This window comes from Undibacterium sp. Rencai35W (assembly GCF_049340185.1).
GTDB lineage: Bacteria > Pseudomonadota > Gammaproteobacteria > Burkholderiales > Burkholderiaceae_D > Undibacterium.
On the sequence record NZ_JBMPPC010000006.1, the window covers coordinates 230687 to 274335 of the forward strand.

The 43649-nt window shown below is 47.6% G+C and carries 37 protein-coding genes and 4 tRNA genes; 15 read left to right on the forward strand and 26 right to left on the reverse strand.

The window, feature by feature from the left end; genetic code table 11:
- Nucleotides 1-18 precede the first annotated feature (18 nt).
- The 4 genes from ACO0K3_RS14900 to ACO0K3_RS14915 all read right to left on the reverse strand — a co-directional run bounded on the left by ACO0K3_RS14900 (nt 19) and on the right by ACO0K3_RS14915 (nt 2085).
- The gene (locus tag ACO0K3_RS14900) at nt 19-681 is read right to left on the reverse strand and encodes a hypothetical protein (protein WP_422985893.1); all 663 of its coding nucleotides are present in this window, start codon (nt 679-681) and stop codon (nt 19-21) included.
- A 93-nt stretch (nt 682-774) separates the two neighbouring features.
- Nucleotides 775-851, reverse strand: a tRNA-Pro gene (locus tag ACO0K3_RS14905).
- Nucleotides 852-989: 138 nt separating this feature from the next.
- A tRNA-Pro gene (locus ACO0K3_RS14910) sits at nt 990-1066 on the reverse strand.
- 110 nt (nt 1067-1176) lie between these two features.
- A complete protein-coding gene (locus ACO0K3_RS14915; RefSeq protein WP_422985895.1) occupies nt 1177-2085 on the reverse strand; it encodes a pseudouridine synthase in 909 nt (302 codons plus the stop codon).
- A 298-nt stretch (nt 2086-2383) separates the two neighbouring features.
- Here ACO0K3_RS14915 and gltX point away from each other — a divergent pair, with 298 nt between their 5' ends.
- From gltX to ACO0K3_RS14935, 4 genes are all read left to right on the forward strand, one after another.
- Nucleotides 2384-3802, forward strand: a complete 1419-nt coding sequence (gene gltX / locus ACO0K3_RS14920) for a glutamate--tRNA ligase (RefSeq protein WP_422985897.1) — start codon at nt 2384-2386, stop codon at nt 3800-3802.
- Nucleotides 3803-3871: 69 nt separating this feature from the next.
- Nucleotides 3872-3947: transfer RNA gene (locus tag ACO0K3_RS14925), tRNA-Ala, on the forward strand.
- A gap of 146 nt (nt 3948-4093) precedes the next feature.
- Nucleotides 4094-4169: transfer RNA gene (locus tag ACO0K3_RS14930), tRNA-Glu, on the forward strand.
- A gap of 494 nt (nt 4170-4663) precedes the next feature.
- Nucleotides 4664-5215: a fasciclin domain-containing protein gene (locus ACO0K3_RS14935; RefSeq protein ID WP_422985899.1), complete on the forward strand. Its 552-nt coding sequence runs from the start codon at nt 4664-4666 to the stop codon at nt 5213-5215.
- 124 nt (nt 5216-5339) lie between these two features.
- Here the strand turns inward: ACO0K3_RS14935 and ACO0K3_RS14940 are convergent, their stop codons facing one another.
- From ACO0K3_RS14940 to cyoA, 7 genes are all read right to left on the reverse strand, one after another.
- Nucleotides 5340-5876: a response regulator transcription factor gene (locus ACO0K3_RS14940; protein ID WP_422985901.1), complete on the reverse strand. Its 537-nt coding sequence runs from the start codon at nt 5874-5876 to the stop codon at nt 5340-5342.
- 17 nt (nt 5877-5893) lie between these two features.
- Nucleotides 5894-7219 (reverse strand): ATP-binding protein, encoded by a 1326-nt coding sequence (locus ACO0K3_RS14945; RefSeq protein WP_422985903.1) that lies wholly within the window; start codon nt 7217-7219, stop codon nt 5894-5896.
- Nucleotides 7220-7273: 54 nt separating this feature from the next.
- Nucleotides 7274-8146, reverse strand: a complete 873-nt coding sequence (locus ACO0K3_RS14950; protein ID WP_422985905.1) for an SURF1 family protein — start codon at nt 8144-8146, stop codon at nt 7274-7276.
- Nucleotides 8143-8646, reverse strand: coding sequence for a cytochrome o ubiquinol oxidase subunit IV (cyoD, locus tag ACO0K3_RS14955; protein ID WP_422985907.1), 504 nt, complete (start codon nt 8644-8646; stop codon nt 8143-8145). The genes ACO0K3_RS14950 and cyoD overlap by 4 nt, the downstream gene beginning before the upstream one ends.
- Nucleotides 8643-9239, reverse strand: a complete 597-nt coding sequence (cyoC, locus tag ACO0K3_RS14960) for a cytochrome o ubiquinol oxidase subunit III (RefSeq protein ID WP_422985975.1) — start codon at nt 9237-9239, stop codon at nt 8643-8645. Before cyoC ends, cyoD begins: the two co-directional genes overlap by 4 nt.
- Before the next feature lie 61 nt (nt 9240-9300).
- Nucleotides 9301-11319, reverse strand: a complete 2019-nt coding sequence (gene cyoB, locus ACO0K3_RS14965) for a cytochrome o ubiquinol oxidase subunit I (protein WP_422985909.1) — start codon at nt 11317-11319, stop codon at nt 9301-9303.
- 2 nt (nt 11320-11321) lie between these two features.
- A complete protein-coding gene (cyoA, locus tag ACO0K3_RS14970; RefSeq protein WP_422985911.1) occupies nt 11322-12374 on the reverse strand; it encodes a ubiquinol oxidase subunit II in 1053 nt (350 codons plus the stop codon).
- Nucleotides 12375-12514: 140 nt separating this feature from the next.
- Here cyoA and ACO0K3_RS14975 point away from each other — a divergent pair, with 140 nt between their 5' ends.
- The 3 genes from ACO0K3_RS14975 (at nt 12515) to ACO0K3_RS14985 (ending at nt 16669) form a co-directional block, all read left to right on the forward strand.
- A complete protein-coding gene (locus ACO0K3_RS14975; protein ID WP_422985913.1) occupies nt 12515-13861 on the forward strand; it encodes an MFS transporter in 1347 nt (448 codons plus the stop codon).
- 603 nt (nt 13862-14464) lie between these two features.
- Nucleotides 14465-14803, forward strand: coding sequence for an energy transducer TonB (locus tag ACO0K3_RS14980; protein WP_422985915.1), 339 nt, complete (start codon nt 14465-14467; stop codon nt 14801-14803).
- Nucleotides 14804-15049: 246 nt separating this feature from the next.
- On the forward strand, nt 15050-16669 hold the full coding sequence (locus ACO0K3_RS14985; RefSeq protein WP_422985917.1) for a thioredoxin family protein: 1620 nt from the start codon (nt 15050-15052) through the stop codon (nt 16667-16669).
- Between the two features lie 146 nt (nt 16670-16815).
- On the opposite strand, the gene ACO0K3_RS14990 is transcribed toward ACO0K3_RS14985, so the two are convergent.
- Together ACO0K3_RS14990 and ACO0K3_RS14995 are read right to left on the reverse strand one after the other, a co-directional pair.
- The gene (locus tag ACO0K3_RS14990; RefSeq protein WP_422985919.1) at nt 16816-17643 is read right to left on the reverse strand and encodes a class II glutamine amidotransferase; all 828 of its coding nucleotides are present in this window, start codon (nt 17641-17643) and stop codon (nt 16816-16818) included.
- A gap of 101 nt (nt 17644-17744) precedes the next feature.
- Nucleotides 17745-19328 carry an ABC transporter substrate-binding protein gene (locus tag ACO0K3_RS14995; protein ID WP_422985921.1) on the reverse strand — a complete coding sequence of 528 codons (1584 nt, stop codon included), beginning with the start codon at nt 19326-19328 and terminating at the stop codon, nt 17745-17747.
- Nucleotides 19329-19662: 334 nt separating this feature from the next.
- On the opposite strand from ACO0K3_RS14995, the gene ACO0K3_RS15000 reads away from it, so the two are divergent.
- Nucleotides 19663-20088, forward strand: coding sequence for a hypothetical protein (locus ACO0K3_RS15000; RefSeq protein ID WP_422985923.1), 426 nt, complete (start codon nt 19663-19665; stop codon nt 20086-20088).
- A gap of 94 nt (nt 20089-20182) precedes the next feature.
- Here ACO0K3_RS15000 and ACO0K3_RS15005 read toward each other — a convergent pair whose 3' ends face one another.
- The 3 genes from ACO0K3_RS15005 to gloB form a co-directional block, all read right to left on the reverse strand.
- Nucleotides 20183-20758 (reverse strand): elongation factor P, encoded by a 576-nt coding sequence (locus ACO0K3_RS15005; RefSeq protein ID WP_262838891.1) that lies wholly within the window; start codon nt 20756-20758, stop codon nt 20183-20185.
- Between the two features lie 160 nt (nt 20759-20918).
- Complete coding sequence (gene earP / locus ACO0K3_RS15010) at nt 20919-22085, reverse strand: elongation factor P maturation arginine rhamnosyltransferase EarP (RefSeq protein ID WP_422985925.1); 1167 nt, start codon at nt 22083-22085, stop codon at nt 20919-20921.
- A 151-nt stretch (nt 22086-22236) separates the two neighbouring features.
- Complete coding sequence (gene gloB / locus ACO0K3_RS15015) at nt 22237-23076, reverse strand: hydroxyacylglutathione hydrolase (protein WP_422985927.1); 840 nt, start codon at nt 23074-23076, stop codon at nt 22237-22239.
- Nucleotides 23077-23084: 8 nt separating this feature from the next.
- On the opposite strand from gloB, the gene ACO0K3_RS15020 reads away from it, so the two are divergent.
- The 3 genes from ACO0K3_RS15020 (at nt 23085) to ACO0K3_RS15030 (ending at nt 25058) form a co-directional block, all read left to right on the forward strand.
- Nucleotides 23085-23918: a class I SAM-dependent methyltransferase gene (locus ACO0K3_RS15020; RefSeq protein ID WP_422985929.1), complete on the forward strand. Its 834-nt coding sequence runs from the start codon at nt 23085-23087 to the stop codon at nt 23916-23918.
- A complete protein-coding gene (rnhA, locus tag ACO0K3_RS15025; RefSeq protein WP_422961747.1) occupies nt 23911-24348 on the forward strand; it encodes a ribonuclease HI in 438 nt (145 codons plus the stop codon). The genes ACO0K3_RS15020 and rnhA overlap by 8 nt, the downstream gene beginning before the upstream one ends.
- A gap of 113 nt (nt 24349-24461) precedes the next feature.
- Nucleotides 24462-25058: a HupE/UreJ family protein gene (locus ACO0K3_RS15030; RefSeq protein ID WP_422985931.1), complete on the forward strand. Its 597-nt coding sequence runs from the start codon at nt 24462-24464 to the stop codon at nt 25056-25058.
- Nucleotides 25059-25235: 177 nt separating this feature from the next.
- On the opposite strand, the gene tal is transcribed toward ACO0K3_RS15030, so the two are convergent.
- The 4 genes from tal to bcsZ form a co-directional block, all read right to left on the reverse strand.
- Nucleotides 25236-26171: a transaldolase gene (tal, locus tag ACO0K3_RS15035; protein ID WP_422985933.1), complete on the reverse strand. Its 936-nt coding sequence runs from the start codon at nt 26169-26171 to the stop codon at nt 25236-25238.
- Nucleotides 26172-26273: 102 nt separating this feature from the next.
- Nucleotides 26274-27329, reverse strand: a complete 1056-nt coding sequence (gene selD, locus ACO0K3_RS15040; RefSeq protein ID WP_422985935.1) for a selenide, water dikinase SelD — start codon at nt 27327-27329, stop codon at nt 26274-26276.
- Nucleotides 27330-27521: 192 nt separating this feature from the next.
- Nucleotides 27522-29018: a DEAD/DEAH box helicase gene (locus tag ACO0K3_RS15045; RefSeq protein WP_422957212.1), complete on the reverse strand. Its 1497-nt coding sequence runs from the start codon at nt 29016-29018 to the stop codon at nt 27522-27524.
- A gap of 345 nt (nt 29019-29363) precedes the next feature.
- Nucleotides 29364-30539: a cellulose synthase complex periplasmic endoglucanase BcsZ gene (gene bcsZ / locus ACO0K3_RS15050; RefSeq protein WP_422985937.1), complete on the reverse strand. Its 1176-nt coding sequence runs from the start codon at nt 30537-30539 to the stop codon at nt 29364-29366.
- A gap of 258 nt (nt 30540-30797) precedes the next feature.
- Between bcsZ and modA the strand changes: the two genes are divergently transcribed.
- The 4 genes from modA to ACO0K3_RS15070 are packed head-to-tail and all read left to right on the forward strand — an operon-like array spanning nt 30798 to nt 33543.
- The gene (gene modA / locus ACO0K3_RS15055; protein WP_422985939.1) at nt 30798-31553 is read left to right on the forward strand and encodes a molybdate ABC transporter substrate-binding protein; all 756 of its coding nucleotides are present in this window, start codon (nt 30798-30800) and stop codon (nt 31551-31553) included.
- On the forward strand, nt 31550-31969 hold the full coding sequence (locus ACO0K3_RS15060) for a TOBE domain-containing protein (RefSeq protein ID WP_422985941.1): 420 nt from the start codon (nt 31550-31552) through the stop codon (nt 31967-31969). The genes modA and ACO0K3_RS15060 overlap by 4 nt, the downstream gene beginning before the upstream one ends.
- Nucleotides 31966-32646 carry a molybdate ABC transporter permease subunit gene (modB, locus tag ACO0K3_RS15065; protein ID WP_422985943.1) on the forward strand — a complete coding sequence of 227 codons (681 nt, stop codon included), beginning with the start codon at nt 31966-31968 and terminating at the stop codon, nt 32644-32646. Before ACO0K3_RS15060 ends, modB begins: the two co-directional genes overlap by 4 nt.
- Nucleotides 32647-33543, forward strand: coding sequence for an ABC transporter ATP-binding protein (locus ACO0K3_RS15070; RefSeq protein WP_422985945.1), 897 nt, complete (start codon nt 32647-32649; stop codon nt 33541-33543). It abuts the gene before it with no gap.
- Nucleotides 33544-33616: 73 nt separating this feature from the next.
- Here ACO0K3_RS15070 and fabI read toward each other — a convergent pair whose 3' ends face one another.
- The 6 genes from fabI to ACO0K3_RS15100 all read right to left on the reverse strand — a co-directional run bounded on the left by fabI (nt 33617) and on the right by ACO0K3_RS15100 (nt 42627).
- On the reverse strand, nt 33617-34399 hold the full coding sequence (gene fabI / locus ACO0K3_RS15075) for an enoyl-ACP reductase FabI (protein ID WP_422985947.1): 783 nt from the start codon (nt 34397-34399) through the stop codon (nt 33617-33619).
- 427 nt (nt 34400-34826) lie between these two features.
- Nucleotides 34827-36515 carry an ABC transporter ATP-binding protein gene (locus tag ACO0K3_RS15080; protein ID WP_422985949.1) on the reverse strand — a complete coding sequence of 563 codons (1689 nt, stop codon included), beginning with the start codon at nt 36513-36515 and terminating at the stop codon, nt 34827-34829.
- Between the two features lie 9 nt (nt 36516-36524).
- On the reverse strand, nt 36525-37631 hold the full coding sequence (locus ACO0K3_RS15085) for an ABC transporter permease (protein WP_422985951.1): 1107 nt from the start codon (nt 37629-37631) through the stop codon (nt 36525-36527).
- 8 nt (nt 37632-37639) lie between these two features.
- Nucleotides 37640-38578, reverse strand: a complete 939-nt coding sequence (locus tag ACO0K3_RS15090) for an ABC transporter permease (protein WP_422957221.1) — start codon at nt 38576-38578, stop codon at nt 37640-37642.
- Nucleotides 38579-38759: 181 nt separating this feature from the next.
- On the reverse strand, nt 38760-40607 hold the full coding sequence (locus ACO0K3_RS15095) for an ABC transporter substrate-binding protein (protein WP_422985953.1): 1848 nt from the start codon (nt 40605-40607) through the stop codon (nt 38760-38762).
- A gap of 238 nt (nt 40608-40845) precedes the next feature.
- Nucleotides 40846-42627, reverse strand: a complete 1782-nt coding sequence (locus tag ACO0K3_RS15100) for an ABC transporter substrate-binding protein (RefSeq protein WP_422985955.1) — start codon at nt 42625-42627, stop codon at nt 40846-40848.
- Between the last annotated feature and the right edge of the window lie 1022 nt (nt 42628-43649).

Sequence of the window (43649 nt, forward strand, 5' to 3'; positions counted from 1 at the left end):
CTGCGGAGCTAGTCGGGCTTAGGATGCGGCGGCCGGGCGTGATGTCCATTGTTTAAAACTTTGCTTGCTGATGATGTTGAACTTGGTAAAAATGACTGAAATTTTCGCATTCAGCGTGGCATCAGCAGGCATCCAACGCCCTTGTTCATCTGTACCGAAATTGACTGAATACGTCATGCTTTTTGCCATCGGAATGCCGTCCAGATCGTAATCGACTTTGATCGGTTTTCCGCTGGCTTCTTCAACCAGGACCTTGGCTTTAAACGATAATTTCTTCTGTTTTCCTTTAACCAGGAAAATGATGCAGTTCCTGTTATCGACAGTAATTTTTTCTGTACGTTCCACCTCGCCATTGAATAAGGCGTAGTCAGGATGTTCTGCAATATTCAGCGGAAATTTGACATTCGCAAGACCGCTTTTTTGTGCTTCTGTCAGCCAGATCACGTCCCATACAGGTTGCCCGTCTTTCCAACCGCTCAACCTCAGCTTTTTGTGCGTTACTTCCTGACTCTGATTGTCGCTATCCAATACTTCTGTATCGGTAACAACCTCGCCAGCCACATAGGCCTGATTCGCTTGTGTGATGCTTAAGGCGCGGCTCCATAGAGGATCTACACTGCCAGCTGCAAAACTCAGAGGCGAAGAGAGGAGAATGAGCGAAACGAGGAGGCGTCGTAACATAGGAATAAGCTCACAAGAATGTGGACGACGAAGAAGACGTGACCGCAAAATAAAAAAAGGACCATCAAGCAAAACTCGATGATCCTTCTAAATTGGTCGGAGTACAAGGATTCGAACCTTGGACCCCCTGGTCCCAAACCAGGTGCGCTACCGGACTGCGCCACACTCCGAAACTTACATTAATTCATTACTAGTCAATTTTCATTGCTGCGACGAATTTAAAACTTAATTCATTTAAACAATTTACTACTACAGTTTAAATTGAAAAAAGACCGTAGGATAATTAAACCTGACGGTCTTTTAAAATCTGGTCGGAGTACAAGGATTCGAACCTTGGACCCCCTGGTCCCAAACCAGGTGCGCTACCGGACTGCGCCACACTCCGAAGACCAAGATAGTATCCCGCTGCAGCCAGGATGTCAACACCTTTGTCACACTTGCGCTCTGTGATTTAGTCGTGCTAACCCGTGTGCAGACTAGAGAAAGTCTCAGAGATTATAGAGATTGCGCACTATCGAATTGCCTATATTCACCGTTAATCGGGTCGGTGAAGGCGATAGATTTTGCTAGTAATTGTAGTGGGGCCGAAAAATCATCGCCTCTGCATGGCAGGGCGACCGGATAAAACGTATCGTTTACGATCGGCGCTCCCAGGCTTGCTAAATGCACGCGTAATTGATGCCGTTTTCCTGTTAGCGGTTTTAATTCATATAAATCGTTGATGCCGCGGCGTTCAATGATCGCGATACGGGTTTCGGAATTGGTTTGCCCTTCGACTTCTCGCATGACAAAGAATTGCTCTGCGTCTTCCATCCGGCTTCGGCGAATCAGTGGGAAAATTTGATCCGGCAAGTGCGGTGCTAAAGCATGATAGGTTTTATGAACACGCCTCTGCTGAAATAGTGTCTGATAAGCTCCCCGCGTTGCAGGGGTTGGCGAAAATATAATCACGCCGGCGGTTTCGCGATCTAATCGGTGTATCGGCGTCAGGTATTGATTACCTGTTTGTTTTTTTAAGCGTACCAGTAAGGTCTCTTGTAGAAAACGGCCTCCCGGTGTTACCGGCAAAAAATGAGGTTTATCGACAACGAGCAAATGCTCATCGTGATACAAAATGACTTCAGAAAAAGGGATCGGTGTTTCATCCTCGATTTCTCGATAGTAGAAAACACACATGCCGCGTTTCACCGGACTATTCGCCTGCAAGACGGAGCCATGTTGATCGACGACCTCTCGTCTCTCTATCCGAGATAACCATCGCTGAGCGCTGACATCGGGAAATTGGCTAGTCAGAAAGTCTAGTAAGTCTGACCATTGACCTTCGGGTAGCCAGAGATAACTCGGCATGACGCCATGACGTATCGGGAGCGGTAAAGCAGGCGGGATATGGGGATTTTTTTGCATCAAGGGTGCTTGTGCTTTGACCTGAATTTATTTGGTAATGGTAACACTTTAAACATGGTCGGTGATTTGGTGTTGTAGTCAGAATGCAGCTGTACTGGTTCGTGTCTGTCCGGGAGTATTTGCATTTAATTCCACTAATTCGTACCCCTGACTCCTATGTAGATAGCTCCCGGCTGGTTAGAATTTTCGCATTAGCTTTATTGAGGCAGGTGAAGGCGGTAAAATGCTGATTTTAACTTTTACCGTTTTGCCATGAGTTTGATGAGTATGGCAAACACTTCACTTAATGAGCAGCCCCGTGTCAACTATTCCAAATACCTCCGCGCCCGTCCGCACCCGTTTTGCACCTAGTCCTACCGGCTATCTTCATGTAGGCGGTGCGCGCACAGCCTTGTTTAGCTGGGCTTTTGCCCGTCATTTTGGTGGTGTCTTTGTCTTGCGCATTGAGGATACGGATCTGGAGCGTTCAACGCCCGAGGCAGTGCAGGCAATTTTGGACGGTATGAACTGGTTGGGTTTACAACACGATGAAGGTCCGTTTTATCAAATGCAAAGAATGGATCGCTATCGCGAAGTGCTTGCGACAATGCTGGCAGAGGGTACCGCTTATCATTGTTACTCGTCACCAGAGGAAGTCGAGGCTATGCGTGAGCGTCAACGTGCCAGTGGTGAGAAGCCGCGTTATGATGGCACCTGGCGTCCAGAGTCTGGCAAGACTTTGCCAGAGATCCCGGCAGATCGTAAGCCCGTTATTCGTTTCAAAAATCCTCTGGATGGCGAGGTAAGCTGGCTGGACGTCGTTAAGGGACAAATCACCATCGGTAATCGCGAGCTTGACGATCTGGTCATCGCGAGACCTGATGGCACGCCGACGTATAATTTTTGTGTGGCGGTCGATGATTGGGATATGCAAATTACTCATGTGATTCGCGGTGATGATCATGTGAACAATACGCCACGCCAGATCAATATTTTGAACGCTTTGGGCGCGAGCCTGCCGCATTATGGCCATGTCCCGATGATTCTTGGCACGGATGGACAAAAGCTCTCGAAGCGCCGTGATGCCGTCAGCGTCATGGATTATCTGGATAAAGGTTATTTGCCGGAGGCTATGTTGAATTACCTCGCGCGTCTGGGCTGGAGTCATGGCGATGAGGAGATTTTTTCGATGGAACAAATGTGTAGCTGGTTTGATCTGAACCATTTATCGAGTTCGCCAGCACAATTCAATCCCGAGAAACTTGCCTGGATTAATAATCACTACATTAAAGCTGCGGACAATACGCGCCTCGCAAATTTGGTTCGTGCACAAATGGAAAAAGATGGTGCGCAATTTGAGCATGCGCCTGAGCTGCCGGCGGTGATCGCTTTAATGAAAGAGCGGACTAATACGACGAAGGAATTAGCCGAGGCGTCGATGCTGTTCTACCGCCAACCCAATGCCGATGCCGTATTGCGTCAACAGCATATTACTGAGGCAGTGCTGCCAGCACTCGCGCGTTACGCTACTGCGTGCAAAACGGTGGAGTGGAACAAGGCAGCGTTGTCGGCAATGATGAAGGAAACGTTGGCTCAGTATTCCTTAAAGATGCCGCAACTCGCCATGCCTTTACGTCTTCTGCTTACCGGGCAGTTGCAAACGCCATCCATCGATGCTGTCGTAGAGCTATTTGGACGCGATGTTGTACTTCAGCGCTTAAGTTCTGTCGCGCAGTAAAATTTAGAGAAGGCAACCAAAGGGGCTTTACATAGTATGGCCTTGCCCCTATAATCTCGTTTCTGTTCTGGGGGTGTAGCTCAGTTGGTAGAGCGCTTGCATGGCATGCAAGAGGTCAGCGGTTCGATTCCGCTCACCTCCACCAGCAATTAGTTTTTGAAGTAAGTTGGCTAGTGTAGAAAAATGCACTTGCCAAAATCAAGAAAAGTAGTATATAATTTTGGTCTTGCTTGATTGCGAAACACAGAATTAAGTAAAAAAAGTACAGGTCAGTAACAAGGACAGATCATTGTCCCCATCGTCTAGAGGCCTAGGACATCACCCTTTCACGGTGAGTACAGGGGTTCGAATCCCCTTGGGGACGCCAGCTTGTATTAATGAATATCTGATAGATATTCATTAATGAAAAAGTAAAAACAAAAGCCGCTTAATGCGGCTTTTGTTTTTTTATTTCCTCCGCTTTAATCCGCTCTCAAAATTTGCGTCTCTTTTTGCATCTCTTGTCTGGCTTCGGACTATTTGATTCTTATCCAATGTTGTAGTGCGAACGCTACTCAGCACTACTTCAATTTTAAATAACTTCTATTTGTGGCACTCAACGCAACAAACTTGTAAGTGTAGGTATGTGCCTATTCAATGAGGCTCCTGTATTTTCACTATTCTGAACAGACCTGACGAATACATGATCTGGGGCTCAATAAAAACCAGCGGCAACTGACTCGATCTGAATGCATACCGATTCAAATTGACCTCAAATGGATTTCATGAAAGTGGTCCTTCGACTGATTTTCTTGAATCCGATGATTAAAAGTTCCCGTAGAAGATTGTGCGATCTCGCATTTACTTTATAAGGAAACGATCATGCGCAAATTCAATTACGCTTTTATCTTCGCGGCAGCAATGGCGGCAACTGCACTAAGCAATGCAGCTGATGTCATGGTGGGTGGTCAGAGTATGCTGGCAAGCAAGGACATCGTCGACAATGCGGTGAATTCTGCCGATCACACAACATTAGTCGCCGCAGTCAAAGCCGCAGGTCTGGTTGATACATTGAAGAGTAAAGGTCCATTCACGGTGTTTGCGCCGACGAATGCCGCATTTGCTAAGCTACCAGCCGGGACGGTAGAAACTTTGGTGAAGCCGGAAAACAAGGCAACGCTGACTAAAATTCTGACCTACCATGTAGTGCCAGGCAAGCATGATTTTATGAGTATTGCCGCTCAGATTAAAAAGCAAGGTGGTGTTGCAGAAATGGATACCGTAAGCGGTGGTAAATTGAAATTCATGATGAATGGTTCACATAATATTGCCGTCAAAGACGAGAGTGGCAATGTCGCCAACATCAGTACCTACGATGTGTATCAGTCTAATGGCGTGATCAATGTTATTGATACCGTATTGATGCCTAAGTAGTTTGCCCTAGCTTGTAAGACCTCGACGTCCAAAAAAACACCGGATGATTTGTCCGGTGTTTTTACGTCAGGCGCTTCATACTAAGCGCATATTGTCATCGCTGACTAATTGCGAACGTGCGGAGTTATTTAATTCTTTGCTTTTCCAGCTTACGTGCCAGTGTGCGCCGATGCATGCCCAATCGTCTGGCTGTTTCAGAGATATTAAAATCGGTTTCTGCCAGAACCTCATGAATTCTTTCCCATTCCAGGTTTTTGATCGATGTAGAACGATTCGTCAGTTCCACTTCAGCTGCGCCAGCAATATGACCGAAAGCTGCTTCAATATCGTCGGTATTTGATGGCTTGGACAGATATTGACAGGCACCTAATTTGACGGCCTCAACAGCAGTCGCAATACTAGCAAATCCTGTGAGCACCACAATCAACATCGCAGGATTGTGATGGTGCAATAGCTGAACGCAAGCTAGACCGGATGAATGGCCGTTGAGTTTGAGATCTACTACCGCGTATGCCGGTGTATAAGTTTTTAATAACTGTTGAGCATCTTCAAAACTGGTGGCATGCAGCACCATATACTGGCGTCGCTCAAATGAACGCGTCAGAGTTTTTGCGAATGCGGTATCGTCTTCAATAATAAGCAGTTGACGATTATCGGACATAAATTCTTCCAGTTTTTTTAAAGCATGATCGCTGAGAGCGGCAGGGTAAGTTCGACTACCGCTCCTCCCTCGGTACGGTTGTGTACACGCATACTGCCACCTAATTTTCGTGCCACATTCGTTACAAAAAATAGTCCTAATCCGCTGCCTGGTTGTGCTTTCGTTGATTGATAAGGTTCTCCGATTCTGGGTAGTATCGAGGGCGAAAATCCATGGCCAGAATCGGTGACTGTGAAGATCAGCATGTCGTTTTGCCGCTTAATTTCGAATCGTAACCAATCTGGTGATGCTTCTAATGCGTTATCTAGAACGTTATAGAGCATTTGCTTTAACGCGGTATCAAAAACGATGGCGATATCGTTACCGATATTGTTGAGAAACTCAAAACCGACAGGATGCCGGGTAGCCGTGAATTCCTGCACTATTTCATTTAAAAAGGTCGTCATTGTGGTTTTGACCGCAGACTCTCCACGTGCTTCGCCGGCAGAGAGTAAGATGCCGCTCACGATACTTTTACAGCGCTGCAGCTGAGTTTGCATTTCGCTGATTTCTTCGATTAGTTCGGTATTTTTGCTTAATTCAGGCATTCGTTTCCAGTCGCCGAGAATGACTGACAGAGTGGCGAGTGGCGTGCCTAATTCATGAGCTGCACCGGATGCTAATAGCCCCATGCGGACAATATGGTTTTCTTCAGCCGATTGCTGACGCAGATCGGCGAGTTGAATATCCCGAGCCTGAAGGTTGCGTGAAATACGTTGAATAAAAAATACTAAGAGTGCGGCATTCAACACAAAACAAATAATCATGCCTGCGATATAAAGTTTTGACAGTCCGCCATTTTCTGCAACCGGGAGGGGTAGGGGAATAGAAAAAGCGGAAAGACCTACCAGGCACGCGCTGGAGATCATCGCAATGATCCAGCTCGACCATGCCTCCAGCAAGACGGCACTTAATATGACCTGTAAGAGATACAGCAGACAAAAGGGATTGGTCGTTCCGCCACTCAGATACAGCTGCGCGGTCAAGCTGGCAACATCGACCAGCAGCGCAAACAATAACTCACCGTTACTCACGACTGAGCGCTCGTGCCACCGCAGATGACTGGCGATATTGAAGGCAATTAAGCAGATCAGCACGAACAGCATTTTTAAAATCGGCAAATAGATATTGAATTCGACACTGACGATAAAAATAGTCGATAGTTGTCCCAATACCGCCATCCAGCGTAACTGAATGAGTTGCAGCATATTTTTATGACCCGCGGAGTTTTCGTACTCTTTGGCGATGGCTTGTTGAGTTTCCTTGACTCTTGGTTTTTCAGACAAGCCGATGTAATTGATCATGCAGATGATGCTCCACAGAGATTGGTTGTCGCCCGGCGGCATTCAATGATTTTACTAGCTCGACACTGAATCACCATGATTACTTTTCTGGCGAATCAGAATGAAACAAGCGAAGCAGGTCATCAGTGCCAGCAGGTACCAGACGATTGCATAGACCAGGTGGTTATTATGAAATTGAATGACGGTTAAACCACCTGCAGGAGTTGCGCCCGGTACTGTATTGGCAAATGCTTTTGCCTCCGGCGTCGCATCCATGTCAATGAAATAAGGAGCAACATGGCTCATCGCAAACGAGGCCGCCATTGCTGCGACATCGCGGGAATACCAGCGACGTTCTGTCGGTTTGTTTGCGCGTAAAAAAGTACCGTCCGGTTCGCTGATTCTTAGTAGTCCCGTGACTACGATTTTATTTGAAGAGGAACTCTGGTCGCTTGCTATCTTGATGGACGCCGAAGAATTTTTTACAGATTCCTGTTGCCAGATTGCAGCATTTTTTTCCGACACAAAACCACGATTGATAAGAACGACGCATTCTTTACTGATCTCGAACGGTGTGATGACCCAGTAGCCGCGACCGAGTTCCGTGGAGGCGAGTACGAGAATGTTGCGTGTTGTGTTTGAACCGACAAAGTTACCGCTCACACGGACATGCCGATATTCGTCGGATTGGGCTGTGATCGTTGATGCCGTGTTACAGCCGGGGGCATCTTGTGCAGGCGCATGAACGCGCTGTTCTACTCTTTGTGTCAGGTCCAGTTTCCACTGTAAGCGATATATCTGCCAAGTTCCTAATGCTATAAATCCAAGTGTTATTGCGACGAGGATACATAAGATCCACCACCTCCAAGCGCCGGATGAAGATGATGGATTTCTCTTTATCGTAAATCCGTCGCTTGGTGCTGCCGAGAGTGACTCGATAAGACTCATGGCATAGGGCGCATAGTCTTCATATCATCTGCTGACTGCTTAGGTATAGCCGGTGGCGCTACCGGACTGACCACAGACTCCGGCTTAGTTTCTTGCATGGTGTCGTGCATCATGCCAGGCATCATATTGTGATTTAAGTGGTACATCACCCATAGCGAACCGCTCATCATAATGAAGACTAGCATGCCGGTGAACAGCAGCGCTAGCATTGACCAGCCACCTTCGGACCTGGTATTCATGTGCAGAAAATATACCATATGCACCACGATCTGTACTGCCGCAAATCCCAGGAGAATAAATCCAGTCGTACTTGATTTATCAAAAACCTTGCCCATGACTAACCAGAATGGGATTGCCGTCAAAATTACTGCCAGGATAAATCCTGTGGCATAGCTTTTCAGACTGCCGTGATCGGCATGCATGTGACCATGTTCATGATGCTCGTCGTGATGACCGCTGCTGCCGTGGGCATGCGCCATGTGTTCTTGGTTTGCGCTCATGGCAAGACTCCCATCAAATAGACAAAGGTAAATACGCCGATCCAGACCACATCAAGAAAATGCCAGAACATCGACAGGCACATCAATCTTCTGCCGTTTTCTGGGGTAAGGCCATGACGACCGATCTGAAACATCAATGTAATCAGCCAGACAATACCGAAGGTGACGTGCAGACCATGTGTACCAACTAAGGCGAAGAACGAGGTCAGGAAGCCGCTACGCTGAGGACCGGCGCCTTCATGGATCAGATGCACAAATTCATACAGCTCAAAGCCAATAAAACAGGCTCCAAGCAAACCGGTAATGGCAAGCCAGGTCAATGTAGCGGAAACACGCTTACGCTGCATTTCCAACATGGCAAAGCCATAGGTGATCGATGACAACAACAGTAAGGACGTGTTGACCGCAACTAGCGGCAGGTCAAATAGTTCTGCGCCTGTTGGGCCACCTGCATAGTTACGACCGAGTACCGCATAAGTCGCAAACAGGCAGGCGAAGATCAGGCAGTCGCTCATCAGGTAGAGCCAGAAGCCGAGCAAAGTGCCGTTTTCCGGATGATACTCTTTGACATAGAAGTCACTGCTGGCATGCATGCTTGCGTGTGAAGTTACACTGGTGTTCAAGTTTGTGTCCTCGTTTGGAAAAGTTACCGTATTAGACATAGCTCGCACCTTGGCCGATACCTAACAAGCGGGTGCGTTCGCCTTCTGTCGCGACGACATCAGCAGCAGGGATGTAGTAGTCACGTTTGTAATTGAAAGTGTGAACAATAATCGCCACCATCATTGCGGCAAAGCCTAGGCCTGCCAGCAACCACATTTGCCAGATCAAGGCAAAACCACAAACCGCACTCAGCAAGGCGATGATGAAACCAGCGCCCGTATTCTTTGGCATATGAATCGCGACAAAACCATCTTGAGGACGAGCGTATTGATTGCTCTTCATATCAGCCCATGCATCGTTGTCATAAACTTTAGGTGTGAATGCAAAGTTATAGGCTGGTGGTGGAGAAGATGTTGACCATTCCAGCGTGCGACCACCCCAAGGATCACCAGTAAAGTCACGCAATGAGGCACGACGTTTAAAGCTGACATACAACTGAATGATGAAGGAGGAGATGCCCAAAGCAATCAAGAAAGCACCGAATGCGGCGATCTGGAACCAGATTTGCAAAGAGGGATCTTCAAAATGGCTCAGGCGTCGTGTTACCCCCATCAGGCCGAGTACATATAAGGGCATGAAAGCGAAGTAGAAACCGATCGTCCAGAACCAGAAGCAGCATTTGCCCCAGAAATCATCGAGTTTGTAACCAAACGCTTTTGGAAACCAGTAGTTAATTCCGGCGAACATACCAAACAATACGCCACCAATAATCACATTATGGAAGTGAGCGATCAGGAACAGACTGTTATGCAGAACGAAATCGGCTGGCGGTACCGCTAACAATACGCCCGTCATGCCACCAATAACGAAGGTGATCATGAAACCGATTGTCCATAACATTGGTAATTCAAAGCGAATACGACCACGGTACATTGTGAACAGCCAGTTAAATATTTTCGCACCGGTCGGGATAGAAATAATCATGGTCGTGATGCCGAAGAACGAATTAACACTCGCGCCAGATCCCATGGTAAAGAAGTGATGCAGCCATACCAGGTACGACAAGATCGTAATCACCACGGTTGCATAGACCATGGAGGTATAGCCGAACAAACGCTTACTGCAAAAGGTCGATACGATTTCAGAGAAAATACCGAACGCAGGCAAGACCAGAATATAGACTTCAGGATGACCCCAGATCCAGATCAGATTCACATACATCATGGCATTGCCGCCCATGTCGTTAGTGAAGAAGTTGGTGCCGAACATGCGATCCAATGACAACATACCTAGTACCGCAGTCAGGACCGGGAAGGCAGCAACGATCAGTACGTTGGTGCACAGTGCAGTCCAAGTAAATACGGGCATCTTCATCATCGTCATTCCAGGGGCACGCATTTTGACGATCGTCGCTATCAGGTTAATCCCTGAGAGCAGTGTGCCAACACCAGCAATCTGTAGTGACCAGATGTAGTAATCAACGCCGACATCCGGGCTTGCCAGAATCCCGGACAACGGCGGATAAGCCAGCCAGCCGGTACGGGCAAACTCACCTACAAACAGTGACGCCATCACCAGGCCGCCGCCGAATGCGGTCATCCAGAAGCTGAAGTTGTTTAGGAAAGGGAACGCCACATCGCGTGCACCAATCTGCAACGGTACTACATAGTTCATCAAGCCAGTCACCAAAGGCATCGCCACGAAAAAAATCATGATCACGCCATGCGCCGTAAAGATCTGGTCATAGTGATGTGGTGGCAAAAAACCGGCGGAATCACCGAATGCCAGCGCTTGCTGCAGACGCATCATGATGGCGTCTGCAAAGCCACGCAGTAGCATCACCAAAGCAAAAATTACATACATGATGCCGATACGTTTGTGGTCGATACTCGTGAACCAGTCACGCCATAGCATGCCCCATAAACGGAAATACGTGAGTGCGCCAAGAACGGCAGCACCGCCCAGACCGACCGCAATGAATGTCGCGAGCAGTATGGGTTCGTGAAAGGGGATGGCATCCCAGGTGAGACGGCCGAAAATCAACTTTGTCAGATCGATGTGGTCTTGCATCTTTATTTTCCGGTGGTAAGAGGGGATGCGGAGCAGATATCAGCATCTGTATTCAGCGCGAGGCGCGACGTACTGTCTTGCTTTACGCGCTCAGCAAACATGTTAGTGAAACTGGTTTTGATACCCGATGCAGCATAGGCTTTTGCGTTTGCGCTGGCATTGCTCATCATCATTTTGTCCATACAGACCTCGCCATCTGCAACACAGCGGTTCAGGATGGCGTGATATAGATCCACGTCAACGGCTGCATAGCGGCGTGTCGGGTCGCGTTGACTAGGCTTTTCCAGTTGCAAATAGTCGTTGCGAGCCAGCGTGCTTCCTTGTGCCTTGGTTTTTTGTACCCAAAGATCAAAATCTTGTGCGCTTAGACCATGAAATTTGAACCGCATGTCCGAAAATCCTGCGCCACTGTAATTAGCGGAAAAACCATCAAACTCACCTGCTTTATTGATCACTGCATTCAGCGAGGTTTCCATGCCGGGCATGGCGTAGATCTGACCCGCCAAGGCAGGAATGAAAAAGGAGTTCATGACAGTGGATGCAGTGATTTTAAAATGCACAGGAACATCTACAGGTGCTGCCAGTTCATTCACCGTCGCGATTCCGAGGTCGGGGTAGATGAATAACCATTTCCAGTCCAAGGCCACCACTTCAACATTCAGCGTTTTGGTGCCCGCAGGGATGGGCTTGTTCTCACTGATGCGTGACAATTTGCGGTAAGGATCCAGTGTATGGGTGCTAATCCAGGTGATCAGTCCCAGTGCAATAATGATCAGCAGAGGAGCGCCCCAAATTACGAGTTCCAGTTGGGTGGAATGATCCCAGTCTGGTTCATACGTGGCAGCAGTATTATTTTTTCTATATCGCCATGCAAATAAAAATGTCAAAATGATCACGGGAATAATGATCAGTAACATCAGCATGGTGGATACCCAGATAAGATGGCTTTGCTGTGCCGCGATATCGCCGGAAGGATTCATTACAACGGTGTTGCAGCCTGCGAGCAAGACCGTTGGTAATAAAACCAACATGAACCGAGTTATTAGTGAAGTCATTTTTGAGCTATATCAATACTAAAAAAATTTGTGCTACTGTACTTCTAGTAACGGAAATTGACGATTGGACGTTTTGTCCTACCCTAACCATACAGACATGAGTAACCGCAGAGTTACCGGCAATAACGACAGAGACGACCATGACGACCATTATCAGCAGCAGCGAAAAACAATCAAACTTCACTATAGATTCTTCTACAAAGAACACCAGAAATACCAAAGCCGATCACGGGTCAATTGCACCCGGAGAGATTGCGATCGGCGTTGTGATAGGGCGAGCATCGGAATACTTTGATTTTTTCGTGTACGCCATTGCATCGGTACTGGTTTTTCCAGAAGTATTTTTCCCTTTTGAGCAAAGACTCGAGGGCACGCTGTACGCCTTTGTTATTTTTTCATTCGCCTTTCTGGCGCGTCCTTTTGGGACGGTCGCTTTCATGGAGATACAGCGTCGCCTTGGGCGTGAGGCGAAGTTGACGATTGCCTTATTTTTGTTAGGCATTTCTACTGCGGGCATCGCGTTTTTGCCGACATTTAGTCACCTTGGCGTGACGTCGATTGTCTTGCTGTCTGCGCTGAGAATAGGGCAGGGACTTGCTCTGGGCGGTTCCTGGGATGGCTTGCCGTCCTTGCTTGCCTTGAATGCACCTCAGAATAAACGTGGCTGGTATGCGATGCTAGGACAACTGGGCGCGCCAGTTGGTTTTATGATTGCGGCAGGATTGTTTGCCTATCTTTTGGCAAATCTGTCGGCTGTCGATTTTCTCGATTGGGGCTGGCGGTATCCTTTTTATGTCGCGTTTGCTATCAATGTAGTAGCGCTGTTTGCCAGATTGAGGTTGGTCTCCACTAATGAATACACGCACTTACTGGATGAAAAAGAACTGGAGCCAACCAACATCGTAGAAATGGCTGGTTCCCAAGGTCGTAATTTGCTGATCGGTGCGTTGGCTGCCCTGGCAAGTTATGCCTTGTTCCATCTGGTGACAGTGTTCCCGCTGTCCTGGATTACCTTGTATTCACAACGTGACCTAAGCCATTTTTTAATCATACAAATGATTGGTGCCGCACTGATGGCGGGTGGAGTAATTGTTTCTGGCCTGATTGCAGATCGTATCGGACGCCGTAAATTATTGGGCTCACTCGCATTAATGATTGCGGTATTGAGTGGATTTGTACCGACACTATTGGGTGGCAGCGAGCTGGGGCAAAATATCTTTATTTTGCTGGGATTTAGTGTGCTGGGCTTGTCTTACGGTCAGGCGGCAGGAGCAGTAACGGCTAATTTTTTACCTAAATATCGCTATACCGGTGCTGCGTTAACTTCGGATATCTCCTGGCTGGTCGGTGCGGGGTTTGCTCCCTTAGTGGCGCTAGGCCTGTCGTCGCATTTTGGTCTGGAGTATGTCAGCCTGTACTTGTTGTCTGGTGCCGCATGTTCCATGGCGGCCCTGAGTTTGAACCGTGCACTTGAGATAAAAAATTGATGTAAAGAGGTAAATTGAATTTGTATCGCTACATTGGGAGCTGTTAAAAAACTCCCTATTCCATGGAATCGCTGACTTCTGCCTTTTTCTGTGTCAGCTCGTCTCTGTTGTGCGCGGGTTTGGTTTTTGCATTAGTTCTATAAATAATGGGTTATTGAGTAATTCGAAAACCGAATCCGTAATGCTGATGCGCCTTCTGGAGTGAAATGCCTCTGGAGGCCGCATCCAGCCTGCGGATTCAATCCATAGAATTTCTAAGAACCTCACTCGGACATATCGCCTCGAGTTATCGCAAATCTTCAAGCCTCGCAATACTGGCCATTGACGTATGAGTGCATTGGGCTCATTCATCTTGCCAGGCGCTGCTATATCTTGTTTAAAAGGCTAGTTCGAAGTTCACCGAAGTCCTGATAAGCCGCGTCGTTTTCTCGGTTTTTTGTTCCATATAAGCCTCTCATATTCCATTGGAGTTAAACACTTTTACGGGAGAAAATATTTTCCTATGGAAATAATTGCCACGTGGAAATTAAAAAGTTACACTATGCGCCTTTGCTTTTGGCGAGTGGTGTCAGGGCAAATCCCTATTTTTTAATTTCTGGTGTAATGATGACAAAATTCCTGATCGCATCCCTCTTCGTAATTTCGGCGTCTTCTGCATTTGCTTCTGAAAGTGTGCCTGTTCTCGAAAAACAATCCTGTGAGAAACCAGCCTATCCAAAAGCGTCCTTGATGAATGAAGAATCTGGTACGGTTGTGTTCTCAGTCCTGGTCGGGCCAGATGGTGCCGTAATGGACTCTAAAGTTGATAAGTCCAGTGGCTCCAAAACTCTGGATAAGGCAGCATTGAAAACTTATACGGCATGCAAATTCAAGCCAGCGACAAAAGACGGCAAACCTCAGCAAGCCTGGACAAAAATTGAATATGTATGGAGCCTGACCTGATGATCAATCTGGCCGCTAATTTGTACATCACTGTCAAAACTACCCCTCACTGATTTCCTCTGCTTAATCATCGCAGCACAATGCAACACTTGAGCGAACCTGGCTAAAGCAGATCAACGCAGATCAACGCATAAGCATGCGTGAAAATGTTCTGCTTTAACCGGGAGAGTCGCGAACCCTGGTCGCTAATATATTTGCTAAACTAAAGAACTCGCCACTTCTGGTTTTTGCAAATCATCTGATCTCATGAAAATTCAATCTGCTTTATCTGCCAGCACTGCACGCACATTGCCGGGTGTACTGGCGACTTCTATTGCTGGTCTGGTTTTATGTTTGGCTAATCCCGTTTTTGCAGTGGACAAACCTGCTATATCAGCAGCACCTGTCGCTGCATCAACCGGTCACAGCGATTCAGGCGGTATCGATTGGCGTAAAGATAATGATGTGGATGCCGCATTTGTACAAGCGAAGGCATCAAAGAAACCCCTGTTTTTATATTGGGGTGCCGTCTGGTGTCCGCCTTGCAATCAGGTCAAGGCAACTATTTTTAATCGTCAGGATTTTATCGATCGCTCACGTCATTTCATCCCTGTGTATCTGGACGGTGATACACCAGGCGCGCAAAAACTGGCAGCCCGCTTCAAGGTGCGCGGGTATCCGACCATGATCTTGTTCAAGCCGGATGGTTCTGAAATCACGCGCTTACCTGGTGAGGTTGATGCTGAACGATATTTGCAAGTGCTGGTTTCGGCGATGAACAGTAGTTTGTCAGTGCAAGACAGTCTGAAGCTTGCTTTGGCCGGAAGTAAAAAAGTCAGCGCTGAGGACTGGAGTTTATTAGCAGATTATTCTTGGGATGATCCTGAGCAAAAGCTGGTCAATAACAAAGACGTTGCAAGTACTTTGTTTCGTCTGGCTGAGCTTTGTCCTGCCGGTCCCAATGCGACCCGCTTATACTTAAAAGCCTTGTCGGTGAGTGCTTCGACACCGCCGGGACAGAACAGTATTGACAAGACCGTAGCGTTGGAGAAGGTGATTAAGGCATTGGGAGATACTCATCTCGCCAGGGATAATATGGACATCGTCACCGGTAGTCCCGCTGAGTTACTGGATTATCTCAGCGCACCTAAAACCGATACCAGAAGTAAGTTGATTGTGGCACTGAATGCCGCTTTGCTTAAACTGGCCGATGACACAACCCTGTCAAAAACGGATCGTTTAGGTGCCGTCAATGGTTTAGCGACGCTGGCTAAATTAGATAACGCCAAACCTGAGCCTGGTTTTCTGAAAGATATTCAAAAACGTGTAACGCAGATTGAGCAGGCGACGACAGATGCCTATGAGCGTCAATCAGTCGTGAATGCTGCTGCGCATGCGTATGGCTCTGCGGGAATGCTGGACGAGTCTGACAATCTGCTGAAGGCAGAATTAAAGCGCTCGCATTCGCCATATTATTTCATGTCCAGCTTAGCGTCGAATGCCAAGAAGCGCGGTGATAAAGCTGCCGCCGTGAACTGGTATGAGCAAGCCTATAACGCTGCCAAAGGTCCTGCAACGCGTTTGCAGTGGGGCTCCAGTTACGTCAGTGGTTTGACAGAATTGGCGCCATCGGAAGATGCACGCATAGAAAAAGCAGTGCAGAGCGTACTGGCAGAAATTGGCACTACCGAAAACGCATTTTATGAGCGTAACCGCGCCTATCTGGATCGTATGGGAAAAAAGCTATTGGAATGGAATAAGGACGGTAAACATCAAGCTTCTTTCCAAAAAGTCCGCACACAACTCGACGGCATTTGTGCAAAATTGCCGGCAAATGATCCGCAACGGGCAGCATGTCAGGCTGTTCTGAGCAATGCTAAATCTTGAGACACTCCTGATAAAAAAACAGCTCACAGGCTGAAAAGCATGTGAGCTGTTTTTTTATCTTCAGGCAAGTGCTGAAAGGCGCTTTTAGTATTATTTATATGTGAGCATACCGTGTTTTTATGCACGACTACAATAACATTGAATGCTTAAACCAATTCTGGAATTGGTTCACTGATAGCAGCTGGAACCAAAACACCTTTCGCCGGATGGCCTGCAAGGAACATCTTCAGTTCACCCGGGTGGAATGCGGACCATGCTTCATCGGATGTGAGTGGTTTGGTAGCAATCACGGCGATTTTATCGTCAGGCTTATTAAATTGACTAAAATCGATGCTCTTGTCGCAGTCGATCAAGGCCGCGGTAGAGAATGGATACTCACGCACGACATAGTGTAAGTTGGTGGAGCAGTGTGCAAAAAGAGCATCGCCGTTAGACAGCATAAAGTTGAATACACCGTGTGAGGCGATTTCTCGCGTGATATCGGTGATTGCATCGAACAGGACATCTGATTCTGGAATGGTCTGTGCGCTGGCATCTGGAAAGCGCGTACGCAGGCCTTCCATCAGATGGCAGAACGCCAATTCACTATCTGTTTCACCAACCGGATGGTAGAGGCCTTGTAATTCGGGATGGAAATTTTTCAGATCACCATTGTGGGCAAAGATCCAGTACCGCCCCCATAGCTCACGCATGAAGGGATGATTATTTTCCAGAATGATTGTGCCCTGGGTCGCTTTGCGTATATGCGCAATGACGTTGCAGGATTTGATGGGATTGCGTTTGATCATCTCGGCCAGGGGCGAGGTGATGGAAGACAGGTGATCAGTGAATAAGCGACAACCAGAGCCGTGATAAAAAGCAATACCCCAGCCATCCTTGTGTTCATCCGTCAGACCGCCACGCGCTGAAAATCCTTCAAACGAGAAAGTGATCTCAGCGGGGTTATTGCAATTCATTCCAAGTAACTGACACATCGCCTGCTATCCTGACACTAAAAACAAGGTACTACGCCTAAAATACTCTTGCTATGAAGTAAGGTGTAAATTATTTACACTTAATTGCAATTATTTTTCATTTATTCGGCTTTGAAGTTCTGTGCGAAGGTAAATTCGTCGGTTCTTGCCGTATATTTGAGGCCTTTTCGCAACGCCCAGGTTGCGTACTGATGATGCAATGGAATCACTGCATAGTCTCTCATTGCCAGCCCCATGGCCTTTTTGGCGAAGTCACGACGCTTGCTGTCCTCAACGGAGCCCAGCGAGTTGCGGATGAGGTCGTCTAAAGCGGTATTGCTATATTTGCCCCAATTCCAGCTTCCCCAGCCAGTTTCTGGATTCACTGTCCCGGTAACCGTCCGAAGTGCAAAATCGCCTGCCAGAGTGCCCCAGCCGAGTAACGACATGCTGAACTCGCTTTTAGCGGCTCTTGGCAAATATACGGTCATTGGTAAGGTTTCAATTTTGGTTTGAATGCCAATTTTGCTTAGGAATTGAGCGACAGTCTGTACTACTTGCTCATCGTTGATGTAGCGATTATTCGGGCCATGCAGCGTCAGGGCGAAACCGTTTGGGTAGCCCGCTTCTGTGAGTAATTTTTTTGCCCCTTCCGGATCGTAGGCTTCGATCTTTAAGCTGTCGTCGTAGCCGAGGATGCCCGGTGCCACGATATTCGATGCGGGGACGGCAAGGCCTTCTAAGATGCGATCGCTTAAGGCCTGACGATTGATTGCTTTGGAAATCGCTTTACGCACGCGGATATCATGAAAGGGATTACTCGGCAGAGGTTTGCCAGCCTTGTCCGTTATGTAAGGTGATACGCGTGTCTGTTGGTCCAGATGCCAGAAAATCGTTCGCCAGGAAATTTTTTGTTCTAACTTGATCTTAGGGTTCATTTTCAGCTTCGGCAGGTCTGCAGGCGGCACGCCGTCGATGGCGTCTACATCTCCCGCCAGCAAGGCGGCAATGCGTGGTGCGCCGCTGGTCAGTATGCGAAAAGTCACTTTGTCCCAAGTGGGTTTTTCACCCCAATACTGATCATTGCGAATCAGCTCAATACTCTCGCCACGTTTGGCTTTGATGAATTTAAACGGGCCGGTGCCGATCATCGCTTTGCCGCTGTTGAAATCATCAGTACTCGCTGTTTGAGTAATTTTTTTCGAGACGATAAAAATCGAATTAACATCCAATGGCAGCGGCCCGTAAGGCATTGCTGTTTTTAAGCGAACGGTATAGGCATCGACGGCTTGTTTGCCGACGATTTGTCTGGTGTAGCTGGTGAAAGGACCAGGGCTAGTGAGCAGTGTGGCCGGGCGATCCAGTGAAAAAATGACGTCAGCCGACGTCAGCTCCGATCCGTCATGAAATTTTACGCCATGACGTAATTTGAACTCCCAGGTTAATGGATCGATCGCCTTCCAGGATGTTGCCAATCCAGGCACGAGATTGCCGTTGGCGTCGACATTAACCAATGCATCGAACACGTGAAAAGCAAAAGAATTATTAGGTCCGCTATTGACGTAGTGCGGATCAAATGAGGTTACATCAGCCGATAAGCCTATACGCAAATCAGCGGCCTCGCTATGACTGGTCCAGATTGCGCCAAACAGCAATGCGCTGGCCGTGCTTAATGCGACCAATGTCGTACGTGCGAATAAACGCATGGTATTACTCCGTGTCTTAAAAATGCCTGAACGCTTCTTAGGTACCATGCTGCGTTCAAAAAAGCGATAGTAGGTCTTGCTTAGCATAAAGTAAAAGAATCAATGCGTCTGTTTATATGCTGTCAAGGTATAAGGGATGGGCGAGTTGGTCAGAAAATCTGGAGTGGCATTCCTTATTCATTTGCTTTTAATTATGTTAATCTGACAATCTTGTCGATTATGTTTAATCGGTTTCGGTTTCATTTTATGTGGAGACGTTATGCCTGTATTTGCTCAATCTGGACTCCAGCGAATTTTTCAAGGTATTCGCCAGAGCCAAACTTCAATGACTGCTATGTTGATACTGCTGGCATCAGGACTGACGATGAGTGCCTGTGCTGCAAAACCTCCGGAGAAAATTGCGATGACTGATCAGGAACCACAAGTGATCTCGCTTGCTTATCATCAACCAGTGACTTCTGCAGACGGGGTGTTAAAACTTGAAGTGACGGATGTTACCGATAGTCGCTGCCCTGTGAATACGCGCTGCGTCTGGGCAGGGCAGGCAACAGTGAGTGTAAAAGTCAGTATGAGTGGTAAGGCGGAAGAAAAACTGGTAATCGGAACATCTGCACCGCCCGCGATGAATTTGCCAGGTGATGCTAGCTATGGCGCTTATCGTTTTTCTTTGGTCAGCGTAAGTCCTGCGAAGGCAAGTCCTGACGCCATCGCATCAGAGGCTTACAAATTTGGAATCAAGATAGTCAAATCCGGTAGTTAGCGCTACCAAATCGATGGGCGAAAAAAAGCTGCCGGCCTGATTAACAGGTGCGGCAGCTTTTTTTACTCCGGTATTCCGGCAAATACAACGAGTATTAGTTACGTACTACGCGCTTGTATTCGTTGGTACGCGTATCGATTTCGATTACATCATCCTGGCTCACAAACAGTGGCACTTGAACTGTGTGGCAATGCGCTTCGATCGCATTTTCGATCTTCGCTTCTTTTAACACGTTGCCTGATGTATTGCCTTTAACTGCTGGCTCAGAGTAGATAACCTGACGTGCGATCGTCGTTGGCAATTCGACCGAGATGGCTTTGCCATCATAGAAAATCGCTTCGCATTCCATGCCGTCTTTCAGGTAATGCAATGCATCGCCCAAATTTTCTTCTTCAATTTCGTACTGCTCATAGTCCGCATCCATGAATACAAACAAAGGATCGGCAAAGTAAGAATAGGTAACCGGTTTTTTGTCCAGTACAACGACGTCGAATTTGTCATCGCCGCGGAATACGTTTTCTTGCGGGCTGTTTGTCAGCAGATTCTTCATCTTCCACTTGTAGGTGAAGCCCGTGCGGCTGGAGCCATTGACATCAGAACGCAAAACGATCATAGGCTTGCTGTCGACCATAATAATGTTGCCAACACGAATTTCTTTTGCAGGTTTCATAGTGAATATACGTAAAAAGGTGGTTGCATAAAAATCATCTGTCACCTACTGGCTACTTTGGGTAGTGAGCCTTGCAAGCCTACGTCTGATTGAATTAGATAAGTCGTTTTCAAATACGTCAAAAATTAACCGCACATTTTACCTCATTTTTACCCGCTAATTACTTAAGTAAGCGGGCAAACCTGAGTAAATTGCTACTTAAATCACCATTTTTGTGCAATTGCGCTTGCCAATCGATAGAGCGATTCGTAATTTTTTGTATATCTGCCAGAAACGATGGCCACATTAAGGACCAGTCAACAGCATCCTCATGATTCAGAGCGTTGTTCCAGGCTAAGGAGAATGTGATAGCACTCGCAATGTCCGGCGAATAACGCTGTAAAAATGCTTTCAATTTAACGTGATGCAAGTTCTCGTCTTGAGGATAAATATGCCAGATGAATGGCTTGCCTGCCCATTGAGCGCGGACAAAAGAATCTTCCCCCCTTACAAAGTTGAGATCACATGCCCACAGCAGTTTGTCGTAGTCTGGCTGGGGAACAAAAGGCAGTACGCGAACTGTCAATGCGCCCCGCGTTGACGAGGTGCCCGCAAGGGCTTCTTCGCCGAGAAACATTCCGACTGCCGATGAGGCGACTCCTTCTGGCACCAGGCAAATGACAGGGGAGCTGCTGCTCTCCCAGGCTTTGAATAATGCTGAAACAGGTGCTTGCGGATAGCAAAATAAAGAGACTTTGAATGCGGTCATTTCCGGTGGCGTAACCCCTAATTGCGCAAGAAAATTCCTGATTGCAACGGGATCGGATTGAAAGGCTTTACGATTTTTCTCCAGCTCGGCCTCAAGTAATAAACCGCCGGTTTTATTAGTAAATCCGGGGAAGAAAAAATGCTTTGTCAGCGGCAGTCTGGGATGTGGCGATGGTAATGTATGGCAACCTTCCACCCATTCTTCGGCAGTCAGGCCTTCGAGATTTAACCAAACCGGACGCGGCACGCACATGGACATTGCCGTAATGTAGGCTGGCGGAATATCACAAGCAAAAAATTCGATCACAATGTCCGCAATATCATCAGGCGTAAACTGTGCTTCCTGATTATGCCAACGTTTGATGACGACATTAGCGAGCCGTTGCTCATCACAATGAATATTAACGGCAGGACAAATTCGTTGAAAGCTGTGCAAATCGTCTACCCATAAGGTGACGGCGATCTGATGTTCTTGTTCTAGTTGCCTGGCAAGACGCCAGCAAATGCCGATGTCGCCGTAGTTGTCTACAACTTTGCAAAAAATTGCGAGCGATGTTGTCGGCGTTTTTTCTAAATGCATAGTAAGTCGTTCAGATTGTGCAATTTTTAATCAGCATTGCTATTAGTGAATGTGATAAAGAGTGTGATAAAAAGTGTGATGAAGGACATGAGAAGCAATGCAGTAAGCCTCACTGCATTCTGATCAGTTGGCATATGCCTTGAGGCATCGTCTAGCGGTAATTATTTTTCCATTCGCGCAAAGCACCAAAGTTGCTCGCGTCACTTTGATTTGCCGAGATTTTACCAGCGTCGATTAAGCGACGAATGACAGCAGTTTCCCTGATACGCAAAAATGGATTGGTTTGTTTTTCCAGGCCGATCTGACTTGGTATGGTCGGGATATTTTCATCACGTTTTTTTTGTTCGACGGCGATACGTGTCAGTAACGCTTGATTATCCGGCTCTATTTCTCTGGCAAAGCGCAAATTAGACATCGTGTATTCATGGGCGCAGTACACTTCGGTGTCCTCTGGTAATGCTGCTAAACGATCCAGTGATTGCAGCATTTGCGTAGGTGTGCCTTCAAATAAACGTCCGCAGCCACCGGCAAATAAGGTGTCGCCACAAAACAACCAATGCTGCTCAGGGGCGAAGTAAGCGATATGACCAGAGGTATGGCCTGGTACTGCCAGTACATTCAGCGTTAACCCTATTTCTGATAAAGTCAATTTTTGATCTTGCTGTAAAGGATGAGTTACTGCGGCGATACCATCATTCTCCGGGCCGTAGACTGGGACTTTATAGTGTTGCAATAATGACGGAACACCACCTATATGATCGTTATGGTGGTGTGTGAGTAAAATAGCTGTTAAGCGTAATTGATGTAAATCTAGTGCAGCAATGATGGCATTGGCATCGCCTGGATCCACAACGACTGCATTTGCGCCGTTATGAATAAGCCACAGATAGTTGTCGTCAAATGCGGGTACAGTCAATATACTGAGCGCAGCTTTTTTGCTACCCGGATGCTGGGCTGAAAATGCATTTGGCGAGTTGTCCAGACTAATCATAATTTGAGATGAATACAGATAAAAGTCCCATTATAGACCTCGGTGCATGGCTGGTTCAGCCAGCAGGCAGCTATATTCTCGAATGGGAACAGACATTGCTCGATCAGCTGACTGTAGATATTTTTGGCTTTAATGCATTGCAAATCGGCTTGCCACAAATTGATGCCTTGAGAGCGAATCGTATGCCTAATAAATGGCGGACGAATAACAGCTTGCTAGCATCACCAGCTAAGCAACGTGACATGGTGACTATATCTGACTTATCTGATGCGGCCGATATGTCAGATCGTGTGAATCCTGTTGTGCCGCCTATCGTGCTTTGTCACGATTTTTGTGAACTGCCGTTTGATTCGCATAGTATTGATCTCGTTGTCTTGCCACACATATTAGAATTTGCCGAAGAACCCCATCAGATTTTGCGTGAGGTAGAGCGGATTTTGATTCCTGAAGGCCGCGTGATTATTTGCGGATTTAATCGTGCAAGTCTGTGGGGTGCCCGGCAAGCGGCAGGGCGTCTTGCCGGGAATTATTTTTTACCGAAAGAAGGTGATTTCATCAGCGTGCCGAGGATGAAAGACTGGCTTAAGCTTTTGAATATGGAGGTGAATCACACCGATTTTGGCTGTTATGCACCACCGTTTCGGGCGGAGAAATGGCTAAAGCGCAGCGGTTTGATGGAAAATGCGGGATCGAGGTGGTGGCCTTATTTCGGCGCAACTTACACTATACAAGCAATTAAACGGATTAAAGGAATGCATTTAATTGGTCCAGCATGGAAGCATAAACGTGCAGCACGCGGCAATGCAGTGCCCGTGACCAATCGCAATAAGAATCATGGATAAGATAGAAATTTTTACAGATGGTGCTTGCAAAGGTAATCCGGGCGTGGGTGGCTGGGGGGCCTTGTTGATTGCCGGTGAGAACAAGAAAGAAATGTTTGGCGGTGAAAAAGATACGACTAACAACCGCATGGAATTGATGGCAGTAATTCAGGCTTTGTCGGTGCTAAAGCGCCCTTGCCATATCACCTTGCACTCTGATAGTCAGTATGTTTTAAAAGGGATTACAGAATGGATACAGGGATGGAAGGCCAAAGGCTGGAAGACGGCATCCAAAGCGCCCGTAAAGAACGTCGATTTGTGGCAGCAACTCGATCAGGCTCAGGCTACTCATCAGATTGAATGGAAGTGGGTGAAGGGACATGCCGGACATCCAGGTAATGAGCGGGCGGATCAATTAGCGAATCGCGGCGTTGAATCCGTACTGTCGTAAGCGGTTAAGTCCGATCAAGCCCGGCCAAGCAAGCGCAAGGCATACTTTTTGCTCAAAATAAATACTATTGACGATCTGCGCCAAATAAGTGCGCTTTTATAGGAGAGAATAAAGTGCGTATCAGCGAAAAAACCTTATACCGGGCTGTTATTGGCGGCCTCTTATCCGTATATGCCTTGTCGGCTTTCGCACATGATGGCGTGCATATGGAGGTGATGGGATTTGCCGATGGATTTGCGCATCCGTTTTCCGGGCTGGATCATATTCTGGCGATGGTCGCGATAGGTTTATGGGCTGCGCAAAATAAGCGCGCAGCTTTATGGGTATTGCCTGTTTGTTTCCCGCTGATGATGGTGGCAGGCGCCGTGTTTGCGCGCTCCGGTTATCCATTGCCGCTGGTTGAACCAGGTATAGCAAGCTCGCTAGCGGTACTTGGCCTGTTAATCGCTTTTGCCGTCAAAATGCCATTATGGTCAGCGACGCTTATCGTATCTGTGTTTGGCGCTTTGCATGGGTATGCGCATGGGAAGGAAATATCCGCGAGCTCTTCGATGTTACTAGCAGGTGGCGGTTTCGTTATTGCAACACTATTGTTACATGCCTGTGGTTTGGGTTTGTCCTGGTTCGCAAGTAATTCTAGATGGAGGTCCTTAGTACAGCTTGGTGGTGTTGGAATTGCGTGTACGGGTTTGTACAGTATGCTGGCATGATTTGAATCCTGCTATCGCTCAAATAAATACCTGATTCGTCATTTTGTATTCTGACATGAGCGCATCTCTTGATGCGAATACTGACTGATGATAGTTTTGAATAAAAAGGCACATTTTGTGCCTTTTTTATTTCATACCAATTCTTTGCAATCGAATCAGAAGTACAAACTCAGGAACTTAACTTAGGCTCATAATTAATTCCTCAAGCTTCACAGTATCCGCGCAGAAAAGACGTATTCCTTCGGATAGTTTTTCTGTTGCCATCGGATCTTCGTTCAGCTGGAAGCGGAAGGCTTTTTCGTCGAGACTGATTTTTTGCATGTCAGATGCCAGAGCGGCTTCTTTATTAAGTTTTGCCGATACGATCGTCGTTGAGTCTGCGAGTTTTTGTAGCAGATCCGGGCTGATTGTTAATAGATCACAGCCCGCTAACTCAAGGATTTGTGATGTATTGCGGAAGCTGGCACCCATGATTTCGGTGTCGTAGCCAAACTTACGGTAGTAGGTATAAATCTTTTTTACGGATAAAACGCCTGGATCATCTGCGCCGAAAATTTCTTGTCCGGTTTGCTTTTTATACCAGTCATAAATACGGCCGACAAATGGCGAGATGAGTTGCGCGCCAGCTTCTGCGCAGGCAACGGCTTGTGGCAGACAGAACAGTAATGTCATATTGCAGCGGATACCTTCTTTTTCGAGAATCTCAGCCGCACGGATACCTTCCCATGTAGATGCAATTTTGATGAGAATACGGTCACGCGCAATTCCTGCTGCTTCATACAGGGCGATGAGTTTGCGGCCTTTTGCCACTGTGGCCGCCGTATCGAAGGATAGGCGTGCGTCTGTTTCTGTTGATACGCGACCTGGAACAATTTTCAAAATTTCTAAGCCAAACGCAACCAGCAAATGATCGATGATGTCATCGATGGATTTACCTGTATGAGTGGTGATAATCGTCTCTAACATAGGACGATATTCCGGCTTTTGGACCGCCTTCAGAATCAGCGACGGGTTGGTTGTCGCGTCTTGTGGAGTGTAAGCTTTCATTGCCTGAAAATCGCCGGTATCGGCAACGACAGTCGTGTATTTTTTGAGTTGTTCTAATTGATTCATGATGTACTTAAATGAAGGTAAATAGTGAGTCAGTAAAATTGAACGGAGTCAACGTGCGGAATTGAGGCAGAGTATAAATGTTAGTGTAACGATGATATGGCTTCAGGTACCAACATGGACAACTGGTGAACCTGCAATAATTTCTCCTATTACCGCTGCTTCCGAAAAATGTTCCGCTTGGAATAGTGCCAGTACTGCCGGGACATCATCGGGGGCGCAGGCGACCAGCAGGCCTCCCGATGTTTGCGGATCGCTTAGCAAAGCCTGTTGAGTTGCTGTGATTTTTTGATCGAGTAAAACATCTGTGCCATAGGCTGCCCAGTTTCGCCCTGATGCTCCGGTGATATACCCGGCCTCGGCCAATGCCAGGACATTTGGCAGCAGGGGAATCCCGGACATGCTTAATGTTGCGGCAACGCCTGCGCCTCTGCACACTTCCAATAAATGACCCAATAAACCAAAGCCAGTAACATCGGTTAGTGCATGCACGCCTGCCATGTTGGATAAAGCGATTCCCGGGCGATTGAGTTTGGTGGTATTGCTGATCATGCTGGCATAACCGGCATCATCTAAAGCTTGCTTTTTAAGCGCGGCAGATAGTATACCTACGCCTAGTGGCTTACCCAGTATCAGTTTATCGCCGACTTTGGCACCTGCATTGCGTTTGACTTTGGACGGATGTACTAAGCCCAGCACGACTAAACCATAAATAGGTTCAACAGAGTCGATGGTATGTCCGCCTGCAATTGGTATCCCAGCTTCAGCACAAATCGATTCGCCTCCCTGGATGACCTTCCCAATTACATCAATGGGTAATTGATTGACGGGCATGCCAACCAAAGCTAAGGCCATAATCGGTGTGCCGCCCATTGCATAGACGTCAGAAATCGCATTGGTTGCTGCGATCCGCCCGAAATCGAAGGGATCATCAACAATGGGCATAAAGAAGTCAGTTGTCGCAATCAGCGCCTGTTCTTCATTGAGCTTATATACGGCAGCATCATCGGCGGTTTCTATCCCCACCATCAAAGCAGCAGGAACGGGGAATCCTGTCGATTTTTTTAAAATCTCGGACAATACACCAGGCGCTATTTTGCAACCGCAGCCGCCGCCATGAGAAAAAGAAGTTAGTCGAACAGGTACTGTACTTGAGGTCATTTTGAGGCTTGATGGGGTGAGGTAATTTGCAGAATAATTCTGTTATGGTCTAATCGCTTAGTGTAAACGAGATAACTGCTCTATGTATAAGTCTCTATCGTGATAGCCAATATAAAAAAAGCGACCACATAAAGTGATCGCTTTTATTTTTTGCTTACAACTGAAGCTTTTTATTGCCTGCTGACCAGTCGATTACCGATCGCCAAAAGAGCGACGTGCACCGGTATCGCCTGAACGAGTGCCTTTGTAACCGCCGCTACCTTCTTTGCGTGGCGCACCGGCGGTGCTACCAGCTGGCTTGCTGAAAGTACGTTGGCCTGGCTTGCTTGCGCCGTAGCCTGTGCCTTCGCTGCGGTTGCCGTTCGCTGCATTATTGCCGCGATAGCCGCCGCCAGTGCCTGTGTTAGCACTACGGCTGTCGCCTGGACGCCAGCCGCTTGGCTTACGTGCTGCGCTACGGGCAGGTGACGCTGTTTTCTTCGGTTCAAAACCCTCAATTACATCGACAGGGATTAATTGCTTGGTGAAGCGCTCAATACGTTTTACGTTGATGCCTTCTGCGTGATTTACCAGAGAAACTGCCACGCCATTGCGGCCAGCACGACCAGTACGGCCGATACGGTGGACGTAATCTTCAGGGAACTTCGGCAAATCGTAGTTGAATACGTGAGTAATTGCTGGGACGTCGATACCACGTGCCGCTACGTCTGTTGCTACCAGAACGCGAACCTGACCACGGCGCAATGCGTCGAGTGTGCGGTTACGTGCGCCTTGATGCATATCGCCATGCAATGCAGCCGCTGCGAAACCAGCGATATTCAGACGATCGGCGATCGTATCTGCATCACGTTTGGTGGCAGTGAAGATCACAGCCTGATCCACTGTTTCGTCGCGCAGCAAGTGGTCCAGCAAACGATTTTTGTGAGACAGATCATCCACGAAATGGACTTTTTGCTGAATATTTTCATGCTTGGATGCCGATCCGGCGATCTGGATGATCATTGGATCTTTAGTGATACGACGAGCCATATTGCCAACAACACCATCCAGTGTTGCGGAGAACAACATGGTTTGACGTGATTCTGGTGTGGCAGCGACGATTTTTTCGATATCGTCAATGAAACCCATATCCAGCATGCGGTCTGCTTCATCCAGAACCAGAATTTCTAGTTCGGAGAAATCGATTTTGCCGGATTCCATGTGGTCGATCAAACGACCAGGTGTCGCTACGAGGATCTCTGGATTACGTGACAGCAATTGCATTTGTTTCGGATAAGGCATGCCTCCCAGAATGGAGACGGCTTTGACGCGACGCATGTAAGCGCAGTATTTATCGGTTGCCGTTGTTACCTGCAAAGCCAGTTCACGTGTTGGTGTCAATACCAGCATTTTTGGTTTTGCTGCAACGAAACGCGGACGATCACCACGGGCACGTGCTGACTGTTGTGCTTGGTTGGGTGTTTTGCCCGGGGACTCTAATGCAGTTTCTGCTGCAGTCGCAAATTTGTGCAGTGCTGGCAACATGAAGGCGGCAGTTTTGCCTGAGCCTGTTTGTGAGGATACTAATAAATCACGGCCGCTGATCGCAGCCGGAACAGCTTGTTCTTGAACACCGGTTGGCTTGGTGTAGCCAGCATCAGTGAGAGCGCGGATAACGGACGTGTGTAAGCCTAATGCTTCAAAAGTCATTCTAATCTTTCGTTAAAAATCAGCGCAAAGCAAACGTAGATACGATTGCAATACGCGTAAAAAAGCAACGCCAACCAAACGAAATGAACAAAGGATACCAATAAGGAAACGATGAAATTTCGGCACAAAAAGCTTTGCGCCGGGATGATGTCCAAGATGTGTTACTGGACATGCAGGGCGGGAGGGCTTTTACATTGCACTATTTGTGTCATCACAAATATGCAGGGTTTGCGGTGCTGCAAGGTACTTTTAATCACTACAAATTTATATTGCAGTGCAAAAACGGGATGATACAGTATTTCTCAGGAAAAAGCAGCTATTTATCGGAAATCCGCTGGCACATGGCTATTTGCTGCAAGCTGACTTCCATTTTAGCAAGACATCGCCCTTACCGTTAAATTGATAGCGTTGCTCTTGCCAGCCCTGAGCATATAGGGCGAGAACCTGATCGTAATACGCATCGGTTTTGATGGTCTGGGCTTGTATCCGTAAATTCTGTTCTTCATAAGCTTTATGCGCGCCAGATGATTTTAAAAAAGGTAAAACCGCCGCAGAAAAGCCGCTGGACGCTGACTTATTAAATTCACCCGTATTAATGTTGATCAATTCCGGTGGATAACCCTTGCTTTCGATCAGCGCTGCCATCGGTTTGAGAGCTGCGAGTATGTCTTTGCGATATCGCTCCTGCTCTGACAGCATGCCGGCCCAGAGGTAAACGCGAATCGCGTTATAGCCGCCATTCCCTTTTTCTGCACCTTGCAAATCGGGAATGAAGGTTTGCCTGCCATTGCTGGCATCAAAAATAGTCCAGTCCGGGCTATAGCCTTTGATTGCGGAATGAGTGATGACCGAGACCGATGAGCTGATTAATTTGTCCCAGCGATCGTCATCGCTATGACTGGCAAACCAGCGCAGAACCTGAATCGGCATGTAGCTGGGGTTTAATTTCCAGCTCGTTGTACTGGGAGTAAAGCCGCTCGGTGCCGGCAATAAAGTCAGTCCGAGTTTGGGAAGTGTTGCGGTCTCTTCACGCAAGATGCGTTTTGCAATTAGCGTTGAGAGTGCCGCGTACCGTTTGTCATTCCACGCATGTGCCGCTTCGCCCAAGGTATAGGCGAGCCAAAGATCTGCATCTGAAGCCGGATTTTTATCAATGACCCCCCAGCTACCATCATCTTTTTTGCCCCATAACCAGGCAGGCAAGCGCGCAGTCAGGTCACCTTCGGCGAGATTTGCCTCAGTCCAGCTCAACAGTAAATTAAAATTTTTGCGATCATTCGCAACAAGGGCGAAAAATAAGGCATACGCTTGCCCCTCAGATGTACTCTGAAGGCGCGGCGTACTCGCATCAATGACACGGCCACCTTCATTGATAAAATTCTTTTTAAATACGTCCCACTCTGGCCAGTTCTTGTCACAAGTAGTTGCTGCCCTGACGTCACTCATGAACAGTCCCAGACATAGCATGGATACTGTTACTATTTTTGTCGACAGCGATGCAGTTTTATTCGGATAGGTCATTGTTTTAAGCTTAGGTCGAAATTGTCGGAACTCGTCAAAGACGTATAGGGAATTTGTTTGTAAAATTCGGAGAGTGTCAGGAGTTATTACTCAATGAAACAAGAGATACAGAACTTGCACAAAATTATCTCCGCCAGGTCAGCGACACGATAGTACGCATCGTATGCACGGTACATAAGAGCGCGGTAATATTGACGGAGTGGTTTTGCCGAACTTCTATTCACAGACATACATAGTTTATCGTCAATAAGGATTGAAATGAAAATACCTGCGTTTATTTTTCTTGTGTTGTCCGCCATTCTGGTACCTGTGGTACACGCTGAGACGATTGCGGTCGCTGTTGCTGCCAATGTTCAGTACGTATTTGAAGACTTGAAAACCGAGTTTAAAAAAGAAACCGGGCATGATATACAGGCCAGTTTCAGCTCTTCCGGTAAGTTTGTGACGCAGATTATGAATGGTGCGCCGTTTGATGTGTTTCTCTCGGCCGATATGGAATTTCCGGATAAGCTGCATAAAGAAGGTTTTAGCGCTGCGCCACCGAAGGTATATGCCCGTGGTGCGCTCGTGTTGTGGACACTCAAGGACGTGGATCTGCGTGATTGGCAATCACTGCTTGCTAGCACCGCTATCGATAAAATCGCCGTCGCCAATCCCAAGACCGCACCTTATGGACGGGAGGCGATGAATAGTCTGCAATATTACAAACTTGCTGCGCCGCTTCAAGCCAAACTCGTTTTCGGCGAGAGTATTTCGCAGACCAACCAATACATCCACTCGCGCGCAGCCGACATTGGCTTTACTGCCAAGTCGGTTGTGTTATCTGCTGAGATGAAGGGGCAGGGGAAATGGATTGATGTGCCAGCGGCGAGTTATCAGCCGATTGCGCAAGGCGCGGTTGTTCTCAACTACGGTAAGGAACATCATCCTAAAATTGCACAGCAATTTTTTGACTTTATCTACTCCGCTAAAGCCCGTGCAATTTTTGAACGCTACGGTTATTTGCTTCCATGAATAAATTCTCCGGGAAGATTGCTGCGATCGAAGCCTACGGTAGTGTCGCGATTGTCGATGTGATGGTCGGACCATATTGCTTTACTGCGACCTTAATGGGGGCGGCTGATCAGCTTGAGGTATGGAAGAACGGCCAGGCGGTGAACCTCTTATTTAAAGAAACAGAAGTCGCACTCGCGAAAAATTTATCTGGTCAGATCAGCTTGCGTAATCGTATGCCGTCCATCATTACGGGGCTGGAGTATGGACAATTGCTGACACGTGTTGCCATGCAGATGGATGGCATGATGCTGCACTCGGTGATTACAACGCGCTCTGCACGTCATTTACAGCTAGAGCTAGGTGATCAGGTGGAGGGTTTAGTGAAATCGAATGAGATGAGTTTGCTTCCTGACTTGACGGATACAGGCGTATGAGTGCTACTGTGCCTGACCTGCAACCTTTGTGGTTAACCTTCCGGCTGGCCTTGTTGACCACCTTCATTTTGTTATGTGCAGGTATCCCGCTTGCCTATTGGCTGGCATACACACGCAGCCGTATAAAGCCGGTTCTGGAGACGCTGGTCAGCATGCCTTTGGTCTTGCCGCCGTCTGTACTGGGCTTTTATCTTCTGCTTGCCTTTAGTCCGCAACAGGCGTTTGGGCACTGGCTGGAGCAAGCTCTGGGGTTGAAGTTAGTGTTCAGTTTTAGCGGCCTGGTCATCGGTTCGGTGATTTTCAGTTTGCCGTTTATGGTGCATCCATTGCAATCGGGTTTGCAGAATTTGCCTGCTTCATTCAGGGAGGCATCGCGCACTCTGGGTAAATCTGATCTGACCACCTTATTCCGTGTTTTGCTACCGAATTGTCGCAGTGCGTTACTGTCTGGCATCGTATTAAGTTTTGCTCATACGGTCGGCGAATTTGGTGTTGTGCTGATGATAGGCGGGAATATTCCGGGTGTTACCAAGGTCGCATCGATTGCGATTTATGATGAGGTCGAAAGTTTGAATTATGCCGCAGCACATTTTTACGCAATGATTTTATTTGCCATCAGCTTTGCCATTTTGCTGCTGGTCTATCTGAACAATAAACGTATGTTGAAAACCTTTTAAATGGCCATGCTAGAGCTGAACCTGCAAAAGAAATTATTGAGTTCGTCCGGTGTGATGAATCTGGATATACAACTGAATCTCGGGCGTGGTGAGCTGCTTGGTCTGTTTGGAGATTCCGGCGCAGGAAAAACCACATTATTGCGCATGCTGGCAGGATTAACCGTGCCAGATCATGGCCGGATTGTGGTCGATGGCGTGTGCTGGTTTGATTCTGAGAAAAAAATCATGGTGCCGCCACAACAGCGCAGTATTGGTTTTGTCTTTCAGGACTACGCGTTATTTCCGAATATGAGTGTACGCGCCAATCTGGCCTATGCGCTTCATAGCAAGGACCCTCATCGCGACGCATTAATCGATCAGTTACTGAATGCGACCGGACTTACTGCCTTACAGGATCAACTGCCGGCGCAGTTATCCGGCGGGCAGCAGCAACGTGTTGCGCTGGCGCGAGCACTGATCAGAAAGCCGCAATTATTATTACTCGATGAACCCTTGTCGGCCCTCGATCTGACAATGCGTTTGCGCTTACAGCACGAATTGCAGAAGCTGCATCAGGATTTTTCTTTGACGACTATCCTGGTTAGTCACGATATCGGCGAGGTATTCAAACTGGCTGACAAAGTACAAGTGGTGGAGCAGGGACGGGTTGTCCGTTCAGGTACCCCGGCACAGGTATTTTTACAGCAGAGACTGGCAGGGCAGTTGAATTTACGTGCTCAGATTCTGGCGATCCGGCGCGAAGAAGTGGTTTTTATTTTGTCTTTATTGGTGGGGCAGGATATTGTTGAAATTATTGCGTCTCAAGATGAGATTGACGATGTAAAAATCGGTGATTACATCTCTATTTCGACCAAGGCCTTCAGCCCTTTGATTTTTAAGTCTCAGGACTACTCCTGATATTTTATTCATTAGTACCGGATACAAAAAAGCGCTCTATATGTAGAGCGCTTTTTCATTGCAAGATGCAGATTTAGTCTTGCGTAATACCCATGACGTGAGAGAAACCACCATCCACATAAGTAATCTCGCCCGTAATCCCAGCGGATAAATGCGATAGCAAGAATGCCGCAGTATTGCCGACATCATCAATCGTTACGTTGCGGCGCAAAGGCGCATTTGCCGCGACAAAGCCTAGCAATTTACTAAAATCCTTGATGCCGCTCGCTGCCAGCGTCTTGATCGGACCAGCGGAGATGCCGTTGACGCGCACACCGCGTTTGCCCAACGATTCTGCCAGATAGCGCACGGAGGCTTCCAGCGAGGCTTTTGCCAGACCCATGGTGTTGTAGTTTGGAATAGCCTTTGTCGCACCTAGGTAGGACAAGGTCAGCAGCGCTGAATCCTGGCGCAACATTGGTAGTGCTGCTTTCGCCAGCGCTGGGAAACTATATGCGGAGATATCATGCGCAATCTTGAAGGATTCACGTGATAAGCCATCCAGGAAATCGCCAGCAATCGCCTCACGTGGTGCAAAACCGATCGCATGTACCAGACCATCAAGGCCGTCCCAGGATTGGGCCAGATCCGCAAATACGGCATTAATTTGTTCATCGCTGCCAACGTCGCAGTCAAACACCAGTTTGCTATCGAATTCTTCTGCGAACTCGGTAATTCTGTCTTTAAAGCGCTCACCGACATAAGTGAATGCGAGCTCGGCACCTTCGCGTTTGCATGCCTTCGCGATGCCGTAAGCGATAGAGCGGTTTGATAACAAACCTGTGATCAAAATCTTTTTGCCTTGCAGAAATCCCATAATAACTCCTATGCTACCGCAATGTCTATGCGGCTTACAGGCCAAAAAGCCTTGGAGAGGCGCATAAACAGTGCAGTATTGGTTTGTGGTGCGTTGTAGTGATGTAATGAATTGAGGTAATTCAGCGCGTTGTCGTCCTAATTGCCAAAACTTATCCGGTACTCATCCAGCGGTATTGTGCTGAAATAATTCTGAACAAATTTTTACTATCGCCAATTAGAGGAATCCCTCAGCCGCACGGAATTGTAGATGCAAGAAGCTCAGTCGGCAAATATTTCCACATGAGGTACTAAGCAATATTAGGCTGAAAATCCCAAGCCTATGGCTATTTCGCTCGTTTTAATGTGTTCTGCCATTAAAAAGAGCGAAGTAGGAGTGAAATAGAGCCGACACAGAAGCGATGCAGAAGCAAAACTAAAGCGATGGACTAAGAATGCAAGCCACGCGGAATCGCATTGAGCAAGGTCTTGGTGTAAGCCTGCGTTGGATTTAGGTACAAGTCATCTGAATTTGCCAGCTCAACGACTTTGCCTTTGTTCATCACCATCACCTGGTCGGCAATATATTTGACGACGGCCAGATCATGCGAGATGAAAATGTAAGACAAGCCAAACTCTTCCTGTAAATCCTGTAACAGGTTCAATACCTGAGCTTGCACCGACACATCCAGCGCAGAGACTGATTCGTCGCACACCAGCACTTCCGGTTTCATCGTCAGGCAACGTGCAATCGCAATACGCTGACGCTGACCACCGGAGAATTCATGCGGATAGCGGTGAAAGGCCACCGCAGGCAGACCGACTTTCTCCAGCAAAGTGTAGGCCATTTGTGAGCGCTCGGTGTCATTGGCGCCGATCTGATGAATCTGCATCGGCTCCATCAGAATCTGGCCTACGGTAAAGCGTGGGTTCAGCGAGGCGTAGGGATTCTGGAAAATAATTTGAATTCGACGCTTATATTGCAAGAAGTCTTTATTCGACATAGACAAGATGTCCTTGCCATCAAAGATAGCTTCACCTGAAGTTGCCTGATGCAAGCGCATCAGCGTCAGACCCACCGTTGTCTTACCGGAACCAGATTCACCGACGACGCCCAATGTCTTACCACGCGCCAGTTTGAATGACACGCCTTCGACAGCCTTGAATTCTTTCTTCCCGAAAAAACCTTCACGGCTATAAAAACTCTTACCCAGATTGCGTACGTCGAGGACGATATCTTCATCCCCTTTGAGACCGCGGGGACGTTCTTTATGATCGATGACGGCGCCTTGGTTGTTCATAAAATCAGCGATCACAGGCAAACGCCACGGGCGCGAATCCAGAGTAGGGCGGCAGTGCAGCAAGGCTTGTGTATAGGTATCTTTTGGCTGTTCGAATATTTGCTTCACATCACCGGCTTCACGTACCTCGCCATTGCGCATGACGATCACCTGATCGGCAATTTCACCTACCAGTGCGAGATCGTGTGTAATGAATAGCACGGACATCTTATGTTTTGCACGCAGGGCTTCGATCAGATCAATAATCTGTTTTTGTATCGTGACGTCGAGCGCAGTTGTCGGCTCATCGGCGATCAATAGTTTTGGCTCGCAGGCAATCGCCATCGCGATCATCACCCGCTGTTGCTGACCACCAGACATTTGGCTCGGATACGCATCGATCTTTGTTGCAGGATCAGGAATGCCGACTTCTTCAAGCAAGGCAATCGCTCTGGTGCGCGCCTGTCTGGCGTTCATCCCCATATGCAATTGCAATACTTCACCGATCTGAAATCCTACGGTAAATACCGGATTCAGGGACGTCATCGGTTCCTGAAAAATCATCGAGATATCTTTGCCGCATAACTGGCGGCGCTCAGCCAGGCTGAGATCGAGCAAGCTACGGCCTTCGAAGGTGATCTTGCTTTCTTTCGCAATACTGGAGGTATCGGGCGGAAGTAAGCCCATGATCGCGAGCGAGCTGACCGATTTGCCGCTACCGGATTCACCGACCAGGGCGACGGTTGAATTACGCGGAATCTCAAAGGAAATACCTTTAACAGTTTCTACGCTCTCTTTTTTATTGATACGAAAAGAGACACGCAAATTCTCAACTTTTAGTAATGATTCTTGGCTCATGGTCTGTCCTTATTTGAGCTTGGGGTCGAGCGCATCACGCAGGGCATCGGTGAACAAAGAGAAGGCGGTGACTAATACAGCCATCCCCGCCGTCGCTGCGACCAGTTGCCACCATTTGCCCAGAATGAGTTCGTTCTGCGCTTCATTCAACATACTGCCCCAGGACACCACACCAACGGGTACACCAAAACCAAGGAAGCTCAAAATGACTTCTGATTTGATAAAGCCGACGACCAGAATCGATACCTGGACTAAGGCGACATGGCTGACATTCGGAAAAATATGAATAAACATCTTGCGAAAATCCGATGCACCGATTGCGTCAGCGGCCCAGACGTATTCGCGGTTTTTATGCTTCATGTATTCCGCACGGATCAGGCGGAATGGGCCTGTCCAGCCAGTAAACGCAAGGATCAGAATAATCGTAGTCACGCCTTTTTGCTGTAATACTGCGGCGACTGACAGAATCAATAGCAGGTAGGGAATCGAGGTGAAGATGCTGTAAAACCAGTTAAAAAAATCATCGACACGATTGCCGAAGTAACCCGCCAGTGCACCAAACAGTGTGCCCAGCAGGGTTGCCAGGAAGGCGGCGACCAGACCAACGATGATCGATGTTTCTGCACCCTTGATCGTTTTTTTGATGATGTCATGTCCCCATTTGTCCGCACCAAACGGCAGGGTATCGAGCTTGGCAGCAACGGTCGCTTTACCTACCTTCGCCAGCTCCGTATAGATCTCGCTCATTTCTTTAGCGAGTGGATCCGGTACCCCATACTCATTGGTAATAATTACTTGCTGACTTGCCGGCGCTTTACGCAATTCGCGCAGGACATCGGCTAAAGGGTCCAGCGGATTATCAGGTAAAGGTTCTTCTGCCACTCTGGCAATTGCCATTGAGGAGTCCGCGCCGATGAAGTGCGGTGGCGCGTAGCTGGCACCAATCTCTTGTTCCCAATCGGCCGCGATCAGACCTGTGGCCGATAAGACCAGAACTACTAAAAAGGCGATGACCACAGACATGGCTGACATCGCAATTTTGTCGGCGCGCAGCCGGCGCCATGCTAGTGCCCACAATCCAGGCGAGGCAGTATGATTTGTTTGTAACGTTGACATGGGAAACCTTATTTCAACTGAACTCGTGGATCAACTGCTTGATACAGCAGGTCGGTCAACAGATTAAAGAACATCGTTGCGGCGGCAACATAGACAGTGATCGCTTTGATGACAGGGAAGTCGCTACGCTCCACCGCCAGGATGACCTCGCGACCGATGCCGGGAATAGAGAAGAAGCGCTCAATCAGAAACGCGCCGATCAGCAATGCAGGCAAATTTGACATGACGTGCGTAATAATGGGGATTGAGGCGTTGCGTAATACATGGACCCATTTGACCCGACCCTCGGACACACCTTTTGCGCGTGCAGTACGAACGTAATCTTGATTCACCTCGTCGAGTACAAACGTGCGGAACAGGCGCAGATTGGGGGCGACGCCAACAGCGAGAGCAATCAGGATGGGCAGTGCAGAATATTTGAACAGATTTTCGGCAAAGCTATTACCCCAGCCCTGAACCGGAAACAGTCCCAATTTATAAGCAAAGAAATACTGTCCCACGATGATGTAGACCAGAATACTGATGGACATGCCGAAGGTACAGGCAATCATAACGCCACGATCGGTCAGGCTGCCACGACGGAATGCAATCGCCAGCGCAAGTGCAATCGCAATCAGTGTTTCGATGATAGTTAAGGGCACCAGCACCGTGAGGGATGGCCCAAGGCGCGTGCCGATGATGGAGGAGACTGCCTCGCCGGTGCTCCAGCTGGTGCCGAAATTGAAGGTAAGAATTTGCTTGATGAAAATTCCTAGCTGGACATAGTAAGGCTGATCAATACCAAGCTGGGTGCGGATATTTGCAATCTGCTCAGCGTTTGACATTTTGCCTGCCAGAATATAAGCGGGATCGCCGCCTACCCAGTTAAATAAAAAGAACACCAGCAAAATCACCCCCAGCATCGTGGGTGCCATTTGCCATAAGCGGCGCAATATATAGGCGGTCATGGAGTACTTTCTAACTAAGTTAATTACGCGATTGTTGGTATACAGGACTCAGGCAAAACATTCCGGCGGCGTCGCAGCACCCTATCGTTATTGGTATTGATACGGTCTTGCTTGCTACGCCTTGTCGGAGTCATTTTGCTTGAACCCTAAGATAGATAAAAGTCGATCACGATCTCAGGGCTTATTTATTTTTCTCAACATCAAAGAACATCCATTCGCCATAGATAATCGGATGTTTTTTATAGCCGATGACTCTGGGTTGTGCCAGCATGTTTCTGTAGCGGGCAAAGCCAGTTCTTTGTGCTGTATTGACTTCCATAATCCGTGCCATCTTGTGATATAGCGCATCGCGTTCTGCACCAGGTGGTAGTTTTTGTGACTGTACGTACAGAGCGTCATATTCTGGAATCTTGACGCAGCCATTGTTCGTTGAACCGGTATTAGGGCCGTAAAATAATTGCATGAAGTTGTCGCCGTCAGGGTAATCGGCGATCCACGGTGCATTGCGTGTTTGTAGCTGGCAGTTTTTTTCTGCCTTCAGCATTTCGGAAAACTGCACCAGATCTTCTTTCATGCGGATGCCGATCGAGTCGTAGGTTTTTTTCCAGACCTCGGTCTGCAGCTTGCCGATCGGGCCGGTGCGTGCGGTGTAGCGGATTTCCAGCGGTTTGCCATCGGGCAGGGTGCGGAAACCATCGGGCCCTTTTTTGTAGCCAAATTTGTCTAACAACATATTGGCGGCGGCCGGATTGTATTGAATGCTGCTTTTATAATTAGGATCATGACCGACTACGCCCGGTGGGATAGGGTAGTCGAGTGGAACGGCATTGCCGTTATAGACAATATTGATTTCTTCTGTGACGTTGTGCGCCATCGCAACGGCGCGGCGCAGTGCGATTTTATCTTTTGTCAGGCCGCCCCAGACCGGATCCTGCATATTCCAGTAATACACGGTGAGTTCGGGGTCAGGTATGCGTGAGAGTAAGATGCCTTTTTTCTGTAATGCGGGTTTCAGTTTGCCGTTGTCCAGCGCCTGCGGAGCGAGTGGTCCTTCCAGCTCAAAAATATCGACTTCGCCCCCCTGGAAAGCAAGCCAGCGCGATTGATCTTCGATCATGACATTGATTTCGATACGACCAATCTGCGGCATGCGCTTGCCCTTCATTGCGGCCATGATTTTTTGATCTTCAGGGCTGCTGCCTTGATGATTCCAGACGTCGCCACGATAATCGGGATTCGCCACCAGAATGATTTTAGATCCGCGCACCCATTCATCCGGCACCAGCATGTATGGACCAGTTCCGACAGGATTGGACATGACCTGACCCTGGATGTCCTGATATTTTTCGATGACTTCGCGGGCGACGGCACCGGTCGGGTTGTGCGCCAGAATCAGGCCGAGATTAAAATCCGGCTCGTTCAGGTGAATCCGCAAGGTATATTTATCGACGACTTCCAGGCCAGGAATTTTGGCATCGTAGTCGAATTTATTAGTTTTTTTGGCTTGCGCGGCCAAAGCGTCCAGACCCACAATTTTTCCGGCGATTAGCCAGGAATGCGGCGAGGATAGTTTGGGATCCATCAGCCGCTTTAATGTGTAGACGTAATCGGCAGCGGTCAGCTCGCGCTTCTTCCCTTTAAATGCTTCATCCGGCGTAAAGAAAATGCCTTTCTTGATTTTAATCGTATAGGTTTTTGCGTCGGCAGAGACCTCCGGCATGCTCTCCGCTACGCGCGGAATCAGTTTGACCGGGCTGGCGAGGTAATCATAGGAATATAGTGTTTCAAAGATGACGTAGTTAACACCGTTTGAATATAAATCTTTTGCCGCACCCGGATCGAAACCGGTCTCCGCAACGTTGAATACCCACTTCAATACTTTGTCAGGATCTGCCGGACTGGTCGCAGCGTCTGCATGAGACACCGGGAGGAAGGTGAGGCTGGTGAGTACACCGATAGCAAGTGCAAGCGCGGAGACTTTTGGTCGATGCGAAACGAGTAGCTTGTGCAGAATAGATGATGACTTCATTGCGAGTGGGTCTCCTTGTTAAAGCGACCTGAATAAAAATACTTGTTTAACTGTATGGACAACAATATGGACAATACATAGCCAATATATTGGCAAATGTACACGAAGACACCGGGCCTCAGTTGATGCTTTTACGTCTTAGTGTTTTCACTTTATTCGCGTATTTATTTGTGTCTATACCTGTTCCAAACAGTTCTGAGTGTCCTGAATTGTTCTTGATACTGATTGATGGGCAATTTCAATGCTTCTCAACGTCGAGATATTGCCAGTCTGCGTGTAGGATAGGGTGTTTCTTGTAACCTTGTATCCATGGTCGTATCAGCCAGCTGCGAATACGTGTGGAGTGCAATGCCCATGGCGTATCTGCCTCGATCTGACGACTCATCTGCGAATAAATTTTATTTCTTTCTTCGCCAGAGGGGAGTGACATGGCTTTTCTATACATTGCATCGTAGGCCGGCGATTCGTAACAGGCGTGATTGCCTTGACCTGCTTTGGGGCCATACAGTAATTGCAGGAAATTTTCACCGTCAGGATAATCGGCGTTCCAGGCACCGCTCCACATCGCGAGCTGGCAGGCACTGGCGGCTTTCAGATTGTCAGCGAAGTTGCTGACCACGAAGTCGATGCGAATACCGAGTTGATCCAGTCCACGCTTAAAAATCTCTGCTTGTACCTTATAGATATTGGCCGCTTCCATAGTTTTTTTAATGACCAGCGGTGAGCCGTCAGGCTTTGTGCGGTAGCCATCAGCACCACGTTTATAACCGAAACGATCGAGCAGTTTGTTGGCGAGTCCGATATCGTAAGGAATGCTGCTGCGATATTTGGGGTCATATCCGACGACACCTGGCGGTATCATGCTCTCAGCACGAATCGCTTGCCCAAGCCGCATCTGAGCGACTTCGTCCGCATTGCTATAAGCCATAACGATTGCACGCCTTAGTGCGATTTTTTCTTTGGTATAACCGCCAACAACGGGGTCACGCATATTAAACATGGAAAAAGTCAGGCCTGCGTCGGCGACCCTGTCCATTTTGATACCTTCTGCGACAAAGGAGGCTTTGAGCTTGTCTCCGTCAAGTACAGCAGGTGCGGCGATCTGAGGCAGTTTGTCTATATCAATCTGTTTATCCTGAAACGCCAGCCAGCGGGATTGTTCTTCTTCGATAATACTGATCTCGACTCTGCCGACTTGCGGCATTTTTTTACCTTTCATGACTTTGACGATCTGATCATCCCAGGCACTGCCCGATGACTGGAAGTCCCAGAGGTAGCCACGGTATTCCGGATTCGCCTTAAGAAAAATTTTGCTACGAGGCAGATATTTTTCCATCATGTAGGGACCTGTGCCGACAGGATGCAGACCGGTTTGCTCTCCATAGGTATCGATCACTTCTTTCGCAACCGCACCAAAGGCAGAATAGGCCATCACGTACAGAAAGTTATAATCGGTGTCCTGGAGTTCGATTCTGAGGGTGTATTTGTCGAGCGCTTTTAAGCCTGCAACGGGCATGTCGTAATCGAACTTACCGGTTTTCTTTGCCTTTGCCTGAACCTCGGACATGCCAGCAATTTTGCCGTCAATGAAACTGGCGTGAGGAGAGCGGTTAACCGGATCGAGTATGCGTTTAAATGTATATATATAGTCTTGCGCGGTCAGCTCGTGTTTTTTACCCTTAAATGCATCATCTGGGGCGAAGTAGATGCCTGGCTTGATTTTGAATACAAAAACCTTACCTGCATCACTGACTTCCGGCATCGCCTCTATCGTACCTGGGATCAGTTTTGCCGGGCGAGCCAAATAATCATAGGTGAGCAGCGGTTCAAAAATAGCATTCACGACCCAGCCTGAATAGTGATTGGATGTTTTAGCCATATCAAAGCCATCATCCGCACCTTCAAATGCTTGTCTGACGATTTTGTTCGGGTCTGCCGGATTCTGTGCCAGGGTGGTCGTCGCGCCTGACATCAGGATCAGACCAAACGCAATGAGCTTTAATTTAAGTGAACCCAACATTACTCGACACCTCTTCATTTTTCTGACCTTGTTTTGAGCTTTCTTCATATGGATAAAGGCTCAGGGCAGGCAGGGGGCTAAAAAAGCCGTAACCATAACGCAAGTCAATACGGTACAGCACAAAAGTAAAATTTATTTTTCTTATTTATTTGCACCAAGATGGCGCGATATTTTTTGAATTGTAAAAAATACCATCTTTCTATTTGCATGAATGGCAAGAGCCATGCTGTTCTGCACCAAAATGCATAATGTGAGATACATAATATTCGGTCGAATACACAACGATTTTGAGATGAAAAAAAATTTTATTCTGGATGTTCAGGTCTGTCGCAAAATAAAAGTAACTTCGGTAATAAATGTTATATCTATGCACTATTTATTTGCTGCAAAGCACAAATCGAATGCATGGCAATTATCTGTTTTTCTCTCTGAAAAATTGGCTGTTGTTTTTTTGTGAAATGTAAAATGGCGAGTATTGACAGGGCGTGCTCAGAAGTGGTTCCATGCGCCATCGAAAATTTTTTGATGCTTTCATTTTCATTTCTTATGTAAAAAAACGCTTTTTTTTACATAAATTTTTAGCTGTAAATACGGTCAACTTATTCACTGATCTCACTCATATACACGATGTGATATGGCTGAAAATAAATTCTTTTAAAATCGGATTTATTTTGTATTTACAAAAAATTGAGTGAAAGAATGGGTACGCAATCGGTTGCTTCGCCATATAATTCATTTTTTTGGCGAAATGCGGTTTGTCGTTCTGCGTTGAGCATGAAGTTTGCTTAAGTCAGATTGGCACCCAATATGCGTGTCACCTTTTAATGGTTGTCCAGTTCATTATTTATTGAAATGGGTATGCCTGTTAGCAATATGTCGTGGTATTCGGAGGAAAGTAGGTATGGATTTTTCAAATCGCCAGCAAGAGCCGGGCAAGAAGTTGCTAGGGATAGGGCTGGTCGTTGCATTTCACGTCGTACTCGTGTACGCCCTGATCAACGGATTAGGGGTCAAAGTAGTCG

What these genes read in the sequence shown, in the direction of transcription:
- ACO0K3_RS14990 (WP_422985919.1), bottom strand. Translation starts at nt 17,643, where the DNA reads ATGTGTCAGTTACTTGGAATGAATTGCAATAACCCCGCTGAGATCACT.
- cyoD (WP_422985907.1), bottom strand. Translation starts at nt 8,646, where the DNA reads ATGAGCGCAAACCAAGAACACATGGCGCATGCCCACGGCAGCAGCGGT.
- earP (WP_422985925.1), bottom strand. Translation starts at nt 22,085, where the DNA reads ATGCATTTAGAAAAAACGCCGACAACATCGCTCGCAATTTTTTGCAAA.
- ACO0K3_RS15005 (WP_262838891.1), bottom strand. Translation starts at nt 20,758, where the DNA reads ATGAAACCTGCAAAAGAAATTCGTGTTGGCAACATTATTATGGTCGAC.
- fabI (WP_422985947.1), bottom strand. Translation starts at nt 34,399, where the DNA reads ATGGGATTTCTGCAAGGCAAAAAGATTTTGATCACAGGTTTGTTATCA.
- selD (WP_422985935.1), bottom strand. Translation starts at nt 27,329, where the DNA reads ATGACCTCAAGTACAGTACCTGTTCGACTAACTTCTTTTTCTCATGGC.
- ACO0K3_RS14940 (WP_422985901.1), bottom strand. Translation starts at nt 5,876, where the DNA reads ATGTCCGATAATCGTCAACTGCTTATTATTGAAGACGATACCGCATTC.
- ACO0K3_RS15085 (WP_422985951.1), bottom strand. Translation starts at nt 37,631, where the DNA reads ATGTCAACGTTACAAACAAATCATACTGCCTCGCCTGGATTGTGGGCA.
- tal (WP_422985933.1), bottom strand. Translation starts at nt 26,171, where the DNA reads ATGAATCAATTAGAACAACTCAAAAAATACACGACTGTCGTTGCCGAT.
- ACO0K3_RS15045 (WP_422957212.1), bottom strand. Translation starts at nt 29,018, where the DNA reads ATGACTTTTGAAGCATTAGGCTTACACACGTCCGTTATCCGCGCTCTC.
- cyoA (WP_422985911.1), bottom strand. Translation starts at nt 12,374, where the DNA reads ATGACTTCACTAATAACTCGGTTCATGTTGGTTTTATTACCAACGGTC.
- ACO0K3_RS14975 (WP_422985913.1), top strand. Translation starts at nt 12,515, where the DNA reads ATGACGACCATTATCAGCAGCAGCGAAAAACAATCAAACTTCACTATA.
- ACO0K3_RS14935 (WP_422985899.1), top strand. Translation starts at nt 4,664, where the DNA reads ATGCGCAAATTCAATTACGCTTTTATCTTCGCGGCAGCAATGGCGGCA.
- ACO0K3_RS15100 (WP_422985955.1), bottom strand. Translation starts at nt 42,627, where the DNA reads ATGTTGGGTTCACTTAAATTAAAGCTCATTGCGTTTGGTCTGATCCTG.
- gloB (WP_422985927.1), bottom strand. Translation starts at nt 23,076, where the DNA reads ATGATTAGTCTGGACAACTCGCCAAATGCATTTTCAGCCCAGCATCCG.
- ACO0K3_RS14995 (WP_422985921.1), bottom strand. Translation starts at nt 19,328, where the DNA reads ATGCGTTTATTCGCACGTACGACATTGGTCGCATTAAGCACGGCCAGC.
- cyoB (WP_422985909.1), bottom strand. Translation starts at nt 11,319, where the DNA reads ATGCAAGACCACATCGATCTGACAAAGTTGATTTTCGGCCGTCTCACC.
- ACO0K3_RS14985 (WP_422985917.1), top strand. Translation starts at nt 15,050, where the DNA reads ATGAAAATTCAATCTGCTTTATCTGCCAGCACTGCACGCACATTGCCG.
- ACO0K3_RS14915 (WP_422985895.1), bottom strand. Translation starts at nt 2,085, where the DNA reads ATGCAAAAAAATCCCCATATCCCGCCTGCTTTACCGCTCCCGATACGT.
- ACO0K3_RS15080 (WP_422985949.1), bottom strand. Translation starts at nt 36,515, where the DNA reads ATGAGCCAAGAATCATTACTAAAAGTTGAGAATTTGCGTGTCTCTTTT.
- modB (WP_422985943.1), top strand. Translation starts at nt 31,966, where the DNA reads ATGAGTGCTACTGTGCCTGACCTGCAACCTTTGTGGTTAACCTTCCGG.
- ACO0K3_RS15060 (WP_422985941.1), top strand. Translation starts at nt 31,550, where the DNA reads ATGAATAAATTCTCCGGGAAGATTGCTGCGATCGAAGCCTACGGTAGT.
- ACO0K3_RS15070 (WP_422985945.1), top strand. Translation starts at nt 32,647, where the DNA reads ATGGCCATGCTAGAGCTGAACCTGCAAAAGAAATTATTGAGTTCGTCC.
- rnhA (WP_422961747.1), top strand. Translation starts at nt 23,911, where the DNA reads ATGGATAAGATAGAAATTTTTACAGATGGTGCTTGCAAAGGTAATCCG.
- ACO0K3_RS14945 (WP_422985903.1), bottom strand. Translation starts at nt 7,219, where the DNA reads ATGATCAATTACATCGGCTTGTCTGAAAAACCAAGAGTCAAGGAAACT.
- cyoC (WP_422985975.1), bottom strand. Translation starts at nt 9,239, where the DNA reads ATGCATGCCAGCAGTGACTTCTATGTCAAAGAGTATCATCCGGAAAAC.
- ACO0K3_RS15020 (WP_422985929.1), top strand. Translation starts at nt 23,085, where the DNA reads ATGAATACAGATAAAAGTCCCATTATAGACCTCGGTGCATGGCTGGTT.
- modA (WP_422985939.1), top strand. Translation starts at nt 30,798, where the DNA reads ATGAAAATACCTGCGTTTATTTTTCTTGTGTTGTCCGCCATTCTGGTA.
- ACO0K3_RS15000 (WP_422985923.1), top strand. Translation starts at nt 19,663, where the DNA reads ATGTTGATACTGCTGGCATCAGGACTGACGATGAGTGCCTGTGCTGCA.
- bcsZ (WP_422985937.1), bottom strand. Translation starts at nt 30,539, where the DNA reads ATGACCTATCCGAATAAAACTGCATCGCTGTCGACAAAAATAGTAACA.
- ACO0K3_RS15090 (WP_422957221.1), bottom strand. Translation starts at nt 38,578, where the DNA reads ATGACCGCCTATATATTGCGCCGCTTATGGCAAATGGCACCCACGATG.
- ACO0K3_RS14950 (WP_422985905.1), bottom strand. Translation starts at nt 8,146, where the DNA reads ATGAGTCTTATCGAGTCACTCTCGGCAGCACCAAGCGACGGATTTACG.
- ACO0K3_RS15095 (WP_422985953.1), bottom strand. Translation starts at nt 40,607, where the DNA reads ATGAAGTCATCATCTATTCTGCACAAGCTACTCGTTTCGCATCGACCA.
- ACO0K3_RS14980 (WP_422985915.1), top strand. Translation starts at nt 14,465, where the DNA reads ATGATGACAAAATTCCTGATCGCATCCCTCTTCGTAATTTCGGCGTCT.
- ACO0K3_RS14900 (WP_422985893.1), bottom strand. Translation starts at nt 681, where the DNA reads ATGTTACGACGCCTCCTCGTTTCGCTCATTCTCCTCTCTTCGCCTCTG.